Below are 57,333 nucleotides of genomic sequence, written 5' to 3'. Positions count from 1 at the left end.
GTCGCGGGCCTCGACATCCTGATCGTGCGCGAACTGAACGGCGACATCTACTTCGGCCAGCCGCGCGGTGTGCGTGCGGCGCCGGACGGCCCGTTCGCCGGCGAACGCGAAGGCTTCGACACGATGCGCTATTCGGAACCGGAAGTGCGCCGCATCGCGCACGTCGCGTTCCAGGCGGCACGCAAGCGCGCGAAGAAGCTGCTGTCGGTCGACAAGTCGAACGTGCTCGAAACGTCGCAGTTCTGGCGCGACATCATGATCGACGTGGCGAAGGAATACGCGGACGTCGAGCTGTCGCACATGTACGTCGACAACGCGGCGATGCAGCTCGCGAAGGCGCCGAAGCAGTTCGACGTGATCGTCACGGGCAACATGTTCGGCGACATCCTGTCGGACGAAGCGTCGATGCTGACGGGCTCGATCGGCATGCTGCCGTCGGCGTCGCTCGACAAGAACAACAAGGGCCTGTACGAACCGTCGCACGGTTCGGCGCCGGACATCGCGGGCAAGGGCATCGCGAATCCGCTCGCGACGATCCTGTCGGCCGCGATGCTGTTGCGCTACTCGCTGAATCGCGCGGAGCAGGCCGATCGCATCGAGCGCGCGGTGAAAACGGTGCTCGAACAGGGTTACCGCACGGGCGACATCGCGACGCCGGGCTGCCGGCAGGTCGGCACGGCGGCGATGGGCGACGCGGTGGTCGCGGCGCTGTAAGCAGGCAGTAAAGGGTGCGAACGCGGCCGGTAAAAACGGCACGTTCGCGCCGGGTTGGCCGTTGTGCGGCCGGATAGGTTTGTGTAGACTCGAACGATGGCGCTTATTTCCCTGATCTCCCCGGTCTTGAAACTCCACGGCAACATTGCCCGTGCGGGTGCGCGCGCCATCGTCATCACGAAAACCATTACCACGAAAACGATCATTAAACGCTGATCGTCCGTCGTGCCCGCCTTTTCCCCGCGCGGTCACAGCGGGGACGGAAATGGCGGGGAAGCTCCATCAAAGGGTTAGTCATGAACGTAGGTCTCGTAGGTTGGCGCGGCATGGTCGGCAGCGTCCTGATGCAGCGCATGCAGGAAGAGGGCGATTTCGACCTGATCGAACCGGTGTTTTTCAGCACCAGCAACACGGGCGGCAAAGCGCCGTCGTTCGCGAAAAACGAGACTACGCTCAAGGACGCGACCAGCGTCGACGAGCTGAAGAAGTGCGACGTGATCATCACGTGCCAGGGCGGCGACTACACGAACGACGTGTTCCCGAAGCTGCGCGCGGCCGGCTGGAACGGCTACTGGATCGACGCGGCGTCGTCGCTGCGGATGAAGGACGACGCGGTCATCATCCTCGATCCGGTCAACCTCGACGTGATCAAGGACGCGCTCGTCAAGGGCACGAAGAACTTCATCGGCGGCAACTGCACGGTCAGCCTGATGCTGATGGCGCTCGGCGGCCTGTTCCGCGAGAACCTCGTCGACTGGATGACCGCGATGACCTACCAGGCCGCATCGGGCGCGGGCGCGCAGAACATGCGCGAACTGCTGTCGCAGATGGGCACGCTGAACGGCGCGGTGAAGGAACAGCTCGCCGATCCGGCGTCGGCCATCCTCGACATCGACCGCCGCGTGCTGGCCGCAATGAACAGCGATGCGATGCCGACCAGCAACTTCGGCGTGCCGCTCGCGGGCTCGCTGATTCCGTGGATCGACAAGGATCTCGGCAACGGGATGTCGAAGGAAGAGTGGAAGGGCGGCGCGGAAACCAACAAGATCCTCGGCAAGCCGGCGATGGGCGAGCCGGGTTCGATCCCGGTCGACGGCCTGTGCGTGCGGATCGGCGCGATGCGCTGCCATTCGCAGGCATTGACGATCAAGCTGAACAAGGACGTGCCGCTCGACGAGATCAACGGCATCCTCGCATCGGCGAACGATTGGGTGAAGGTCGTGCCGAACGAGCGTGAAGCGTCAATGCGCGACCTGTCGCCGGCGAATGTCACGGGCACGCTGACGGTGCCGGTCGGCCGCCTGCGCAAGCTCGCGATGGGCGGCGAATACCTGTCGGCATTCACGGTCGGCGACCAGCTGCTGTGGGGCGCGGCCGAGCCGCTGCGCCGCATGCTGCGCATCCTGCTCGACAAGTAAGCCCGCTCGCCTGCCCGGTCTCCGGGCCGGGCTGCACAAGATGACGCGCCGCGTCGGCCTTGACGATGTCAAGGCTGGCGCGGCGCGTTTTTCATGCGCGGATCAGCGCAGGTTCAGCAGCGTCTGGTCGACCGCCTGCTGGGTCTTGATCGTCTGCGCGTTGGCCTGGTAATTGCGCTGCGCGGTGATCAGGTTCACGAGCTCGGTCGTCAGGTTGACGTTCGAGTTTTCCAGCGCGCTGCCCTGCAGCGTGCCGTGGTTCGTGCTGCCCGGCGCGGAGATCTGCGGCACGCCCGACGCAGAGGTCTCCGCATACTGGTTGCCGCCGATGTTCACGAGCCCGTTCGGGTTGTTGAAGTTCGCGAGCGCGATCAGGCCGAGCACCGCGCTCTGGCCGTTCGAGTAGTTGCCGGTCAGCTTGCCGTCGGTGCCGATCGAAAACGTCGTCAGCGTGCCGCTCGCGAAGCCGTCCTGCGCGAGGTTGTTCACGCCGTCCTTGCCGCCGTATTGCGTCGTGCCGCTCAGGTCGAGCGTCAGGTTCTGCGGGTTGGCGCCGCCCGTCGTGTTGGGGATCGAGAACGCAAACTGACCGAGGCTCGGCGTCGGCTGGCCGGTGGCGGCCGACGTCGTCGAACTGATCCGGCCCGACGCATCGAACGTGACGGTGCCGAGATTCGTCGGCGTCTGGCCCTGCACGCCCGCGTAGGCCTGCCAGGTGCCCGCCGCGCTTTTCGCGAAATACATCGTGACCTGCTGCGAGCCGCCGAGCGTGTCGTAGACCTGGATCGACGAATTGTAGTTGTACGTCGTGTTGTCGCTCGCGTTGAACGGCGTCCTGGTCGGCACCTTGTCCTGCGAGCTCAGGTTGAACTGGCCGGTGATCTTGCCCGTCGCCTGCGGCGCGATGTTGTTGGTCGGCGCCTGCAGCGGCACGGTCTGTGCGGTGTTGATCACGCCGCCCGCGCCTGCCGCATAGCCCATCAGGTTGCGGCCTTGCGAGTCGACGATGGCGCCGTTCTTGTCGCGGTGGAACGTGCCGTCGCGCGAGTACGTCGTCGCGCCGTTGCTCGACATCTGGAAGAAGCCGTTGCCGTTGATCGCGATGTCCAGCGACGAGTGGGTCGTATTGATCGTCCCCTGGCCGAATTGCTGTTGCACCGACGCGAGCATCGTGCCGATGCCGATCTGCGTGTTGACCGACGTCGCGACCGAATTCGCATACATGTCGGAGAAGTTCGCGCGGCCCTGCTTGAAGCCGGTCGTGTTTGCGTTCGCGATGTTGTTGCCGATCACGTCGAGATTGCTCGACGCGCCGGCCAACCCGCTCAAACCCTGCTGATAGCCCATGTTCGATCCCCGTAACGAGCTGGTGAGTGAATGCAGTCTTGCAACTGCGCGCTGACCCTCTGGCACTTCACGGCGTCAGCCCGGCCGACCGCGCCCCTGCCTTTCCGGCATGTGCGAACGCGATGGCCGAATTGCGCCGATTCCTGTTTGAAGACGATCGTAGCGATCGCAATTATTCGATCTGTGTAATTTTGTGTAATGTAATTGAATTGCTGTCGAAATGACTGTTTTTGTATGAGTAATGGATCGTGCTGTCAGGCTTGCAAGCCTTATGGGGCGGTGGTTTGGCGGGAAGAATGTTCAATTCGACGATAAGAGATGGGAATTGCCTTCTTATCGATCAAATGAAATTCATTTGAATTGGATTGGCAGGCCGGCGGGATTTATTTGGAATGGCGGCTGTTAATCCATTAACGGCAGGCGACGCGAATTGTTGAGCGGATGCGGCCGATTTCCCGGTTGTGGTCCGGCGCCGGACCTCCGGATGGGCGAACCGCCCGGCGGAAATGCAAAGCACCGAACCGCTTGCGCGGCCGTTCCCGCAATTCTTGGGTGCGGGGCGAGGAAGCGACGCAGCGTCGAGCGTTGTCATTCGTTCCGAATGCGACGTTGTCGCAACGTTTTTCACTCATTGATGCCTGTTCTTTCGATCAATCCGGCGCGCCGGCTGCAGTGTGCGGACCCGTGCGCAGCTTGATGCGATCGCCGGGCGTGCCGCCGCGCGAGCGCAGCCGGTTGCACCCGCCGGCGACGAATTCGGCCCGAACGCGATCACGTGAAGTAAACTACGCGGTTACGACGCGCAGACCCGCCGAAAGCGTCGCGTTCTGCGCGACGCTTTTGCATTTCTGCGGCAACTTTATTGACGCTTCCAACCGCGAATCCGAGCCGCGCCAGCGCGCGGCGATAGAGCCAACGATGTCCCGAATTTCCTTGTTTCCGCGTCAGTCCCGTCTGTCGCGCGCCGTGCGTGGCGCGCTGGCGATCATGGCGCTCGGCGCAGCCGCTTCGGCCTGGGCGGCCGGCACCGGCGAACTGCCGGCATCTGCTGCCGGCGGCGCCGCGCCGCTTACCGTGACGGTCCAGCCGGGCCAGTCGCTGAACGACATCGCGAAAGCGGCCACGCAATCGCACGATCCCGGCGTGCTCGCGCGCGCCGGCCGCGCGCTGTTCGACGCCAATCCGCAGGCGTTCATGAAGCGCGACGCGAGCCGCCTGAAAGTCGGCGCGACGCTGACCGTGCCCGCGCTCGACGCAACGGGCGCGGCGCTCGCGCCGGCCGGTGCGTCTGGCGCATCCGGTGCATCCGGGGCGACGGCCGCCTCCGCGCCTGCCGCTGCATCGGGTGGAGCGGCTGTTGCGCAGCCCGGTGCGTCCACGCCGCATCCGGGGTCGGCCGTGCAATCCGCACCGGTGGCGCCGGCTGTACATGCGGCTCCGGTGAGCGGTGCGAGCGTCGCGACGGTGGCGGGGGCGTCGGCTCCGGCAGGCGCTTCGGCCGCGCACGGCGCGTCGGCTGTCGAAAACATGCAACCGGCGGCGCCTGCTGCCGGTGCCAGCGGCCCGCATGTGTGGAGCGGCGCGATCCAGTCGGTGCCGTCGTCTGCGAGCGAGGTCGTTGTCCAGCCTGCGCCGGGCAGCCAGGTTTCGGGCGCGAACGAGCCGGCCGGTGCGGCACCCGCCACGGGTGCATCGCAGCCGCGGCCGTCGAGTCTGCAGCAACTGCTGGCATTGAAGAACCGCGTGCTGATGGAGTTGCAGAAGCACGGTATCGGCAAGCCGGCCACGACGAACGACGTCGCGCCTGCGCCGGCTCAGGCGCCTGCTGCACCGCGTCCGGCCGCGAACGATGCCGGCGCGCCGTCTGCCGCGTCGCCGGCAGCCGAAGCGTCGTCCGGCGTGGCCACCAGCGCTGCGCAGCCGGCATCGGCGCCCGCGCAGCCGGTCGCACCCGTAACAGCGCCTGCGCGCCCTGCGGATCAGATGGACTGGCGCCCGGCCGTAGCGGCGGGCGCGGCCGTGATCGTCCTCGCGGCAGGGTTCGTGTGGCGCAGGCGCCGGAAGGGCCGGCAAACGGACAATACGGGTACGACGGCTGCAGCCCCCGCAGCGGGCGGTGCCGTGGCTGCCGAAGCCGAAGCAGCGCCGTCCGTCGAACGCGAACTGCCGATCCGGCCCGAGATGCCGGTCGCCCGCGACGCGGCCGCCGACATGAACCTGGCCGCGGCGACTGCCGCAGCGGCGGAGACGGTCGAGCCGCCCGAAGCGGATGCGTCGCCGGTACACGAAGCGACGACGCCGCATGACGAGCAGCCTGAAGTGCCGCCGACCCACGCCGCAGTACCGCCGGCGAGCGACGCGACTTCGACTTCGACTTTGACTCCGACTCCGACTCCGCACGACGCAGAACCGGTAGAACAGGCTGCTGCCGACACACCGGTCGAGTCGCGCGCCGCGCCTTCGGCGACTGAATCGCAACACGCGGCGCTGATGCAGAACGCGATCAGCGCGCTCAACAGCCTCGACATGCCGCTGCCGCCGCGCACGCAGGACGAGTCGTCGCTGGCGGCGGATGAGCCGGCTGGCCAGGCAGGGCAGTCCGACACCGATAAAATCGCAACTAACGGTCAATCCGCACCGCACCAGCCAATTGGCTCGGTCGATCCGGCCCCGGAACATCCTGCCGACCAGGACGACGAGTTCGACTGGGATCCGGACGCGACGCCGCCGGCCGGCCACGCGGGCAGCCCGGCCGCGTTGTCGTCGCTGCCGCCGCTCGGTGGCGCGCAATTCGGCACGCTGAAGCTCGATTTCGATCTCGACCTGCCGTCCACGCCGGGCGCCGCGCTGCCTGCGCTGACACCGGACGAGCTCGCACGCATTGCACGCAACAAGCTCGACCTCGCGGCCGAGTATGTCGAACTGGGCGACCTGTCCGGCGCGCGGACGCTGCTGCAGGAAGTGGTCGACGCGAACGACGCCGCGACGCGCGACGATGCGCGCGCGCTGCTCGCGAAACTGGCGGACGAGGCGTGATGCGGATCGCGCTGGGCGTTCAGTACGACGGTGCGGCGTTCTGCGGCTGGCAGGCGCAGCCGCACGGCAAGACCGTGCAGGACGCCCTCCAGCATGCGCTGGCCGAGTTCGCGCGGGTGCCGTTGCACACGACGGTGGCCGGTCGGACCGACACCGGCGTGCACGGGCTCGGGCAAGTCGTGCACTTCGATACGGACCTCGATCGCGAGGAATTCTCGTGGGTGCGCGGCACCAATGCGTTCCTGCCGTCGACCGTGTCGGTGCAATGGGCGAAGCAGATGCCGGAGACGTTCCACGCGCGTTTCTCGGCGTTCGAGCGCACCTACTACTACGCGCTGTACGTGCATCCCGTGCGTTCGCCGATGCTGGCCGGGCGCGCGGGCTGGATCCATACGCCGCTCGACGACGACGCGATGCGCGCCGCCGCCGGGCACCTAATCGGCGAGCACGACTTCTCGTCGTTCCGGTCGTCGGAATGCCAGTCGAAGACACCGGTCAAACACCTGTACCAGATCGATGTACGGCGCGCAGGCCATTTCATCCATTTCCGCTTCCGCGCCAACGCGTTCCTGCATCACATGGTGCGCAACCTGATGGGTTGCCTCGTCGCGGTCGGGCGCGGCCGCCAGCCGGCCGACTGGGTCGCCGACGTGCTGGCCGGGCGCGACCGCAACCTCGCGGCACCCACGTTCATGGCCGACGGGCTGTACCTCGCCCACGTCGGCTACCCGGCGGAATTCGCCGTCCCGCCCGCGCAGCTCGGCAGCGTGCCGTGGAGCAGCGTCTGGGCCGATCTGGACCCACTATCATGACGGATCACGCCGTGTCTCCTTCGACTTCCGCCGCGGCCGGCGTGCCGCCGCGCACGCGCATCAAGTTGTGCGGGCTGTCGCGTCCCGAGGACGTGCTGCACGCGGCGGCGCTCGGCGCCGATGCGATCGGGCTCGTGTTCTACCCGAAGAGCCCGCGCGCGGTGACGATCGCGCAGGCGGCCGAACTCGCGCGCCTGGCGCCGCCGTTCGTGTCGGTGGTCGGGCTGTTCGTGAATGCGACCGAAGCCGAGATCGAAGCCGTCGTGCGCGACGTGCCGCTCACGCTGCTGCAGCTTCATGGCGACGAGACGCCCGAGCAATGCGACGCGCTCGGCCGCGCGGCACGCCTGCCGTGGTTGCGCGCGGTGCGCGTCGGCCCCTCGACGCAGCCGTCCGATTTGGTAGAATCGGACCTTCATTATTCGAAAGCGCGCGGCCTCCTGTTCGACACCCTGGTGCCGGACTACGGCGGTAGCGGCAAGGTCTTCGATTGGTCTCTTATTCCCGCAGAGCTCGCGCATCGGGCCGTTTTGAGTGGTGGCTTGAGCGCGCAAAACGTCGGTGATGCGATCCGCCAGTTGCGCCCGTTTGCTGTCGATGTCTCGAGTGGCATCGAAGTGGAGGGCGCGAAGGGCGTGAAGGATCACGCCCGGATGGCGGCGTTCGTACGCGCGGTGCGCGAAGCGGACGCCGGGTGATGCAAGCCGGTGCGGCCCCGAAGGCGGGGCGCATCGACCGATCGAGAGAGACACCATGTACAACCTTCCTGATGCTCGCGGCCACTTCGGCCCGTACGGCGGCGTGTTCGTCGCCGAGACGCTGATTCACGCGCTGGACGAACTGCGCGCGGCGTATGAAAAATTCCAGAACGATCCCGACTTCGTCGCCGAATTCGAGCGCGAGCTGAAGCATTTCGTCGGCCGTCCGTCGCCGATCTATCACGCGCAGCGCTGGAGCGAGACGCTCGGCGGCGCGCAGATCTACCTGAAGCGCGAGGACCTGAACCACACGGGTGCGCACAAGATCAACAACGTGATCGGCCAGGCGCTGCTCGCGAAGCGCATGGGCAAGAAGCGCGTGATCGCCGAGACGGGCGCCGGCCAGCACGGCGTCGCGACCGCGACGATCTGCGCGCGCTTCGGGATGGAGTGCGTCGTCTACATGGGTTCCGAGGACGTGCGCCGGCAGGCCGCGAACGTCTACCGGATGAAGCTGCTCGGCGCGACGGTCGTGCCGGTCGAGTCGGGTTCGCGCACGCTGAAGGATGCGCTGAACGAAGCGATGCGCGACTGGGTCACGAACATCGAAAGCACGTTCTACATCATCGGCACGGTCGCGGGCCCGCACCCGTACCCGATGATGGTGCGCGACTTCCAGCGCGTGATCGGCGACGAGTGCAAGGTGCAGATGCCCGAGCTCGCAGGCCGTCAGCCGGACGCGGTGATCGCCTGCGTCGGCGGCGGCTCGAACGCGATGGGCATCTTCTATCCGTACATCGACGACCAGTCCGTGCAGCTGATCGGCGTCGAAGCGGCCGGCGACGGCCTCGATACGGGCCATCACGCGGCGTCGCTGATCGCCGGCAGCCCGGGCGTGCTGCACGGCAACCGCACGTACCTGCTGCAGGACGACAACGGCCAGATCATCGAGACGCATTCGGTGTCGGCGGGCCTCGACTATCCGGGCGTCGGCCCCGAGCACGCCTGGCTGAAGGACAGCGGCCGCGCGCAGTACGTGCCGATCACCGACGAGGAAGCGCTGAAGGCGTTCCACGACTGCTGCCGGATCGAGGGGATCATTCCCGCGCTCGAGTCGAGCCACGCGATCGCGTATGGCGTGAAGCTCGCGCCGACGTTGCCGAAGGACAAGATCCTGCTCGTCAACCTGTCGGGCCGCGGCGACAAGGACATGCACACGGTCGCCGAGCGATCGGGCATCGAGCTCTGACCCCGACCGATGCGTGACCTGATCGAAGAGCCGGGCGGCGGTGCCGCGAGCGAGGCGGAGGCGGTTCAGCCTGCCGCCGCCGTGCCGCGCGCGCTGCCGTCCGGTATCGAACTGCATAACCGCGATTTCCTGACCGATGCCGCGCACCTGCCGGATGCGTCGATCGACCTGATCGTGGCCGATCCGCCGTACGGGCTCGGCAAGGACTACGGCAACGACTCGGACAAGCGTTCGGGCGACGTGTTTCTCGCGTGGACGCGCGAGTGGCTCGAGCTCGCGATTCCGAAGCTCAAGCCGAGCGGGTCGATGTACATTTTCTGCACATGGCAGTACGCGCCGGAAATCTTCAGTTTCCTGAAGACGCAGCTCACGATGGTCAACGAGATCATCTGGGACCGGCGCGTGCCGAGCATGGGCGGCACGACGCGCCGTTTCACGTCGGTGCACGACAATATCGGCTTTTTCGCGGTTTCCAAGGCGTATTACTTCGATCTCGATCCGGTCCGCATCCCGTACGACGCCGACACGAAGAAGGCCCGTTCGCGCAAGCTGTTCGAAGGCAGCAAGTGGCTGGAGATGGGCTACAACCCGAAGGACGTCTGGTCGGTCTCGCGCCTGCACCGGCAGCACGCGGAGCGCGTCGATCATCCGACCCAGAAGCCGCTGGAAATCATCGAGCGGATGGTGCTCGCAAGCTGCCCGCCGGGCGGCCGCGTGCTCGATCCGTTCATGGGCAGCGGCACGACCGCGGTGGCCTGCGCACGGCAGGGGCGCGACTTCGTCGGCTACGAGATCAACGAAAGTTATTGTGCGATCGCGCACGAGCGTGTGAACGCGCTTGCCGCGCCGGCATGCGCGTGAATCGCGCGGCCGTATCGCCGAACTCTTACTTTGTATGGGTCCGGAGTAAGCGCTAAAGCGCCAACTCCGGGTCGACACAGGAAAATTGCCATGTCCCGTATCCAGCAGACCTTTGCAGCGCTCGCCGAACAAGGCCGAAAGGGCCTGATCCCGTTCATCACGGCAGGCGACCCCGATCCCGCGAAGACCGTCGAATTCATGCACGCGCTCGCCGAAGGCGGCGCGGACGTGATCGAGCTCGGCGTGCCGTTCTCGGACCCGATGGCCGACGGCCCCGTGATCCAGCGCTCGTCGGAACGCGCGCTCGCGCGCGGCGTCACGCTGAAGAGCGTGCTCGCGGACGTGAAGCGCTTCCGCGAAACCGACCCCAAAACCCCCGTCGTGCTGATGGGCTATGCGAACCCGATCGAGCGGATGGGCGTCGACACGTTTGCGACCGAAGCGCAGGCGGCCGGTGTCGACGGCGTGCTCGTCGTCGACTATCCGCCGGAAGAGGCGGGCGTGTTCGCCGAAAAGATGCGCGCCGCGCAGATCGATCCGATCTTCCTGCTCGCGCCCACGTCGACCGACGAACGCATCGCCGACGTCGGCAAGATCGCGAGCGGCTACGTGTATTACGTGTCGCTCAAGGGCGTGACCGGCGCGGGAAATCTGGATGTTTCGAGCATTGCGGGTAAAATCCCGGCCATCAAGTCGCGCGTGCCGGTTCCGGTAGGCGTCGGCTTCGGCATCCGCGACGCCGAAACGGCGCGCGCGGTGGCCGAAGTGTCGGACGCCGTCGTGATCGGCAGCCGCCTCGTGCAACTGCTCGAAAGCGCCGCGCCGGAAGGCGCCGCCGCCGCGCTGAAGGCGTTCATCGCCGAGCTGCGCGCCGCGCTGGACGGCGCGGGCAAGACGGCGCGATAACACCAACATAGGATGGCGGGAACGGGCTACCCGGCCCGGCCCGCCACGGAACAGGAAACCATACGATGAGCTGGCTCGACAAACTGTTGCCGCCGAAGATCAAGCAGACCGACCCGAAAAGCCGCAAGGGCATTCCGGAAGGCCTGTGGGTCAAGTGCCCGTCCTGCGAGGCGGTGCTGTACCGCAACGACGTGGACGCGAACCTGCACGTGTGCCCGAAGTGCGATCACCACATGCGCATCGGCGCGCGCGAGCGTCTGGACGGGCTGCTCGATCCGGAAGGCCGCTATGAAATCGGCCAGGAAATCGTGCCGGTCGACTCGCTGAAGTTCAAGGACAGCCGCAAGTATCCCGATCGTCTGAAGGAAGCGATGGACGAGACGGGCGAGACCGACGCGATGGTCGTGATGGGCGGTGCGATCCACACGCTGCCCGTCGTCGCGGCCTGCTTCGAATTCTCGTTCATGGGCGGCTCGATGGGCTCGGTCGTCGGCGAGCGCTTTGCGCGCGGCGCGCAGAACGCGCTGGAACAGCACGTGCCGTTCATCTGCTTCACGGCGTCGGGTGGCGCACGGATGCAGGAAAGCCTGCTGTCGCTGATGCAGATGGCGAAAACCACCGCGATGCTGACCAAGCTGGCCGAAGCGAAGCTGCCGTTCATCTCGGTGCTGACCGACCCGACGATGGGCGGCGTGTCGGCGAGCTTCGCGTTCCTCGGCGACGTCGTGATCGCCGAACCGAAGGCGCTGATCGGCTTCGCCGGCCCGCGCGTGATCGAGCAGACGGTCCGCGAGAAGCTGCCGGAAGGTTTCCAGCGCGCCGAATTCCTGCTGACCACGGGCGCGATCGACATGATCGTCGACCGCCGCAAGATGCGCGACGAGATCGCGCAGCTGCTCGCGCTGCTGCAGCGACAGCCGGCCGACGCGCTGGCCTGACCGGCGCGAGGTGGTGAACCCTGCGCGTCGCCTGGCTTCAGCGTCAGGCGGCGCGCTTCGTTTTTTTGGCGTAGTGGCGGTACCGATCCAGATTTGATCCGATGAGCACTTTTCCCACTCTCGACGCGTGGCTTTCGCATCTCGAGCGCGCGCACCCGGTCGGCATCGACATGGGCCTGACCCGCATCGGGCAGGTCAAGGCGGCGCTGCAGCTCGAATTCGCGTGTCCCGTCATCACCGTCGGCGGCACGAACGGCAAGGGCTCGACCTGCGCGTTCCTCGAGACGATCCTCGTGCGCGCGGGCTACAAGGTCGGCTGCCACACGTCGCCGCACCTGCTCGAATTCAACGAGCGCGCGCGCGTGAACGGGCAGAACGTCACCGATGACGAACTGCTGCCGCACTTCGAGGCCGTCGAAGCCGCGCGCACGTCGCTGCCCGAACCCGTGTCGCTCACGTACTTCGAATTCACGACGCTCGCGATCCTGCATCTGTTCGCGTCGCGCGGGCTCGATGCGGTGATCCTCGAAGTCGGCCTCGGCGGCCGGCTCGATGCGGTCAACATCATCGATACCGATTGCGCGATCGTCACGAGCATCGACATCGACCACACCGAATACCTCGGCGACACGCGCGAGAAAATCGCGTTCGAGAAGGCCGGGATCTTCCGCGCGGGCAAGCCGGCGATCTGCGGCGATCCTGCCGCGCCGCAGACGCTCGTCGACCATGCCGAAGCGATCGGCGCCGACTTGTGGCTCGTCGGCCGCGATTTCCGCTACGAGGCGCAGGCGGGCGCGGAGCGCCAGCAGTGGAGCTACCTCGGTCGCGAGAAGCGCTATCCGGCGCTTGCGTATCCGGCGCTGCGCGGCGCGAATCAGCTGATCAATGCATCGGCCGCGCTCGCCGCGCTCGAGGCGCTGCGCCCGGTGCTGCCGGTGTCCGCGCAGGACATCCGGCTCGGGCTCGCGAACGTCGAGCTGCCGGGGCGCTTCCAGGTGCTGCCCGGCAAGCCGGCGATCGTGCTCGACGTCGCGCACAACCCGCATGCGGCGGCCGTGCTCGAGCAGAATCTCGGCAACATGGGCTTCTTCCCGTACACGTACGCAGTGTTCGGCGCGATGCACGACAAGGACATCGACGGCGTGCTGCGGCACCTGAAAGGCGAGATCGACCACTGGTGCGTGACCGACCTGCCGCTGCCGCGCGCGGCCTCCGCGGAGCAGCTCGAAGCCGCGCTGCGCAAGGCCGGCGTGGAGGAGGGGGCCGATTCGAGCGTGACGCGTTACGCGTCGCCGGCAGAAGCGTTTCGCGATGCACTAAAAAGAGCATCCGAGAATGATAGAATCGTGGTTTTCGGCAGTTTCCATACGGTTGCCGGCGTGCTGGCCTACCGTAAATCGCAGCAACACTGACTGACGGGCAGTTTCGGACTCAGCCATTCATGGGAATTTTCTCGTTCGGCAAAAAAGACGACGACGCGCCCACGCGGCGCGGCGGTCGCACCGGGACCTCCCGGAACGTGCGCACGGAGCGCACTGAACGCGTCGAGCGGCGTCCGCGCCGCACCGAGCGTCCGGAATCGGACGCGCTGCTCCTCGATCCGACCCTTCCAGAAAAGCAACGCGCGCGCCGTCGCCTCGTCGGCGCGATCGCGCTCGTCGTGGCCGCCGTGATCGTGCTGCCGATGGTGCTCGATTCGCACCCGAAGCCGGTGACGGACGACATCGCGATCGACATTCCGAACCGGCCCGCGCACCAGGCGGTCGCGCCACGTGACGACGATGCGTCCGACGTGCAGGCTGGCGTCGCGCACGACGAGCCGCCGGCATCCGACACCGCCGTCGCGGCGGCCCCGGCGCCTGCGCCGAAGGATGCCGCCAAGCCGGCCGCGAAGCCCGATACGACGACCACGGCGAGCGTGACGCCGCCGAAGCCCGCACCGAAGCCGGCCGCCCCCGCGGCGAAACCGGCGGCGCCGAAGCCGGCTCCGGCGACCGTCGCGAATGCCGACACAGCGAGCCCGGACAGCGACGATGCGTCGTCGCCGTCATCGCCGGCCGGTGCGCGCTTCGCGGTGCAGCTCGGTTCGTTCAAGGAAGACGCGACGGCCCGTTCGTGGGCCACCAAGTTGAAATCTGCGGGTGTGCCCGCATATGTCGAGCATCGCAAGCAGGCAGACGGCAGCACGGCTACACTGTTGCGTGCCGGCCCGTTCGCGGATCGCGCGGCGGCTTCCGCCGCGATCGCGAAGGTGCGCGAAGCCGGTCTGACGCAGTAACGCACGATGCTGACGGCTTTCGACTACGCTGTATTGGCGGTGATCGTGTTGTCGGCGCTGCGCGGTGCGTGGCGCGGCTTCGTGTCGGAGATTTTCGGGCTGATCGGCTGGATTGCGGCGATCGTGATCGCGGGCCGCTACGTCGGGCTGGTCGTGCCGTACATCCCGGCGAACTGGCCGGGCGGCGCGCTGACGCAGTGGGTGATCGCCTTCGCGTTGGTCGTGATCGGCGTCGTGCTGGTCGCCGGCGTCGCGAACGCGCTGCTGTCGCGGATCGCGCAGGCGAGCGGCCTGGGCGGTGTCGATCGCTCGCTGGGCATGATGTTCGGGCTCGTCCGCGGCTGTGTGCTGGTGGTGCTGCTGGTCGCGGCGGCCGGGCTGACCGAACTGCCCAAACAGGATTTCTGGCGCAATGCGCTATTGCGTCCTTTCGCCGAACAGGGCGTGCACGAGCTGAAGCAGCTCCTGCCCGACGGCATGGCCCAGTACGTACGCGTGTGACGACGCGGCCGGGCAGGACGTAACCGATTTTGTCATTCTGAAGGACATGCCATGTGCGGCATCGTAGGCGTTATCTCCCAATCCCCGGTCAACCAGCTGATCTATGACAGCTTGCTGCTGCTGCAGCATCGCGGTCAGGACGCAGCGGGCATCGCGACGGCGGACGGCAGCAATTTCCACATGTACAAGGCGAACGGCATGGTGCGCGACGTGTTCCGCACGCGCAACATGCGCAGCCTGCCCGGCACCTACGGCATCGGCCAGGTGCGCTACCCGACGGCCGGTTCGGCGACGAGCGAAGCCGAGGCGCAGCCGTTCTACGTGAACGCGCCGTTCGGGATCATCCTCGCGCACAACGGCAACCTGACGAACTGGCAGCAACTGAAGGACGAGATGTTCCGGATCGACCGCCGGCACATCAACACCAATTCCGACAGCGAAGTGCTGCTCAACGTGTTCGCGCACGAACTGCAACTGTCGACGACGGGCCTCGAGCTCGATCCGGCCTCGGTGTTCAAGGCGGTTTCGGGCGTCCATCGCCGCCTGCAGGGCTCGTATGCGATCGTGTCGCTGATCGCCGGCTACGGCCTGCTCGCGTTCCGCGATCCGTTCGGCATCCGCCCGCTCTGCATCGGCAAGCTCGAAACGGAGCACGGCACCGAGTGGATGGTCGCGTCGGAGTCGGTCGCGGTCGAAGGCATCGGTTTCGAATTCGTACGCGACGTGAAGCCGGGCGAGGCGGTCTTCATCGATCCGGCCGGCAACTTCCACAGCCAGCAATGCGCGGAGCAGCCGACGCTGAATCCGTGCATGTTCGAATACGTGTACCTCGCGCGTCCGGATTCGTGCCTCGACGGCGTGCCCGTCTACAACGTGCGCCTGCGCATGGGCGACTATCTCGCCGAGAAGATCAAGCGCGAGCTGCCGAACGTGCCGATCGACGTCGTGATGCCGATTCCCGACTCGTCGCGCCCGGCCGCGATGCAGGTCGCCGCGAAGCTCGGCGTCGAGTATCGCGAAGGCTTCTTCAAGAACCGCTACGTCGGCCGTACGTTCATCATGCCGGGGCAGGCCGTGCGCAAGAAGTCGGTGCGCCAGAAGCTCAACGCGATGAGCATCGAGTTCAAGGACAAGAACGTGCTGATCGTCGACGATTCGATCGTGCGCGGCACGACCTCGCATGAAATCGTGCAGATGGCGCGCGATGCGGGCGCGAAGTCGGTGATCTTCGCGTCGGCGGCGCCGCCCGTGAAGTTCCCGAACGTGTACGGCATCGACATGCCGACGCGCGGCGAACTCGTCGCACACGGCCGCACCGACGATGAAGTCGCGAAGATCATCGGCGCCGACCACCTGATCTACCAGGACGTCGACGACCTGCGCCGCGCGGTGCGCGACATCAACCCGAAGCTCGAACGCTTCGAGGCGTCGTGCTTCGACGGCAACTACATCACCGGCGACGTGACGCCCGAGTATCTCGATACGATCGAGCGCGCGCGCCTCACGCCGGCGTCGCAGGCCGATCGCGATACGGCCGGCGATACCGAACGCTCGCAGATGAACCTGCAGCTGTCGGTCGAGTGACACCGGCGTACGCTTTTGACGAAGAGTGATAGGATGTGGCCTTGCGTCGATTTGATATCAGCTTGCGGACGCGGGGCGACTTCCCAAAACAGCTAAAGCGAAGGCCGGCGGCAGTCGGCCCGAGTCGATCGCTGTCGTACCGCACCGAAGCCCGCTGATGCCGACGCATAGCGGGCTTTTTGTTTTGGCCTGGTTTTGACTTGGCTTGCGCGATACGCGCGGCCATCGAATACGGAAAACGGAACATGGACGACTCCCTCAACTTCGACACGCTTGCCGTGCGCGCGGGCACACTGCGCAGCGACTTCAACGAGCACTCGGAAGCGCTGTTCCTCACGTCGAGCTTCTGCTTCCAGAGCGCGGCCGACGCGGCCGAGCGCTTCGCGAATTCGGAAGACTACTTCACCTATTCGCGCTTCACGAACCCGACCGTCACCATGTTCCAGGAGCGTCTCGCGGCGCTCGAGGGCGGCGAGGCGTGCATCGCGACCGCGTCGGGGATGGCTGCGATCATGTCGGTCGTGATGTCCGCGCTGCAGGCGGGCGATCACCTCGTCAGCTCGCGCAGCCTGTTCGGCTCGACGCTCGGGATGTTCTCGCAGATCTTCAGCAAGTTCGGGATCACGACGACCTTCGTCGATCCGACCGACCTGAACGCATGGCAGGAAGCCGTGCGACCCGAAACGAAGATGTTCTTCCTCGAGACGCCGTCGAACCCGCTGACCGAACTCGCCGATATCGAAGCGATCGGCAAGATCGCGAAGGCCGCGAACGCGCTGTTCGTCGTCGACAACTGTTTCTGCAGCCCGGTGCTGCAGCAGCCGCTGAAGCTCGGCGCGGACGTCGTGATGCACTCGGCGACGAAGTTCCTCGACGGGCAGGGCCGCGTGCTCGGCGGCGCACTGGTCGGCTCGAAGGAATTCATCATGGGCAAGGTGTTCCCGTTCGTGCGCAGCGCGGGGCCGACGCTGTCGGCCTTCAACGCGTGGGTGCTGCTGAAGGGGATGGAGACGCTGTCGCTGCGCGTCGAGAAGCAGTCGGCGAACGCGCTGGAAATCGCGCGCTGGCTCGATTCGCATCCGGCGGTGGCACGCGTGTTTCATCCGGGCCTCGAGTCGCACCCGCAGTACGAACTCGCGAAGCGTCAGCAGAAGGCGGGCGGCGCGATCCTGTCGTTCGAGCTGAAGGGTGACACGCCCGAGCAGCAGCGCGCGAACGCATGGCGCGTGATCGACAGCACGAAGCTGATCTCGATCACCGGCAACCTCGGCGATACGCGCACGACGATCACGCATCCGGCGACCACGACGCACGGCCGCATCACGCCGGAAGCGCGCGCGGCGGCGGGGATCACCGAAGGGCTGATCCGCCTGTCGGTCGGCCTCGAGAACGCGGGCGACCTGCGTAACGATCTCGCGCGCGGCCTGGAGGGCTGAGCGACGCGGTGCTTGCGCCGCATCGACGCATCAACGACAACGGGCCGCCTGCAAACCAGGCGGCCCGTTGTTTTTTGCATCAAGCCATTCCGTCCGGCGCACCGCGTTCCCGCATGCGCCGCGCGATTCAGCCGGTGTGCCCGTGCGGCGCGGCACGCATCGCGTCCACCATCCACCGCAGCGTTTCGTCGAGCGGCGTGACGGGCAACTCGCCCACCGCGCGCCGCAGCTTGTCGCGCGACCCGCTCAGGCTTTTCACCTCGTTGTGCCGCACGAAACGCGGATCGACCGTCACGTCGATCACGTAACCGGCGATGCGCGACAGCATCACCAGCACTTCCTTCAGCGAATACGCGCGCTCCGAGCAGACGTTGAACGTCTCGCCGGCCGGAGCCGCTTCGATCAGCTTCAGATACGCGGCCGTCACGTCGCGCACGTCGGAGAAATCGCGGCTCACGTCGAGATTGCCGAGCGAGATGCGCGGTTCGTTGCGCGCGTAGTGCGCGGCGAGCTTCGGCAGCAGATACGCTTCGCCCTGGCCGACGCCCGTGTAGTTGAACGGCCGCGCGATCACGATCGGCAGCCGGTCGGCCCACAGCTTCGCCGCGTATTCCATCGCGAGCTTGCTGACTGCGTAGTCGTTCGCGGGGGCGGGCGCGACGGTCTCGTCGAGCACGCCGGCCGTCGAATTGCCGTAGATGTTCGCGCTGCTCGCGAGCAGCACGGCCGACGGACGCTGGTCGAGACCCGCGAGCGCGGCCAGCAGGTTGCGCGTGCCGATGATGTTGACCGCATAGGTCTGCGACGGCTCGTCCTGCGCGACGTGTGCACGCGCGGCGAGATGCACGACCGCATCGGGCCGCGCATCCGCCGCCGCCGCGCGCACCGCGTCCGCGTCGAGCAGGTCGACGGGCAGCAGCGTGCAGTGTGCGAAGGCCGGATCGTCGGGGCGCGGCGCGCCGGGCGCGATCGTGCCCCAGACGTCATAGCCGGCCGCTTGCAGGCGTTCGGCCATGTAGCGGCCCGTGAAGCCCGTCAGGCCCGTGACGAACGCACGGCGTGACGGGCGTCCGGCTTCAGAACGTGTCATGGTGTTGGTTCCGCGTCAAATCCGCTTCGACCATCATCTGGCAAAGTTGTTCGAGCGTCGTCTTCGGTACCCAGCCGAGCTTGGCTTTGGCCTTGTCCGCACAGCCGATCAGCAGGTCGACCTCGGCGGGGCGGTAGAACTTCGGGTTCACTTCGACGAGCACGTTGCCGTTCGACGCGTCGAGGCCGCGTTCCTGCTCGCCCTTGCCGGTCCATTCGATCTGGTAGCCGGCAGCCGAGAATGCCATCTGCACGAAGTCGCGCACGGTCTCGGTGCGATTGGTCGCGAGCACGTAGGTGTCGGGCTCGTCGGCCTGCAGCATGCGCCACATTCCTTCGACGTATTCGAGCGCGAAGCCCCAGTCGCGTTTCGCGTCGAGGTTGCCGAGCTCGAGGCGGGTCGCCTTGCCGAGCTTGATCTTCGCGATGGTGTCGGTGATCTTGCGCGTGACGAACTCGCGGCCGCGCAGCGGCGATTCGTGGTTGAACAGGATGCCGCTGCTGCCGAACAGGCCGTACGACTCGCGGTAGTTCACGGTCATCCAGTGCGCGTACAGCTTCGCGACGCCATACGGGCTGCGCGGATAGAACGCGGTCGTTTCGGTCTGCGGAATCGCCTGCACCTTGCCGAACATCTCGGACGTCGACGCCTGGTAGAAGCGCGTCTTCGGGCTCACGACGCGGATCGCCTCGAGCAGGTTCAACGGGCCGAGGCCCGTCACTTCGGCGGTCGTCGCCGGCTGGTCGAACGACACGCCGACGAAACTCTGCGCGGCCAGGTTGTACAACTCGTCGGGCTGCGTGCGTTCGAGCAGGCGCAGGCTTGAGCCGGCGTCGGTGAGGTCGTGTTCGACGAGCGTGAGGTTCGGGTGCGTGTCGACGCCGAGCTCGGCGATGCGCCAGAAATTGACCGAACTGGTGCGGCGATAGGTGCCCGTGACCTCGTAGCCCTTGTCGAGCAGCAGTTTGGTCAGGTAGGCGCCGTCTTGGCCCGAGATCCCGGTAATGATGGCCTTTTTACGAGTTTGGCTCATGGCGTTGTCCTGGTAGAAGCGAAAGGGAAAATCAGGCGGTCGTGCCGGCGGCAGCCGGCAGCGCGCGGCGTGAGGGGCCGCGCGTCAGGCGCCGTTCGAAGCCGTACCAGCTCAGGGTCGCGTAGGCGAGCGTGATCGCCAGCGCGAGCGCGGCCGTGACGAAGCGGTTCAGGTGCAGCGGCCAGAGCGCGTACAGCACGCTCAGGTGGATCAGGTACACGGTGTAGCTGACGGTGCCCACGTAGACGAGCATCGGGTTCGTCAGCACGCGTTGCACGATGCCGCGGCCGCGCAGCGCGATCACGACGATCGACGTGCACAACAGCAGCGAGATGCTGTAGAGCGCCGCATTCGACAGCGGCGTGTTCGCAGCGCGAAAGCGCGGGAACGACAGGTGCAGCCAGCCGAGGATCGCGAGCGACACGAGCGCGCCGACGAGCGCGAGCGGGTAGAACGGGTCCAGCGCGCGCCGGTCGCGGCGCAGCACGATCGCGAGCAGCGCGCCCGCGGCGAGCAGGTCCATCCGGAACGGCGTCAGGTAGTAGATCGGCCAGAACGAATCGAACCACGGCGTCGCGATCGCGCGCAGCACCGGAGCCGCGACGATCAGCGCGGCGGCGACCCACAACAGCGCGCGCTCCGAGCACCACAGCACGACGAACGGCCAGAAGATATAGAACTGCTCCTCGACCGCGAGCGACCACAGCACGTTCAGGCTGTCATGCCCGATGCTGCCGAGCGACAGCCCGATATTGGTCGAGAAGAACGCGAACCACGGCCAGTGCGGCAGCCAGCTCGCGCCGAACAGGAGCGTCGACACCAGCAGCAGCAGCACGTACGGCGGCAGGATGCGGCGCACGCGGCGCGCGTAGAAGTGGCTGAAGTACGACTGCCCGCGCGCCTTGCGCTCGAGCAGGATGCCGGTGATCAGCAGGCCGCTCAGCACGAAGAACAGGTCGACACCCATCCAGAGCGGCGCCTTCAGCGCGTGCTGCAGGAACACGGCGCCGACCGCGATCGCGCGCAGGCCGTCGAGCTGCACGATGCGGCCGTGTTGCGGCGGGGTCAGGTCGGCGGATCGCGAGATGCCCGTCATCGCGCCGCTCCTTCGCGACGCGCGGCGGGGGCCGCGGCGTGTCGCACATCCGATGCGTGAGCGTAATGCATGCCTTTAAATGAAATATCGAATCGAAACCGATTCTAGGGAAAAGAAATCGGCAAAAAAACGCGCGCCATTTATCTGGCGAAAAACATTTAAATGCCGATTATTCCGGTCGCGAAATGAAAGGTTGGCGCCCGGGCAGCCGCGACAGGCGGCACGGAGCGGCATTTTCTACGGGGCGATGCATGAAAGGCGGTCGTTATTGCCGTTTTCGGGCGCTATTTCATGCCTGTTCCGGTTCGATATTTCAGGCGGAAACATCCCCAAATATTTCCAAATTTCTTGTGATTATTTTTGCTTGTAACCTGCATCGCGACGTTTGAAACCCATTTCGCGACAGGGCGCGCCGGCGGCAGTCCGCGGCGGCGCCGGTCGCTGTTGCATCGAGTCTGGAGAAGCGCATTGCGACGTCTGATTCTGGTAGGCATGACGGTATGCGCGACGCTGCTGACGAGCGCCGCGTCGGCCGAAACGGTGTTGCCCGCGACGACGTCGTGGATCGGCAACACGTTCGGCTATGGCGACGGCAGCTGGACGCAGATCGACATCCGCGCGATCGCGGTGACGCCTGAAGGCAAGGTGTATACGAATGCGCCGTGGGACGAAAGCGGCGCCGAGGCGAGCGTCTACCAGGACGGGAAGATGCTCGGCTTCGCCGGCGGCACGCACGGCTGGGGCAATCTCGGCGGCAACGCGATCGCCGTGAACAGCAAGTACGCGTATGTCGCGATCGGCGTCGGCAACGAGCGCGGCCACCTGCAGTCGCCCGGCATCTGGCCGGACAAGGGCAAGCAGTGGTTCGGCATCTCGCGGCGCACGATCGGCGACATGAAGCAGCCCGCGCCGTTTCGCGCGGCGCCGCAGGTCGCGCCGGGCGGACGCGCCGATGCCGGCCGCGCGCGCATGGCCGCGAGCTTCATGATGATGAACGAGGTGCCGGCCCCCGCGCGCTCGGAAGTGGGCGAGGTGAAGGCGGAAGTGGGCGGCCTCGCGGCCGACGACAAGACGCTGTTCGCGACGAATCCGTCGCACGACGTGGTGGACGTGTACGACGCGGAGACGATGCAGCAGAAGGGCACGTGGAGCGCGCACGAGCCGGGCCGCATCGCGCTCGCGGGCGACGGCACGCTGTGGCTGCTCACGGACACGCTCAACGGCCCCGCGCACCTCGTGCACGTGCGCGCGGACGGCCACAAGCTCGACGACGCGCCCGCGCTGCCGGAAGGCACCGACGCGGTGGACGTGGCGGTCGACGCGAAAGGGCGCGTGCTCGTCGCGGACAACGGGCCGCGCCAGCAGATCCTGATTTTCTCGAAAGGCGGCAAGGGTTATGCGCAGTCCGGCACGCTCGGCGAGCGCGGCGGCATCTTCGCCGGCCCGGTGCCGGGGCGGCCGGGGCCGCAGCGCTTCAACGGGCTGACGGGCGTCGGCGTCGATCGCGCGGGCAACGTGTACGTGGCGATGAACGGAATCGGGCCGCGCCACGACACGATCGGCGCGGGGCTCGGCGCGGTGCTCGAAAGCTACACGCCGGACGGCAAGCCGCGCTGGCAGGTGCAGGGGCTGCTGTTCGTCGACGGCGCGTGGCTCGACCCGGCGCGACCGAACAGCGTGTACACGGGCAACAAGCGCTTCGAGCTCGACCTGTCGAAGCCGCCGGGCCAGGACTGGAAATACGTCGGCTTCCTGTCGAACCGCTTCAAGTATCCGGACGACCCCGTGTTCCACACGGACCAGTGGCCGGGGATGCCGATCGCGCGCCGCGTCGACGGCCGCACGTTCCTGTACCTGACCGACATGTACGCCGATCACCTGAAGATCTACCGCTTCGACGCGAAGCGCGACGGCGAGGTCGCGATTCCGTCGGGCCTGATCGCGGGCCGCGCGCGGCCGGTCGACAAGGTGCCGAACAAGCCGCCCGGCGGCGACTGGCTGTGGCGCGATGCGAACGGCAACGGCCGGCTCGACGCCGACGAGTTCGAGATCAACACGACCGGCAAGGCCAAGGCCGGCGGCTGGGGCTGGTGGGTCGACACGAAGGGCGACATCTGGCGCACGAGCGACGTGCGCGGCATTCACCGCTTCCAGTACGGCGGCGTCGACAAGGCCGGCAACCCGATCTACTCGTACGACAAGGTCACGACCTACCCGATGCCGCAGCCGTTCACGCAGTTGCGCCGCTCGATCTACGACGCGCAGACGGACACGCTGTACGTGACCGGCTACACGGCCGACGCGCCGCCGCAGCCGGGCATCAACAAGGAAGTCGGCCGCGTGCTGGTGCGCTTCGACAAGTGGTCGAGCGGCTCGCCCGTCGTGCGCTACACGGTCGCGCTGCCGTGGCAGCTCGACGCGAAGCCGATCCTGGACCTGATCGGGATCACGGTCGAGGGCCGCTACATCTTCACCGTGGAGCCGGTCGGCAAGATCCACGTGTACGACAAGGACACCGGCAAGGAAGTGGGCGTGATGAGCCCGGGCGCCGAGGTCGGCAAGGCATCCGGCTGGGTCGACGTGCCGTTCGGCATCAGCGCGTTCAAGCGCGAGAACGGCGAATACCTCGTGTTCGTCGAGGAAGACGCGCGCGGCAAGGTGCTGATGTATCGCTGGAAACCGTGACGGGCGGCGCGCCGTCGTCGTCGCCGTCACACAAGGCTTAAGCATGGACAAAGGCATACTCAAGAACGTTTCGATCAATTTCATCGGGCTGATCCTGCCGACCTTCGTGTCGCTGGTGACGGTGCCCGCGTATATCCACGCGCTCGGCGTCGAGCGCTATGGCGTCGTCAGCCTCGTGTGGACGCTGATCGGCTATTTCGGGATCCTCGATCTCGGGATGAGCATGGCCGCGCAGAACCACATCTCGAAGGCGCTTGCGAGCGGCAACGACGACGAAAGCGCACGCGTGTTCTGGAGCGCGTTCTGGCTGAATCTCGGCACCGGCATCGTGGGCGGGCTGCTGATCTATTTCGGCGCGTTCGTCTACACCGCGTATTTCACGAAGGTGTCGGCCGCAATGCAGCACGAGGTGTATCTCGCGCTGCCGTGGCTCGCGCTCGCGATTCCGCTGGCGAATGTGTCGTGGGTGTTCGCCGGCGCGATCAACGGCGCCGAACGGTTCGGCGTGTTCAACACCAACCAGACGATCGGCACGTTCCTGTTCCAATTGCTGCCGCTCGGCGCCGCGTGGTGGATCGCGCCGAACCTGCAGACCGTGCTCGCCGCGGCAGTCGTCGCGCGCCTGGTCGCGGCGGTGATGCTCGGCCACGCCAGCATCAAGGTGCTCGGGATCCGGCGCATCGATCCGCCGCAGTGGGGCACCGCGAAAGGGCTGTTCAACTTCGGCGGCTGGATGCTGATCGCGAGCACGACGAGCATGATCGCGGACACGCTCGATCGCGTGATGCTCGGCGCCGGCATGGGCGCGAAGTTCGTCACCTACTACACGGTGCCGCAGAACCTCGTCACGCGCCTGAACATGCTGCCGAACGCGCTCGTGCGCACGCTGTTTCCACGCCTGTCGGCGGTCGGGCGCGACCACGCCGACACGCTCGCGCGCCAGTCGCTCGAATTCCTGAACGGTGTGTTCACGCCGGTCGGTATCGTCGCGATCTTCGCGCTCGCGCCGTTTCTCACGTTGTGGGTCGGCGCCGATCTCGCCGCGCACTCGGCGCCGGTCGGCCGCGTGCTGGTGATCAGCGTGTGGCTCGTCGGCCAGGCGAGCGTGACGCGCATCCTGATCCAGTCGCAGGTCAATCCGTCCCGCGCGGCGTTCGCCGGGCTCGTCCAGATGCCGTTCTTCGTCGGCGGCCTGTGGTTCGGCATTCATCACTTCGGGCTGATCGGCGCGGCGGTGGTCGTCGCGGCGCGCGCGTTCGTCGACTACGGCGTGCTGCTGTACCTGTCGGCGATCCGGATGCGCGCGATCGTGCTCGACATGCTGGCACACCTGGCCTTCCTGCTCGCGAGCCTGTTTCTCGCGCAGGCGTGGCCGGGGCTCGGCGAATCGATCGGCATGTGCGCGATCGTGCTGCTGCTGAACGTCGCGTGGTCGCTCACGATGACGCCAGGGCTGCGCGCACTCGTGCGCGACCTGTTTGTCCGTCTCAATGCGAGGAAAACCGTATGAATCGCGATCTGGCGGAACACGCCGTTTTGAACCTCGCCACTGCCGATGCGGCCGTGGCCGAAGCGGGCGATGCCGCCGCGCTGCGCCGGGCCATGCCGGCCGAGCGGGCCAGCGCGCGCCAGCCGGCGCGCGCGCTGCGCGTGGCGATCGTCCACGACTGGCTCGTCACCTACGCGGGCGCCGAGCGCGTACTCGAACAGATCGTCGCGTGCTTTCCCGACGCGGACCTGTTCAGCCTCGTCGATTTCCTCGACGACCGCGCGTTCGTGCGCGGCAAGCCGGTGACGACGTCGTTCATCCAGAAACTGCCGTTCGCGCGCACCAAGTACCGCAGCTACCTGCCGCTGATGCCGCTCGCGATCGAGCAGCTCGACGTGTCCGAGTACGACCTCGTGATCTCGAGCAGCCACGCGGTCGCGAAGGGCGTGCTGACGGGACCGGACCAGGTGCACATCAGCTACGTGCATTCGCCGATCCGCTATGCGTGGGACCTGCAGCACCAGTACCTGGAGCAGTCGAACCTCACGCACGGGCCGAAATCGCTGCTCGCGCGGATGATCCTGCACTACATCCGCAACTGGGACACGCGCACCGCGAACGCGGTGGACGGCTTCGTCGCGAACTCCGCGTTCATCGCGCGGCGCATCAAGAAGGTCTATCACCGCGACGCGGCGGTGATCTTCCCGCCGGTCGACGTCGACGGTTTCTCGCTGAACGCGGTCAAGGACGATTTCTACCTGACCGCGTCGCGGATGGTGCCGTACAAGAAGATCGACCTGATCGTCGAGGCGTTCTCGAAGACGCCCGAGCGCAAGCTGGTCGTGATCGGCGACGGCCCCGAGATGCAGAAGATCCGCGCGAAGGCCGGCCCGAACGTCGAGATCATGGGCTACCAGCCGTTCGCGGTGCTGCACGACCGGATGCGGCGCGCGAAGGCGTTCGTGTTCGCGGCCGAGGAGGATTTCGGGATCTCGGTCGTCGAGGCGCAGGCCTGCGGCACGCCGGTGATCGCGTACGGCAAGGGCGGTGCGCTCGAAACCGTGCTCGACCCGCAATCGGGCGCGAACCCGACCGGGCTGTTCTTCGACGAGCAGACGCCGCACGCGATCGTCGCGGCCGTCGACGATTTCGAGCGCGCGCCGCAGCGCTTCACGGCGAACGCATGCCGCGCAAACGCGGAGCGGTTTTCCGCCGACACGTTCCGGCGGCGCTTTCTCGACTATGTCGAGGCCGCGCTGCCCGGCTCGACCGCGCAGCGCGGCACGGCCGTCGCGCCGATGCCGGCCGCGCGCGGCCCGGCGACGCTCGTGCTCGACCAGAGCGGCGTGCTCGGCGGCGCCGAGCTGTCGCTGCTCGAGATCATGAAGCACATGCGCGCGAACGCCGACGTGCTGCTGTTCGACGACGGTCCGTTCCGCGCGGCGCTCGACGAGATCGGTGCGCGCGTCGAGGTGGTCGACCAAGGCGAGCTCGCGGGCGTGCGCAAGCAGGGCGGCGTGTCGGTCGGCGCATTGAAACAGCTCGTGCGGCTCGTGCGCGACGTCGCACGGCGCGCGCGCCGTGCGGAGGTGATCTACGCGAACACGCAGCGCGCGATGGTGGTCGCCGCGCTCGCCGGGCGGCTCGCGCGCAAGCCGGTGGTCTGGCATCTGCGCGACATCGTCAGCACCGACCATTTCGGCAGCAAGCAGTTGCTGGCGATCAAGTACTGCGCGCGACTCGGCGTCACGCGCGTGATCGCGAACTCCGACGCGTCCGCGCAGGCGTTCCGCACGCTGACGGGCTTCACGCCGCAGCACGTCGACGTCGTGTTCAACGGCATTTCGGCCGAGCCGTTCGATGCGCTGGAAGGCGTCAGCCAGGCCGCGCTGCGCGCGCGCCTCGGGTTGCCGCAGGATGCGTGGCTCGTCGGCTCGTTCAGCCGTCTCGCGCGCTGGAAGGGGCAGCACGTGCTGCTGGAGGCCGCCGCGCGGCATCCCGACATGCACGTGGTGCTGGTCGGCGCGCCGCTGTTCGGCGAGGACGAATACGCGGCGCAGCTGCACGAAACCGTCGCGCGGCACGGGATGGACGAGCGCGTGCATTTCCTCGGGTTCCAGCGCGACGTGGCCGCGTGCATGACGGCGGTCGATGTCGTCGCGCATACGTCGATCACGCCGGAGCCGTTCGGGCGCGTGATCGTCGAAGGGATGCTCGCGCGCCGGCCGGTCGTCGCGGCCCGCGCGGGCGGCGTCGTCGAGATCATCGAGGATGGCGACAACGGGCTGCTCTGCGAACCGGGCGATGCGACCGCGCTGGCCAACGCGCTGGACACGCTGAAGCGCGACCGCGCGCTGCGCGAGCGGCTCGTCGCGAGCGGGCGTGCGACGGCGGTGCGCCGGTTCGGCACCGAGACCTACGTGGAGCGGGTCGAGAAGATCCTCGCGGATACGGCGAAGGCCGCGAAGGCGAAGAAGCAGTCGTAGCCGACGGCGCCGGCCGGCGGGAAACGGGCCCTCATGCGGCGTTGCGCTGCGTGGGGGCTTCGTTTTTCAGCGGGCGTGGTTTGGTCGGGCGACTGGCGGGTGGGCTGTTGCGTGCCGTGTCGCCGGTTGCCGGTTCGATCGGGATCGTGCGGCTGACGGGGCTGCAAGGCGCCAGGCGGCGCCGGGACGAATCCGATAGGGGTGGGCCAGGGCAAGTGCATTGCGACCGGACAGGCGGCCGTCACGCGCACCGGCATACAGGGTTGGTTACGTACCCGCCCGACCGGCCGTGCAATCGCGCTTCGGCATGAAAAAGCCCCCGCGCAGCGAGACGTCGCGCGGGGGGGCTCCGGACCAGGACCGGCCGGATCAGGCGGCCCGCTCGGGCTCCGGCGTGACGACGCGGGCGGGGCGCGACGGCTTGAAGCTGGCCGACCACATCATCGCCGGACGTTCGAACATCCGGTAGAACAGGTACGCGACCGGGATTGCCGCGGCCATGAACGCGATCGACGGCCAGATCGACAGTTGCAGTTCGGAGTGGAACAGCACCGAGCCGAGGCAGACGAACAGCGGCAGGTGGATCAGGTACAGCGAGTAGCTGAAGTCGCCGAACCAGCCGAGCACGCGCAGCGGCGGCGTCGGGCGCGGCGGGCGCGCGAGCGCGCGGTACAGGAAGCACGCGAAGCCGGCCGACCACAGCTGGAATGCACCGTACTGGCCGAAATGGAACGCGCCGCAGCCGCCGGCCAGTAGCACGGCGGCCGCGACGTACCACGCACGCGACGGCACGGCGGCCGCGCCGCGCGCCTGCTGCGCGCGCACGTCGGCGATCCATGCGCCGATCGTCCAGGACAGCCAGTACGACGTGAAGAACTGCAGGTCGTGCCGTTCGAGCAGCCACGCCGACGCGACGTTGACGAGCGCGACCGCGGCCACGACGGCCGGCATGCCGATGCGCCGGCGCAGCGCGAACAGCAGCGGATAGATCGCGTAGAACTGCACTTCGAGCGACAGCGTCCACAGCGCGCCGTTCGACCCGTACGTATAGCCGGCGACGCCCTGCAGCGAGAACAGGTTCACGAGGAATGCCGTGATGCCGACGTCGCGGATCTTGTGGCTGACGGGCTCGATCTGCAGGCTGACCGCGTCGAGCGCGAGCGTGAACAGCAGCGCGGCGAGCAGCACCGGGTAGATGCGTGCGAACCGGCGTGCCCAGAAGTTGGGCGCGTCGAGCCGGTAGGCGGGATCGGCCGCGAGCTTGAGCGCCGCGTTGCGGTGGATGCAGTAGCCGCTGATCACGAAGAAGATCGGCACGCCGGCGGAGCCCCACGCGAACGGGAAGGTCAGGTAGCCGACGATCACGCTCGGATCGAGCGCGCGACCGTAAGCATGATGGAAGGTCTGCATGCCGACCCAGACGACCTGGCGGCAGTGGAAATAGGCGACAAGCAGCGCCGCGAAGCCGCGCATCGCGTCGATTACATGTTCCTTGTGATCGGCGACGGGTGGCGCGGTCAGAGACGATCCGCTGAAAGCTTGCATGCGATTCGATTCCTTGCGACGGATGGAGGAGAAGACGGACGAACGGGAAGTCTCATCGTAATGCGCAAGAATTCGATCAATGAATAAAAAAATCTCGCCCGGAAATAACGGAATTCCGCATGATGGTTTTATCGGAGCTCTGAAAGCGGTTCCGCGGGCGCGTCAATTATTTACCGATTTTTTTCTGATAGTTTGAAGCTCCAGTTGATTGATGCAAGGAGCGGCAAGATGGACATGCATTGGATCGCGAGCGCGGCAGTACTGCTGGTCATGGCCGTGCTGTCGGCGTACCGCGAGGCGCTGAAGAACGAGCCGATTCGCCCGGGCCTCGAACGGGGCGGCGTGCCCTATATCGAGGAATTCGATTCGTAAGAATTTGTATCCGGAAAATCGGTAATTTGTTTCTGTTTCGGCACGCGGTCCGGCAATATCGACCGGATTGAAAGGATTATATTTTTTTCGGAATCATTGGGCAATCAGTCCATATCGAAAATGAGCGGAGCGGAATTGGCAGTGCCGTCGATTCTCGATATGCCGTTCGGAACACAATCGCGCCGGGTCGCAGGTCGACGCGGCGCAGTCAACGCAATCAGGATGCGAACATGTTGAAAGTCACCAAGGCCGTGTTCCCCGTTGCCGGTCTCGGCACGCGGTTCCTCCCGGCAACGAAGGCGAGCCCGAAGGAAATGTTGCCCGTCGTCGACAAGCCGCTGATTCAGTACGCGGTCGAGGAAGCGATCAACGCCGGTATCACCGAGATGATCTTCGTCACCGGGCGCAGCAAGCGCGCGATCGAGGATCACTTCGACAAGTCGTACGAGATCGAGGCCGAACTCGAGGCGCGCGGCAAGGAAAAGCTGCTCGAACTCGTGCGCGGCATCAAGCCGAGCAACGTCAACTGCTTCTACGTGCGCCAGCCGGAAGCGCTCGGCCTCGGCCATGCGGTGTTGTGCGCGGAAAAGCTCGTGCACGGCGAGCCGTTCGCGGTGATTCTCGCCGACGACCTGCTGCACGGCGAGCAGCCGGTGCTCAAGCAGCTCGTCGACGTGTTCGACCACTATCACAGCTCGGTGATCGGGGTCGAGACGATCCCGCGCGAGGACAGCCGCTCGTACGGCGTCGTCGAAGGCCGCGAATGGGAAGAGGACATCATCAAGCTGTCGGGCATCATCGAGAAGCCCGCGCCCGAGGATGCGCCGTCGAATCTCGGCGTGGTCGGCCGTTACGTGTTCATGCCGACGATCTTCGATCACCTGCGCAAGCTCAAGCCGGGCGCAGGCGGCGAACTGCAACTGACCGACGCGGTCCAGACGCTGCTCGCGAACGAGCAGGTGCTGGCATACCGCTACTACGGCACGCGTTTCGACTGCGGCAGCAAGATCGGTTATCTCAAGGCAACCGTCGAGCTCGCGCTCCAGCATCCGGAAGTGAGCCGCGAATTCGAGGCGTACCTGCGTACCTGCTTGCCCGCGCTGGCTGCTGTCGCGTAAGCAGCCGCGCGCTCCGTTGTTTCAGGTGGTGGTTGTTCCGTTGGCCCCGGCCGCTCAGGCGCCGGGGCTTTTTTGCATTTCCCGGTGCGCGATCGTGGTGCGTGCGGCCGGCTTGTCGGGTTGTTCTGGTCGAATGGAAGCGCGTGCCGTGCGTGGAGCGGGGCGCCCCCGCGCGGTCCGGCGTCACGCTTGAAACCGGTGCCGAAGCGCTCGTCCGGGTGAGCGCTCCGGCGGTGTCTTTGCGTGGTGCATGTCGACGTTCGCACGGGCGCCGGTTTCGCCGGGGTGGAGCGATGAAGCAGCGCCGCGGCGCGTCAGTTTTTCGACGCTGCCTGTATCGAGGCTTTCCCGCGCATTTCCCGTTCGGTATTTTCCGCTTCCACTTCCGCTTCCGCTTCCGCGTGACGCTCAACGCGCCGACGTGCTCGGCCGCGCGTCGAAGTGCCGGGCCAGCATCGCGGCGATCGGCTTCTTGAAGTCGAGCAGCCTTTTTTCGAGATATCGCCAGGACAGGTGCGCGAGCAGCACGGCGAGCGCGAATTGCAGCATCTCGGGCAGCGCTTCGCGGACGATTTCCGGCATCGGCACGTGCGCGACGAGCGCGGGCATCACGCCGAAGCGCGTCGGAATCAGGTTGTGGAACAGGTAGAAGCCGTAGCTGATCGTGCCGAGATAGGCGAGCGGCGCCCAGTCGAGCAGCGCCACGACGGGATGCTCGGGTTCGCTGACGATCCACAGCATCAGCGCGCCGAGCGACGCGGACAGGCCGAGATCCGCGAGCCCCGCAACGGCGTCGGGCAGCGCCGTGCACGCGGGCAGCGCGAGGAAGAACACGACGCCTGCCGCGCCGAGCCAGCCGGGTGGAATGCCGCGTACGGCGGCCGGGCCGTGATCGGCGAGCGCGATCGCGCCGACGCCGCCGAGCGCGATCAGTGCGAAATTCCACGGGGAAAACGCGTAGATCAGCACCGGCGACGCGTCGGACAGGTAGAGCGCGAGATGCGCGAGCGCGCACAGCGCGACGGCTGCGATGCCGAGCGCGACGTGCCGCGCGGCGGGCACCGCGAGCAGCGCGAGCGGTGCGATCAGATAGAACTGCTGCTCAACCGCGAGGCTCCAGAAGTGCGACGTGGAGCCCGGCCAGCCGTCCTTGACGACGCCGATCCAGTAATTCGACAGGAATACCGCGTGCCACGCGAGCCCGAGGTTGACGCCGCGCTGGTAGAAGAGCGCATGCGCGATCGCGAGCGCGGCGAGCAGCAGGTAGTACACGGGGAAGATCCGCAGCGCGCGCTTCGCGAGGAACAGCGCGAGCGCGTGGCGGCGCGTCATGGTGGCGCACTCGAGCGCCTGGCGGTTGCGATGCAGCTCGCCGACGATCAGGAATCCGCTGATGAGGAAAAACGTCCACACGCCAAGCTTGCCGACGTCGACGGCAAGCACGTGGCCTTTGTGGGACAGGAAAACGAGGATGACGGCGATGGCTCGCAGGCCGTCGAGTCCTTTGACGTATCTGGATTCGCGCATGGAGGCATCCGGGCATTGAGCGAGCCCAGTATAGGTGCGCAAATATCGAACGTAATTCACGTTCGGGCGCGTACGTGAAGGCGTTTTTTGACGTTCGAGCGTCGTTGAAGTCGGTCGCGCGCAACAAAACCTGCGGGAAACCCCGCGAAAACGCATAAAAGTACTGCACGAAGCGTCAAGGCGCTTGTAGAATCCGGCGTTGAAGCGCGCGCATTGCACGCTTCGTGTATCCAACGAACGACCACACCTGGTAGGAGAAACATGGCGACTTCCGCAAAAAAGGTGGCCAAGAAGGCTGCCGCCGCACCGGCCAAGAAAGTGGCTGCTAAGAAAGTAGCGCCCGCGAAGAAAGTAGTGGCCAAGAAGGCCGCCGTCGCGAAGGCGCCCGCTGCTCCGGCGCCGCTGAAGGACAAGTTCACGAAGGCATCGCTCGCAACGCACATCGCTGAGCGCGCAGCCGTGGAAGTGAAGGCGGTCAAGGCAGTGCTCGCCGCACTCGAGAACGTCGTGCTGGGCTCGGTCCACAAGAAGGGCGCAGGCGAGTTCACGCTGCCGGGTCTGCTGAAGATCACGGCACAAGTCGTGCCGGCGAAGAAGAAGCGCTTCGGCAAGGATCCGTTCACGGGCGAAGAGCGTTGGTTCCCGGCGAAGCCGGCCAGCGTGCGCGTGAAGGCACGTGCGCTGAAGAAGCTGAAGGACGCGGCAGCGTAATGCCGCGCAACGGCTGCCGACTGCATGTCGGCAGCCGTTGCAATGTCCTGCGATCCCCGTACGCGAAAGCGTGCGGGGATTTTTATTGCGCTGCGCAAATCGTGCGGCAGCGAAAGTGCGAAGCGGCGGCGACGTGCGGTTCGATGCGTGGCGCGCGACACGCGACACGCGACACGCGACACGCGACGCGTGGCGAATGGCGAATGGCGAATGGCGAATGGCGTGCCGCGCATGCGCAATGCCGAACGGCGAATCTTCATTCGCGCGGGCCGTTGTTCCGTCGCCGCCCGTCGCGCTCGTCGCTTCCGCTGCGCCTGCTGCGCCTGCTGCGCACATTGCGCCCGTCGCGTGCGCATCGTGAGGCCCACGCATCGTGACTGAATTCGTCCCGCCCGAGATCGCCGGACAGGTTGCCGCCGCGCGTGCAGCGATCGAGCGGCATCTCGGTGCGACGCTGGATGCAATCCACCTGTTCGGCTCGTCGCTCGACGGCGGCTTGAAACCTCGCAGCGACATCGACCTGCTGGTGACGGTGGCGGCGCGGCCCGGCGAAACGACGCGGCGCGCGCTGATGCTCGACCTGCTCGCTGCGTCGTCGCCGCCCGGTTGTGCGGATGGCATGCGCCCGCTGGAGGTCACCGTCGTCGTGCGCGGCGACGTGGTGCCGTGGCGTCATCCGGCGCGACGCGAACTGCAGTTCGGCGAGTGGCTGCGCCGCGATCTCGAAGCCGGCATCGTCGAACCGGCGCACGCCGATCACGATCTGGCGATCCTGTTGACGAAGGCGCGGCAGCACAGCGTCGTGCTGGTCGGGGCGCCTGCGAACGAGTTGTTCGAGCCGGTGCCCGAGCGCGACTTCGTCGCCGCGCTTCTCGCTACCGTTGCACAGTGGAACGCCGAACCGGACTGGCACGGCGACGAGTGCAACGTGGTACTCGCGCTCGCGCGCATCTGGTACAGCGCGGAAACCGGCAGGATCGCGCCCAAGGACGTCGCCGCGGCATGGGTGCTGGAGCGCCTGCCGGACGCGTACCGGCGGGTTGTGGCGGCGGCTCGCGCCGCCTATCTCGGTGGCGAAGCGGGCGCGGCGATCCTGTCGGGCGAACCCCTCGCCGCGTTCATCGGCTACGCGCGGCGGGCCGTCGAATCGATGCTGTCGGCATAGCGGCGGATGCCACGGTGCACACGATCGGTTTGCAGGCCGGCATACCGTGGACCATGAGCGCTTTCGCAGCCGCCGCACGCGCAAGCGGCCGATCCGGGCGCTCGCGGGCGACTCGCGACGCGCTTGACCGGCGTGCCGTCACGCATCCGCAGCGCGACGCGCTTCGTCAACCCGCCGTGCCCGCATAGGCAGCCTTCAGCGCGGCGTCGTCGAACTTGGTCATCTGCATCATCGCTGCGGCCACGCGTGCCGCCTTGGCCGCGTCGCGATCGGCCATCATCGGGATGAGCGCTTCCGGAACGATCTGCCACGACACGCCGTAGCGGTCTCTGAGCCAGCCGCAGCCGTCGGCCGTGCCGCCGTTGTCGAGCAGGGCGCTCCAGTAGCGGTCGAGTTCCGCCTGGTCGGCGCAACTGACCAGCAGCGAGATCGCATGATTGAACGTCTCCGTGCGCGGGTGACTCATCGCGATGAACGGCTGCCCGAACAGTTCGAACTCGACCATTCGCGTACCGTCGGTGCCGGACACCGACGTGACGCGCACGACGTGCGAATCCGGAAAGATGCCTGCATAGAAGGCTGCTGCTTCTTCGGCTTCCGTCGAGTACCAGAGAAAAGGCGTGATCTTCTGAATCGTCATGGCGAATCTCCTGTCCGTATTGATCGGGGCGTAGACCGCGTGCCGCTATCGATACGACGGACGACGGCCGCCGAAATCGACACGCGGGGGGAATCGACGTCGCGCCGGGTGAGCGGCGCCGACAGTGCGGATGGTAGTCGCCTGGAGGAAAGACGGCGACCTGCCCGGAGATCCGGAATTGGCGTTTGCGATGCTTTGCAGCGGCCAAGTGCCGCTGCCGGCCCGCCGACGTGCGTCGGCACCGGCTTCGTTCGCCGGCCCGTGCAGGCGCTGCGGGCGCGCGGGAGACGGACGAAAAAAAAGCCAGCCACGGCCGAAACCGGGGCTGGCTTTCCAGTTCGACGGCAAGGCGTCGGAGACGCCATGCACGCCGGATACATCGTTTTTAGAACTTGTGGCGCAGGCCGAGAGCGACCAGTTCCTGCGACTTCGTGCCGCCGTAGCCGTACGAGCCGATCGATGCCTGTGCGGTTTGCGTCGTTGCGCCGTCGACGCGTTGCGTGCCGCTGGCGTGCTGGTAGCCGCCGATCAGGTAGACGTCCGTGCGCTTCGACAGCGAGTAGTCCGCGCCCAGCGAAACCTGGTGATACTTCGCGTCCGTATCGCCGCTCGCCTTCGTGTATGCGTAGCCGAGGCCCAGCAGCAGCGCCGGCGTTGCCTGGTAGTTCACGAATGCGCGGCCGGTGTTGAACTTCTCGGTGGTCGTGAATGCCGACAGGCCGTCCGCCTTGTACTGCGAGTTGCTGTAGCCGAGGCCGAACGTCACCGGGCCGATTGCGTACTGGCCGGCAACTTGCGCGATGTTGATCGCCTTCGCCGTTGCGTATGCGCCGACGATCGGGTTGTTCGAGACGTCGAGGCCGGTAGCCGTCGGGCTCGTCCAGCCGCCCGTGCCGTTCGAGGCGATCGTGCGATCGCTGCCGTTCTGCACGCGCAGGAAGCCTGCCGCGATACCGATCGGGCCATTGTTGTAGGCTGCGGCTGCACTCCACGTCTGGCCTTGGCCCGGATGGCCGGCAACGCCGCCCAGCGCATACATGCCTTCGACCTGGAAGCCTGCGAAGACCGGCGACACATACTTGATCGCGTTGTTGACGCGGATGCTGTTGTCGTTGTTGTCGACGTCGCCCGGCGTGGCCATGATGCTGCCGAAATAGTTGTCACCCGTCACGGCCTGAACCATGTCGACCGTCGGGTCGTACTGGCGACCCAACGTCAGCGTACCGTACTGGGCGTGGTCCAAACCGACATACGACTGACGGCCGAACATGCGGCCACCTTGGTTGAGCTTGCCCGTGCCGACGTCAAAACCGTTTTCCAACTGGAAGATTGCCTTCAGGCCGCCACCCAGATCTTCCGTACCCTTCAAGCCCCAGCGCGGACCTTGCAGGTTACCCGACAGCATTTGCCACGAGTTGATGGCCTGACCGCTGTTGCCATGGACAAATGCGATCGACGTATCGATCACGCCGTACAGCGTCACGCTCGACTGAGCCTGGGCAGCGCCAGCGGCGCCCAGCAGGGCGAGCGAGAGGGTCGAGAGAGCGAGTTTCTTCATCGTTGAGTTTCTCCACGCAAGTGATTCATCGTTATTTGTTGCGGATTGGAGAATAGCTCAGTGCCATAGACGCAAGAAAGCTTAAAAAATAAAGTGTCTCGAAAAGGTAACAGCGTCAAAAAGTCTATATATATCAAGCACATCAACGACCGTTCCTATTTTTGAAATAGTTGACAGTTGCTGCGGTGCGATTGTTTCAATGTTTGGTGCGCATCGCGGCATGCGCCCCGTTTCGGCCGGCTGGAGCCGCGAAATGAGGGCGAGCAAACGTTTGCAGTTGCAGCTTCGAGCGCGGCGATGTGCCAAGAACGCGTCGACGCCGCGCGAATGCGCGGCGGACTGCGTGGTTGACGGGAGTCTGGCGGGTGTGGGAGAGGCAACTTCGCGGCGCGCGCGATGGCAGTGCGCAGCCGCTTTGCGGAGGAGGCAGGTGAATCAGTCGCCGCGCGAGCGATCGGTTTGAGCGGGGACGGCCGATGCGGTGCCGGCGGGCCGATGCGCGTTGCCGCGGGCCGCCGCGAATTCCGCGCCGAGCAGCAGCACGATCGCGGAGAAGTACAGCCACATCAACAGGACCGCGAACGATCCGGCCGCGCCGAACGCACTGGCCGTGCCCGCATGCGCGAGATACAGCGCGAACAGCTTCTTGCCGCCGGAGAACAGGATCGCGGACACGATGCCGCCGACCGCGGCGTCGCGCCACGCGACGCGTGCGTCGGGCAGGAACTTCATCAACGCGGCGAATGCGGCCGCGAGCACCGCGATGCCGACGAAGAACTGCACGAGGTTCGTGACGACGACATACGGCGAATTGCCCAGCAGCCAGGTGCCGACGAACGTGATCGCGGTGTCGAGCACGAGCGACACGATCAGCAGGAACGCGACGCCGAGCACGAGCCCGAACGAGATCAGCCGCACGCGCACGAGCCCGAGCATGCTCGACCAGCGGTTTTCGGTAGCCGGCCAGATCACGCTGAGCGCGGTGCTGAGCGACGCGAACGTGGCCGACGCGCCGATCGCGAGCGCGGCGAACGAGATCAGCGTCGCGAGGCCGCCGCGCTCGCCCGCGCGGTGCGCGTTCTGCACGATCGTCTGGATGCTGGCCGCCGCGTCGTTGCCGATCAACTGGTGCGCCTGTTCGAACACCTGGCCGCGCGCGGCGTCGTCGCCGTAGAACCAGCCGGCCACCGCGATCACCATCACGAGCATCGGCGCGAGCGAGAACGCGGAGAAAAACGCGATGCCCGCGGCCATCGCGGAGCAGCGGTCGGACGAGAAGCGCTTGAATGCGGTGAGGGCCCAGTTGGCCTGTCGTTGGGCGAGGCGGGTCGCCTCGGTGGTGATCTGTCGTTTCATGAGGGTTCGGTCGGGATGCCGTGCGGCGGTCACCATTCGTAATCGGACAATTCAGCATTGATCCGAAGATTCGAACATAGTTGCGCGGACTGTCTATAATTCCTTTCAGTTTCCTCACCCCCACAATAACGCCGAGACCACCATGCTACAAATGTCCCGGCGCCAGTTCCTGAAGGTGACGGCCACGTCGCTTGCCGGATCGAGTCTTGCCCTGATGGGCTTTTCTCCATCCGAAGCGCTTGCCGAAGTCCGACAGTACAAGCTGGCGCGCACAGTCGAAACGCGCAACACCTGTCCTTACTGTTCAGTGGGTTGCGGCATCCTCATGTACAGCCTCGGAGACGGCGCGAAGAATGCGAAGCCGAGCATCATCCACATCGAGGGCGATCCCGACCATCCCGTCAATCGCGGCACGCTGTGCCCGAAGGGCGCGAGCCTGATCGACTTCATCCACAGCCCGAACCGCCTGACGCACCCCGAATACCGGGCGCCCGGCTCGGACAAGTGGGAACCCATCTCGTGGAACGACGCGCTCGACCGCATCGCGAAGCTGATGAAGGCCGACCGCGACGCGAACTTCGTCGAGACGGCGGAAGACGGCGCGAAGGTCAACCGCTGGCTCACGACCGGCATGCTGGCCGCATCGGCGGGCAGCAACGAGGTCGGCTACCTGACGCACAAGGCTGTCCGCAGTCTGGGGATGCTCGTATTCGACAATCAGGCGCGTGTCTGACATGGCCCGACGGTGGCAGGTCTTGCCCCGACGTTTGGCCGTGGAGCGATGACGAACCATTGGGTCGACATCAAGAACGCGGACGTGATTCTCGTGATGGGCGGCAATGCAGCCGAGGCCCATCCGTGCGGTTTCAAGTGGGTAACGGAGGCGAAGGCGCACCGCAAGGCGCGGCTGATCGTCGTCGACCCGCGCTTTACGCGTACGGCCTCGGTGGCCGACTACTATGCGCCGATTCGCACCGGCACCGACATCGTCTTCCTGGGCGGCGTCATCAACTATCTGCTGACGAACGACAAGATCCAGCATGAGTATGTGAAGAACTACACGGACTTCGCGTTCATCGTGCGCGAGGATTTCGCGTTCAACGACGGCATCTACTCCGGCTATGACGCGGAGAAGCACGCGTACCCGGACAAATCGAGCTGGGACTACGAGCGCGGCGACGACGGTTTCGCGAAGGTCGACCCGACGCTGCAGCATCCGCGCTGCGTGTACAACCTGCTGAAGCAGCACTACGCGCGCTATACGCCGGACATGGTCCAGCAGACCTGCGGCACGCCGAAGGAGAAGTTCCTGAAGGTGTGCGAGATGCTCGCGACCACGGCCGTGCCCGGCCGCGCCGGCACGATCCTGTACGCGCTCGGCTGGACCCACCACTCGATCGGCGCGCAGATGATCCGCACCGGCGCGATGGTGCAGCTGCTGCTCGGCAATATCGGCATCGCCGGCGGCGGGATGAACGCGCTGCGCGGCCACTCGAACATCCAGGGGCTGACCGACCTCGGGTTGATGTCGAACCTGCTGCCGGGCTACATGACGCTGCCGATGCAGGCCGAGCAGGATTTCGACGGCTACATCAAGAAGCGCACGCAGCTGCCGCTGCGGCCGAACCAGTTGAGCTACTGGAAGAACTACAAGGCGTTCCACGTCAGCTTCATGAAGTCGTGGTGGGGCGATGCGGCCACCGCCGAGAACAACTGGGGCTACGACTACCTGCCGAAGCTGGACAAGCAGTACGACCTGCTACAGGCGATCGAGCTGATGAATGCCGGCAAGATGAACGGCTACATCTGCCAGGGCTTCAACCCGCTCGCGGCGGCGCCGTCGAAGGTGAAGACGGCCGCGGGGCTCGCGAAGCTGAAGTGGCTCGTGATCATGGATCCGCTCGCGACCGAGACGTCCGAGTTCTGGAAGCATCACGGCGACTACAACGACGTCGATGCGTCGAAGATCCAGACCGAGGTGTTCCGTCTGCCGACCACGTGCTTTGCGGAGGAAAACGGCTCGCTCGTGAGTTCGAGCCGCGTGCTGCAATGGCACTGGAAGGGCGCGGAGCCGCCGGGCGACGCGAAGAGCGATCTCGAGATCATGTCGGGGCTGTTCCTGCGCATGCGCAAGATGTACCAGACGGACAGCGGCAAGTATCCCGACCCGATCGTGAACCTGACCTGGCCGTACGCGAACCCGGAAAGCCCGACGCCCGAAGAGCTCGCGATGGAGTTCAACGGCAAGGCGCTCGCCGATCTGCCCGATCCGAAGGACCCGACCAAGACGCTCGTGAAGAAGGGCGAGCAGCTCGCCGCGTTCGCGCAATTGAAGGACGACGGTACTACCGCGAGCGGCTGCTGGATCTTCTGCGGCGCATGGACGCAGGCCGGCAACCAGATGGGGCGGCGCGACAACTCGGATCCGACCGGCATCGGCCAGACGCTGAACTGGGCGTGGGCCTGGCCGGCGAACCGGCGGATTCTGTACAACCGTGCATCGTGCGACGTGAGCGGCAAGCCGTTCGACCCGACCCGCAAGCTGATCGGCTGGAACGGCAAGGCGTGGGCGGGCCCCGATATCCCGGACTTCAAGGCGGACGAACCGCCCGAGAACGGGATGGGGCCGTTCATCATGAACCCGGAAGGCGTCGCGCGCTTCTTCGCGCGGGCGGGGATGAACGAAGGTCCGTTCCCCGAGCACTACGAGCCATTCGAGACGCCGATCGGCACGAACCCGCTGCACCCGAACAACCCGCAGGCGCTGAACAACCCGGCCGCCCGCGTGTTCCCGGACGACCGCGCGTCGTTCGGCAAGGCGCCGGAGTTCCCGCACGCCGCGACGACTTACCGCCTGACCGAGCACTTCCACTACTGGACCAAGCATGCGCGGCTGAACTCGATCATCCAGCCCGAGCAATTCGTCGAGATCGGCGAAGACCTCGCGAAGGAAGTCGGCGTTGCGCATGGCGAACGCGTGAAGGTGTCGTCCAAGCGCGGCTACATCATCGCGGTCGCGCTCGTCACGAAGCGGATCAAGCCGCTGACGGTCGACGGCAAGAAGGTCCAGACGGTCGGCATCCCGTTGCACTGGGGCTTCAAGGGTCTGACGAAGCCCGGCTATCTCGCCAATACCCTGACTCCGTCCGTGGGTGACGGCAACTCGTACACACCGGAATTCAAGTCGTTCCTGGTGAAGGTCGAAAAGGCGTAAGGGGAAAGAGATGGCATTGCAATCGCTGGATATCAAGCGCGTCTCGGCCACCACGACGCCACCGCCCACGGTGCGCGAACCGGTGACCGGGAGCGTCGCGAAGCTGATCGACGTATCGAAGTGCATCGGCTGCAAGGCATGCCAGACGGCGTGCATGGAGTGGAACGACCTGCGTGACGAAGTCGGCACCAACGTCGGCGTGTACGACAACCCGGCCGACCTGTCGGAGCACTCGTGGACGGTGATGCGGTTCTCCGAATACGAGAACCCGGCCGGCGACCTCGAATGGCTGATCCGCAAGGACGGCTGCATGCACTGCGAGGATCCCGGCTGCCTGAAGGCGTGCCCGTCGCCGGGCGCGATCGTGCAGTACAACAACGGGATCGTCGATTTCCACGAGGAGAACTGCATCGGTTGCGGCTATTGCGTGACCGGCTGCCCGTTCAACGTTCCGCGGATCTCGAAGAAGGATCATCGCGCGTACAAGTGCACGCTCTGTTCCGACCGCGTCGCGGTCGGCCAGGAACCGGCCTGCGTGAAGACCTGCCCGACGGGCGCGATCGTGTTCGGCACCAAGGAGGACATGAAGCAGCACGCGGCCGAGCGGATCGAGGACCTCAAGGAGCGCGGCTTCGAGCATGCGGGGCTGTACGACCCGCAGGGCGTCGGCGGCACGCACGTGATGTACGTGCTGCACCATGCCGATAAACCGTCGCTGTACCACGGGCTGCCCGACAACCCGTCGATCAGCCCGATGGTGAAGCTGTGGAAGGGCATCGCGAAGCCGCTCGCGGTCGCCGGCATCGCGCTGACGGCGCTTGCCGGGTTCTTCCATTACGTCAGGGTCGGTCCGAACGAGGTGAGCGACGACGAGGAATCGGCTGCGCGCGACGAGGCGCGACGCATCAAGGAGGACGCGAAATGAAGCACGACGACCCCAACCTGATCGTCCGCTACTCGGCGAACGAGCGCACGAACCACTGGATCACCGCGATCACGTTCGTGCTGCTCGCGCTGTCCGGGCTCGCGCTGTTTCATCCGTCGATGTTCTGGCTGACTGCGCTGTTCGGTGGCGGCCAGTGGACGCGGATCCTGCATCCGTTCGTCGGCCTCGTGATGTTCGTGTCGTTCGCGATCCTGGTCGTGCGCTTCTGGCACCACAACGCGCTCGACGCGGACGACCGGCAGTGGCTGAAGCAGATCGGCGACGTGCTGACCAACCAGGAAGACAAGCTGCCGCCCGTCGGTCGCTATAACGCCGGGCAGAAGCTGCTATTCTTTACGTTGGTGGCGTGCCTGCTGTTGCTCCTGCTGTCGGGGGTCGTGATCTGGCGGCGCTACTTCTCGTTCTACTTCCCGATCGGGGTGATCCGCGCGGCCGCTGTCGTGCATGCCGTGGCGGCCTTCGTGCTGATCGCGAGCATCATCGTGCACATTTACGCGGCGTTGTGGGTGAAGGGCTCGATCGGCGCGATGGTGCGTGGCACCGTCACGCTGGGCTGGGCTCGCAAGCATCACCCGAAGTGGTTCCGTGAAAGCGTGAAATAACGCACCGGAGCGGGGCGGTTCGCCGGTCGCGGCGGGCCGCCCCGTCAGCCGTCGGAACTGCCTGAAGCGCCGATCCGTCGGCGCTTGTTTATTTGGAACATATCTCTGTGACACAACGCATTCTCGAACCGACCGAGATCTCGGCACTCGATCATTCGGCCATTCCGCGCTTTCGCCTGCCGGAGCGCGCCACCGCGTTCTCGGCGCGCGCCGCGCGGCTGCGCAAGCTCGCCGACCTGAACCCGATCAGCGGCTACCTGCGGCTGATGGCCACCGTCGCCGATGCGCAGCACGCGACGCTGCAGACGCTGGAGCTGCCGCTGCCGTCGCAGGAAGCGATCGCACGCGCACAGCAGCATTCGATGCCGCTCGTGCCGGCGCTCGACGGCGAGCGCGATCCGCGCTGGCGCGCCGTGCTGCACGAACTGCTCGACCGCGTCGAAGGCGCCGGGCTCGTCAACCCGTCGCTCGCGAAGCTGCTCGACCGGCTGCGCCTGATGGCGCCGGCCGAACTCGACGCGCAGGCCGACGCGATCCTCGCGCTGCGCTTCGCCGAGGTCGACCCGGCCACCGCGCCGTTCCTGATGGCCGCGCTGCAGGTCGTGTGGACCGATCTCGCCAGCCGCGTGACGCCGGCCGACGTCCCGTATCTCGACCAGCCGGGGCTGTGCCCGGTGTGCGGCACGCATCCGGTCGCGAGCGTCGTGCGGGTCGGCGGCCAGTTCCAGGGCTACCGTTTCCTGCAATGCGGGCTGTGCACGACCGAGTGGCACATGGTGCGCACGAAGTGCTCGCACTGCGATTCGACGAAGGGTATCGCGTACCACGGGATCGAGGGCGGCAGCGAAGCCGTCAAGGCCGAATCGTGCGACGAGTGCAAGACCTATCGCAAGATCGGCTACCAGGAGAAGGACTACGAGTTCGAGCCGCTGGCGGACGATCTCGCGAGTCTCACACTCGACCTGCTGATGAACGAGGCCGGGTACCAGCGCAGTTCGCCGAACCCGCTGCTGTGGCCGGATGTCTCGCGGGAAGCGGATTGACGGCATGGGGCCGGGGACGGTGCGCGAGCGCCGGCTTCGGCCGACTGCGAAGCATGAGACTGGAGCCACTACTACGTGACCGAACCGGGTGTGAATGAACTGAATGCGGTGCTGGCGCGCGTGCCGTCGGTCGAGCGCGTGCTGTCGTCGGCACCGCTGCAACCGCTGCTTGCCGACTATGGACGTACGCGCGTGCTGAACGCCGTGCGCGCCGAACTCGAACGCTGGCGTACCGCCGCGCAGCACGATCCGGCGGCGGCCGAGCCGCTCGACGAGCCGCGCATCGCCGCGGCCGTCGCGCGCACGCTGACTGCGCAGAGCGCGGGCGCCGTACGCGCGGTGTTCAACCTGACCGGCACCGTGCTGCATACGAACCTCGGGCGCGCGCTGTTGCCCGACGACGCGGTGCGCGCGGTGGTCGACGTGCTGACGCAGCCCGTCAACCTCGAATTCGATCTTGCCACGGGCCGCCGCGGCGATCGCGACGACCTGATCGACGATCTGCTGTGCGAACTGACGGGCGCGGAAGCGGCGACCGTCGTCAACAACAATGCGGCGGCCGTGCTGCTGACGCTGTCGGCGCTCGCGTCGAAGCGCGAAGTCGTCGTGTCGCGCGGCGAACTGGTCGAGATCGGCGGCGCATTCCGCATTCCCGACATCATGAGTCGCGCCGGCGCCAGGTTGCGTGAGGTCGGCACGACCAACCGTACCCATCTGCGCGACTACGCGGACGCAATCGGCCCGCGCACCGCGCTGCTGATGAAGGTGCACTGCAGCAACTACGCGATCAGCGGCTTCACGAAGGAGGCGACGCTCGCCGAACTCGCGCCGCTCGCGCGCGAGCACGGGCTGCCGGTCGCCGTCGATCTCGGCAGCGGTACGCTCGCCGACCTGTCGTTATGGGGGCTGCCGCACGAGACGACCGTGCAGGAAACCGTCGCCGCCGGCGCAAACGTTGTCACCTTCAGCGGCGACAAACTGCTCGGCGGGCCGCAGGCCGGCCTGATCGTCGGCGATCGCGCACTGATCGCGAAGATCAAGAAACATCCGCTCAAGCGCGCGCTGCGCGTCGGCAAGCTGACGCTCGCGGCACTCGAGCCCGTGCTGCGTCTCTACCAGGCACCCGAATTCCTGCGCGACCGGCTCACGACGCTGCGCCTGCTGACGCGTCCGCAGCGCGAGATCGCCGAGGCCGCCGAGCGCGTGCGCCCGGTGCTGCAAGCTGCGCTCGGCAGCGGTTTCGACGTGACGGTCGAACCGATGTTCAGCCAGATCGGCAGCGGCGCGCTGCCGGTCGACCAGTTGCCGAGCGCCGGGCTCGTCGTGCGCACGCCCGATGGCAAACGCGGCGGCCGCGCGCTTGCGCAGCTCGAGAAACGGCTGCGCGAATGGCCACGCCCGGTGATCGGCCGCATCGCCGACAACGCATTGAGGCTCGACTTGCGCTGCCTCGAAGCCGCCGACGAAGCGGCATTCGTCGCGCAATGCGTGCCGTCCGCGGGGCCCGCTGCATGATCGTCGGTACCGCGGGGCACATCGATCACGGCAAGACGACGCTTGCGCGGGCGCTGACGGGCGTCGATACCGACCGGCTGAAGGAAGAGAAGGCGCGCGGCATCTCGATCGAGCTCGGCTACGCGTACACGCCGCTCGAGAACGGCGACGTGCTCGGCCTGATCGACGTGCCGGGCCACGAGAAGCTGATTCACACGATGGCGGCCGGCGCGTGCGGGATCGACTTCGCGCTGCTCGTGATCGCCGCCGACGACGGCGTGATGCCGCAGACGCGCGAGCATCTCGCGATCCTGCAACTGCTCGGCGTCACGCATGGCGCGGTCGCGCTGACGAAGTGCGATCGTGTCGACGCCGTGCGCGTCGACCAGGTGCGCGACGAGATCGCCGCATGGCTGCACGACTCGACGCTGGCCGGCGCGCCGATCTTCGAAACCCGTGCTACGGCTGTGGATGATGCGGGTGTCGCCGCGTTGAAGCGTCACCTGGCCGACGCGGCGATCGCGTGGCGCGCGCGCCGCGACGACGGCCTGTTCCGGCTCGCGGTCGATCGCGTGTTTACGCTTGCAGGGCAGGGGACCGTCGTGACCGGCACCGCGTTCGCGGGCCGCGTCGCGACGGGCGACACGCTCGCGATCGTGCGCACGGGCGGCGCGGCGCGTGTGCGCAGCATCCATGCGCAGAACCGGCCGGTCGAGGCCGGCCGCGCGGGCGAGCGTTGCGCACTGAACCTGGCCGGCGTCGACAAGGCCGACGTCGAGCGCGGCGATACCGTCGCCGATGCGCGGCTCGCCGCGACGTCGCCGCGCGTGGACGTCGAGTTGACGCTGCTCGCGGACGCCGGGTTGACGCTGACGCACTGGGCGCCGCTGCACGTGCATCTCGGCACGCTGCATCGCGTCGCGCATGTCGCGCTGCTCGACGGCGATACGCTCGCGGCCGGCCAGCGGATGCGCGTGCAACTGGTATTCGACGAACCGGTGTTTGCGCTGCCGGGCGACCGGTTCATCGTCCGCAATCCGCAGGCGACGCGTACTGTCGGCGGCGGTCGCGTGCTCGATCCGTTCGGGCCGGCGCGCAAGCGCCGCACGCCCGCGCGCCGTGCGTGGCTCGATGCGCTCGCCGCGTGGCTCGACGACCGGCGCCTCGAGGCGCTGCTCGCGCAGGCGCCGCTCGGCATTCCGCGCACGATGCTCACGCATCTCACCGGTTTCGCGCCCGATGCGCTCGCGTTGCCTGACGAAGCGCTGGCGATCGGCCAGCGCGATGCCGCGTCGAACGACGGCGCGGTGATTTCGTATGCGCACTGGCGCGCGCTGCAGACGCGCGCGATCGATACGCTGCATGCGTATCACGAGCGCATGCCCGACGAGCAGGGGCTCGACGCCGCGCGCCTGCGGCGGATGGCTGCGCCGCTTGCCGGCGATGCGTTGTGGCGTGCGCTCGTCGATGCGCTGGTGTCCGGCGGCGAAGTCGCGCGAAGCGGGCCGTGGCTGCATCTGCCGTCGCATTCGGTGAGCCTCGATTCGCGTGAGGAAGCGCTGGCGCAGCAACTGCTGCCGCTGATTCATGCGGGCCGCTTCGATCCGCCGTGGGTGCGCGACCTGGCCCGCGACACGGGCGCGGCCGAGGACGCGGTGCGCACGCTGCTGCGCAAGCTCGCGCGGCGCGGTAACGTGCACCAGGTCGTGCGCGACCTGTTCTATCACGCGGATGTCGTCCGCGAGCTGGCGGAACTGGTTGCGCATCTCGCGCCTTCGCGCGGCGGCGGGCTCGATGCCGCGACGTTTCGCGACGCGACGGGGCTCGGCCGCAAGCGCGCGATCCAGATTCTCGAGTTCTTCGATCGGGTTGGGTATACTCGCTTCCACCGCGATCTTCACTTCCTGCGGCCTGACAGCGGTTGGGTGGGTACTCAGGCGTAGGCGCTCGTTGTTCTTTTGGTTCTTTTCTCCACGGAAGGCATTCGTATCCGGTGGTACGGCCGGGCTTCAAACCCGGTTGGGGGTGTCAGACACTCCCGGGTCGGTTCGACTCCGGCTGCCTTCCGCCATCCCGTTTTCTTGCGAATTGGCGTGCTTCGGATGGCGCGCACTTGCGCTGCGGGCCGACGCTGCACAGCGGCCGTGACCGGGCAAACTTGATCGGGAAAAGCACTGAACGTTTGCGATTTTTTTCCGGGCTATAGTGGAACTACTGGGGGTAGACGCGGCGCTAATCGCCGATACCGGCCAGGTAATGACTGTAGACGGGTGCTGCATGAAAAATAAAATCGAAAGGACCGCCGGACCGGTCTGGGGTGTGGCTGCAGGATTGCTTCTCGCTGCCGCAGGACTGAGTCTCGGCATCTTCCCGACGTCCCTGCACGGCTCGGGAACCGCAAACGACTTCATGGCGTCCGGTGCCGCGATGCTGGGCATCTTCCTCGTCGTCTATTCCGCGCACGAGTTACGAAGAAGGCGCGCGCACTGAGCGGTCGCGCGGCGCCGATCCACCAACAACGACACGAGCCGTCGCCGGCTCGGGTGTGCGCTCGTCGTCGATGTGGACGAGCCCCACGGGATTTCGTGCGGGCTACGACTTGCGGATTTCGTGGTGATGGACGAGTTCGACGATTCGCTTCGTCGGGATGCTCGTGCGCAATTCGTCGACGCCGTCGATGGGAAACCACCGGCATTTCTCGATCTCGTTGTTCGGTTGCGGCGTGTGGTCCGGGCCGACTTCCGCGAAGAACACGTGATGTGCCTTCGCGAGCCCGGTGAATTGCATCGAGTAAACGAGATGCTGGCCGACCAGGCCGGTTTCTTCGCACAACTCGCGATGCGCGGCTTCGAGCGGCGTTTCCGCGCGCTTGATCGTGCCGCCGGGCAGCGCCCAGCGCGACGACGCGCGCGCGACGAGCAACACCTGGCCGTCGCGGTAGCAGACGATCGTCGCCCGTTCTTTGATGGCTACTTCGGTCGATTGTGGGGAACTCATGGGCTCGGGGGCGTGGACACTGGCGTGATTCTAGCCAGCGCTTATCACGGTGCCAAGACGGCATCGGCCGGAACCGCTCGATCGTATGGAAACCGGTTACGTCCAGGGTGACGTAGGCGAGCACCTGGAACCGTCGGGAACGGATGCAAGACAAACCCGGGCGATCGGCACCGCAATTGCACCGATCGATAAGTCAAAGCTGCTCGCAACGTGCGAATTGCCGACGAATCGGCTGGAAAAGCAGCGTTTACAGGCGGATTCGCCCGGCTGTCGGGGCGCATACTTGAGGCCCAATGACCAGACCGGACACGGCGATGACTACCCTAAGCATGCAAACGATCGCTTGCGGCAAGACCATTCAGGTAGCGCTGATGACCGATGCCGGAACGGCCAGCATTTTCGTGATGAACAATGACGACGGTTCCCATCAGCCACAGATCATGAAGGTCCGCCAGTACCTCGATGCCGGCATGACGGATGGCGATGTCGTCCGCCATGTGTTGAATATCGTTGTGGCTTCGATCGAGCGGCGTGGCCAGCTGTGGGCTCACTGAACTTCTTCCGGGCGGTCGTCTGCACAGGTCGTGCGCCGCTGCGGTTTGCTCGAAAGGGGATTCGGTCAGGATGGCGAAACGCACACGACGCAGGTGCAATGCCTGCGATCGGATCGGAAGCAATCAGCAATCGCATCTGCCTGTCGAACGGGGTGTGAGCCGCGACGTGGCGATGCGTTGAGCGCGACTGCGCGGTGGATGCCGACGATCGAACGCAGGCGCGATCGCGGCCATTGCCGCCGTTACGCATTTGCACGCACGACAGGACTTCCACGAAGTTCGCAGGCTCGAGTGTCGGGCCTGGCGGCGCGCTACCCCCTGGGGTGTTTCATCTCCTCGGCTTCCATTGCCGCGTTTCGTTCCTCACTCGCGGAAACAGGTTCCATGGCATCGTCGATCGAGGCCAATGCATACTCGCAGGCCAGCTTCGTTTCCTCGATGTCGGCGTCAGGTTCCTCATCGTCGTTGGGAGGGGGATCGAGCATGTCCCTGAGCATCGTCGCCAGTTCCGGGGTGTCCCATGGTTCGCCCCGTTGTTCCTTTTTCTTGATGTAGTGGCGGATTTCCGCATCCTGTTCGGGTGTCAGTGGAAGGTGCCGAAAGGTGCTGTTTGGGTTGGCATCGATCATGATGTTGCTCCGAAGTCCGGCAGGGTCCCGGTTTGGCTGCTTCCCGGGTGCATACATGCCGGAAAAACGTTAAGGATGACGGACCGACTCGCGAGTGAGGCCGGTTCAAAGCGACTCGCGCGACGGCCGGTGCGGCGGATACCGCGTTCGTCGAGCCGATGCTGCAGCTTGCAATTCGGCATTCAACACGTGTTGGGTCCCGGATCGATGCGCAATCGAATTCCCGGACGTGCGTGGCAGATTGTTATTTGTGAAGGTTCGGATCCCGGATTCGATCGAGGCGAGCGAACAGTTCGTTGATTTGGTATTCGAGTACCTTATTGCGCTCGAATCGTGTCCGGAGTGTGTCGAGCTTGACTCGCCAATACGCCGGATCGCTCACCAGCGATCGGTTGGTAAAGGCGTCGTGTGACTGCTCGAGCAGTCCGATCGCTCCCCTGATATGAGCCAGTTCGCGCTCCACATCGCAGTACCAGCTCATTTTTATCCACTCCCGGTTATGGTTCAATTCTTGGCTTGCTGCGCGGCGAGAGCGTTCGATTTCACTCGAAAGCCGCCGCACGGGCCAATTTCGAGCGATGTTGTCGTCAGTGCCCCGCAAGCAAAATCTCGACCGCCGTGTCGAAGCCGCCGTCGTCGTCATGCGGCCGGTCGTTCTGCGCCGGCACATGGGGCAACTGCGCGGGCATTATTCGAAGCCGCGATAGGGATGCACGCTCATGACGAGCGTCTGAACGTTCGGTCGCGACGAATCGCGGGACGAACGCGTCCGGCCAGTATCGCCAGTGTGTGGCGCGACGGGTGGGGCGAAAGGCGTAGTGCTGCGTGCGAAAGTAAGCGCGATGCAGCGAGAGAGGAGATGGAGGGCGAGCAGTCGAACGGGGCGCGAATGCTCGGATGAGTTCATCATACGCGCGTCGTTAGTCGGGCGCCCATCTTATTTCGGGCGATGCGGACTGCCGCTGGTACGAGGCTGTCAGGCGCGATCGGGTCGAACCGATGTTCATGGCAACCGACGCGGTGCCTGACGCACCGCGCGGTTGCCACGTGCCGATCCTTACTTCTGTTCCGGCAGGAACCAGTTCATCACCAGCGCGCAGATGCCGCCCGTTGCGACGCCCGATTCCAGCACGTTCTTCAGCGCGTGCGGCAGGCTGTTCAGAATGTCCGGCACCTGCGACACGCCGAGGCCGAGCGCCAGCGACACCGCGATGATCAGCAGCGCGCGGCGATCGAGCTGGACGCCCGCGAGGATGTTGATGCCCGATGCGGCCACCGCGCCGAACATCACCATCGCCGCACCGCCGAGCACCGGCTCCGGCACCGCCTGCAGCACGCCGGCGACGACCGGGAACAGGCCGAGCACCACGAGCATGCCCGCGATCCAGATGCCGACATGGCGGCTCGCGACGCCGGTGATCTGGATCACGCCGTTGTTCTGCGCGAACACCGAACTCGGGAACGTATTGAACACGCCGGCCAGCAGCGAGTTCGCGCCGTTGACGAGCACGCCGCCCTTGATTCGTTGCATCCACACCGGCCCTTCGACCGGCTCGTTCGAGATCTTGCTGGTGGCGGTGACGTCGCCGATCGCTTCGAGCGACGTGACGAGGTAGATGATCAGCATCGGCACGAACAGCGACCACGAGAAGCCGATGCCGAAGTGCAGCGGCGTCGGCACCTGGAACAGCGCGGCCTGGTGCATGCCGGTGAAGTCGAGGCGGCCGAGGAACGCGGCCGCGAGGTAGCCGATCACGAGCGCGATGACGAGCGCGGTGCTGCGCACCCAGACGATCGGCACGCGGTTCAGCAGGATGATCGTGCCGAGCACGAGGCCCGACAGCGTCAGGTTTTCCGCGCTCGCGAACGTACCCTTGGCCATCGCGCCAAAGCCGCCGCCCATGCTGATGAGGCCGACCTTGATCAGCGTGAGGCCGATCAGCAGCACGACGATGCCGGTGACGAGCGGCGTGATCAGGCGCTTCACGAACGGCAGGATGCGCGACACGCCCATCTCGACGAACGACCCGGCCATCACGACGCCGAAGATCGCGGCCATCACGGTCTCGACCGGCGTGCCCTGCTTGACCATCAGGCTGCCGCCCGCGATCAGCGGGCCGACGAAGTTGAAGCTGGTACCCTGGACGATCAGCAGGCCGGCGCCCAGCGGGCCGAAGCGCTTGCACTGGACGAAGGTGGCGATGCCGGAAATCACCAGCGACATCGACACGATCAGGGTCGTATCGCGGCTGGACACGCCGAGCGCCTGGCAGATCAGCAGGCCGGGCGTGACGATCGGCACGATGATCGCCAGCAGGTGCTGCAGCGCGGCGACGAAGGCGACCATTGGCGCCGGCCGGTCGTTCGGGCCGTAGACGAGGTCGCGGGCCGGTTCTGCGGCGTCGGCGCCGTGGGAGGCGGGTTGGGCGTGGGAGGCGGGTTGCATGGCGAGCGGGCCGGACAAGGTGGAAAGTGCGGCATTTTAGCCGAAGGGCCCGCCGGCACCGCCGCCGCGCGCCGCAATGGCGGGGATTCGACGGGGCGGGGAAACGGCGACGGATCGGCGCGCGGCCGGCCGTGCGCGTGGCGGCCGTCGGTCAGCGGGTTTGCCGCGATGCGGCTGCGGCTGTCATCGTCGTCGCGCTGAATCCGGGCAATTCGGGAATCCGCTGCTCCACGAATTGCAGGAATGTGCGGGTCCTGAGCGGCAGATACCGGCGCGACGCATACACGAGGTGCAGCGCATGCGGCGGAACCATGTCCCACTTCGGCAGCAGGCGGACGAGCTGGCCGGTGTCGATCAGGTCCTGAACGAGCCACGCCGGCGCGCTGCCCACCGCGTTCCCGGCCAGGAAGCATTCCCGCAGCGCAATCGAGCTGTTCACGCGATACCGCCCGTGCACCGGAACGGCGATTTTCTCGTCGCCCCGCACAAATTCCAGTTCGCTGCCGATGATGTCCGCTCGCGCGTATCCGACATACTCGTGCTTCGCCAGGTCTTCCGGTCGGCGGATCCTCGGCGCCTGCGACACATACGCCGGCGCGGCCACCAGCAGGCGCGGCGACGACGCGATATTGCGCGCGACGACGTCCGGCGGCAGCACGTGGCCGAGGCGAATGGCGACGTCGACGCCTTCCTCGACCAGATCGATCACGCGATCGGTCAAATGAAGTTCGACGTCGATCTCCGGCCACGCGGCGAGGAATTCGAGCACGAGCGCGTTCAGCCTCAACTCGCCCAGCCCCAGCGGCGCGTTGACGACCAGCTTGCCGACCGGCCGCAGCGTTTGCCCGCGCACGTCGGCCACCGCGCTTTCGTATTCGTCGAGCACGCGCTTGCAGCGGTCGTAGAACCGCCGGCCTTCGTCGGTCGGCGCGAGGCTCGTCGTCGAGCGTTCGAGCAGGCGAACGCCCAGTTCCTGTTCGAACGCGGCGACGATCTTGCTGATCGTCGGCTGGCCGGTGCCTTCCTCGCGAGCGACCGCCGAAAAATTGCCCAGCTCGATGGCGCGGACAAACACGCGCATGGACCGCAGCGAATCCATATTATTCTCTTATGGAATGAACCCTATGCAAGTCTCCCACGTTCCGGCGCAATAGAGAATGACCTAACGTTCGCAAACCTTCAATCCCCGATGAGGAATCGACATGAACGAGGCACTGCAATCTTCGACACTGGACGGCGCGCACGTCGTGATATTCGGCGCGAGCTCCGGAATCGGCCTCGCGGCCGCGGCGGCCGCGAAGGCGAAGGGCGCCACCGTCACGCTGGTCGGCCGGACCCGCGCGAAGCTCGAGGCGGCCGCGCAGGCGATCGGCGGCGCGCGCATCGCGGTGGCCGATATCGCGGACCGGCACGCGGTGCAGGCCGTATTCGACGCGATGACGCGCGTCGATCACCTGGTTATCACGGCCGGCCGGTTCATCGCCGGCAAGCTGGTGGAGACCGATCCCGATCACCTGCTCGCCGCGATACAGGAGCGCATTGCCGGGCCGGTCTACGCGATCCGGGCCGCGTTGCCGTTGATGCCCGCGACCGGCTCAATCGTACTGACCGGCGGGCAACTGTCCGATCGTCCGTCCGCGCAAGGCACGTCCGTGATTGCCGCCGCCGTGCGCGGCGTCGAAGCGCTGGCGCAATCGCTCGCGCTGGAGCTGAAGCCGATTCGCGTCAACGTCGTCGCGCCCGGTTTCGTCGAGACGCCGCTGTACGACGCGTTCGGCCCGGAAGCGCGCGAGGCGATCCTCGCGGGAGCCGCATCGGCGCTGCCGGGCGGCCGTGTCGGTCGCGCCGACGAAGTCGGGGAGGCGATCGTGTTCCTGCTGGGCAACGGCTTCATGAACGCCGAAATCCTGCACATCGACGGCGGCGGCCGGCTGGTCTGAGCCGTGCGCGTTGCGCGGGCCGGCTTCGGGTACGCGCGCGGCGTCAGCCGGCCGTGCGTGTTTTCGTGCTGCGCGCCGGTGTGCGTGGCGCGCGGGAGTCCGGATATGCGCGCTGGCAGACCGCAATGACCGCGTCGCGCAGGCGACGGTGGACCGGGTCGCCGTGCATGCGCGGGTGCCATAGCGCGGAGACGAGGATCGCGGGCAGGCGAACCGGGATCTCGAAGCTGCGCAGCCCGAGGGCTTCCGCGAGCCCCTGCGAAAACGCGTTGCCGAGGCTCGAGCGCGGCACCAGCGCGATCAGGTCGGTGCTGGCCGCGACGCGCATTGCATCGGGGTAGCCGGGGACGACGACGTGCACGGTCTGGCCCGGGCCGGGCCGGTCGGTCGAGTCGCCGGCCGGTCCGCTGAAATCGCCGAGCTGCGATGCGATCACGTGACGGCAGGCCGCGTAGCGCGCGGGCGTGATCCTGGCCGACGCGAACAGCGGATGTCCGGCGCGTGCCACCGCGACGTACCAGTCGTGACCGAGCATGCGTGTGTGCAGCTCGGGCGCGTCGTCGCCGCGCTTGCCGATTTCCAGATCGACGGTGCCGTCGCGCAGCGCTTGCGGACCGCGGTCGAGCTTGGGCACGAAGCGGATGCGCACGTGCGGCGCGACTTCGCCGATCGCGGCGACCACCGGGCCGGACAGCATTTCCATGAACGACGCCGACGCGCGAATGGTGAACGTCGTTGCTAGCGTCGCCATGTCCACGTCGGTCGTCGCCGGGCGCAGCACGGCGCGCGCGTCGTTCGCGATCGCATGCACGCGGTCGCGCAATGCGGCCGCGTGCGGCGTGGGCACGAGCTTGCGCCCGGCGCGCACGAGCAACGGGTCGCCGGTGGAGAGCCGCAGCCGCGTGAGCGTGCGGCTCATGGCGGACGTGCTCAGGCCAAGCCGGCGCGCGGCGCCTGTCACGCTGCCTTCCGACAGCAGCGCGTCGAGTGCGGTAACGAGGTTCAGGTCGATGTCTTCCATGCGGACAGGATACGCCACTGCGCGGTCTGGCATGGCGTTCGATGCAACTATCGATTGCATTCGGTGCGTCTGGTGCATGGTCCGGTGCGTGCCTATAGTGGGCGCATCATGAAACCCGGCAAAGGCGGAAACCATGCAATCGACTGTATCGACCCCGAACGCACCCACGCTCCTGCTCGTCGCCGCTTCGCGCGGCCTCGGGCTTGCCATGGCGGAGCAATTCCTGAACAAGGGCTGGAACGTAACGGGCACCGTGCGCGAAGGGTCGGGGCGCACGAAGCTGCACGATCTGGCCGACCGGTTCGACGGCCGGCTCGGGATCGAGACGCTCGACATCTGCGAGCCGGCGCAACTGGCCGCGCTGCGCGAGCGCCTGTCGGGCAGGCGCTTCGACATGCTGTTCGTGAATGCGGGGACGACGAACGACCCAAACGAAACGATCGGCGAAGTGACGACCGACGAGTTCGTGCGCGTGATGATCACGAATGCGCTCGCGCCGATGCGCGTGATCGAGGCGCTGCAGGATCTCGTGCCCCAGAACGGCCTGATCGGCGCGATGTCGTCGGGGCAGGGCAGCGTCGCGAACAACGTCAGCGGGATGCGCGAGGTCTATCGCGGCAGCAAGGCCGCGCTGAACCAGTTCATGCGCAGCTTCGCGGCGCGACAGGCCGATACGCCGCGAGCACTGGCGCTGATGGCGCCCGGCTGGGTCCGCACGGAGCTTGGCGGCCCCGATGCGCGCCTGACCATCGACGAGAGCGTGCCGAGCCTCGTCGACGTGCTGATCGCGAAGCGGGCGCGGCCCGGGCTGGAATACCTCGATTATCTGGGGCGGACGGTGCCGTGGTAGTCGTCCGAGTATCGGCGGGCGGAGCGGGCGGCCGGTGACGAAACGGTTCGCCGTGAGTGCGCTGCGGGATCCGACATGTCGTTCGCAGTCCGGCCGCGGCGCCAGGCGGCACTACGGGGCACTGCGAACGCAGCGCCGATTCAATACAATGCAACGACGCGCCTGCGATACCGGTATCGCAGCATCGCGTTCGAATCCGTCCGGGTCGCAGCGCATCGCGTGCGTCCCCGTCGTGACGGGCACTTGCCGAATACGGAGCACCGCATGAACGAACCTTACCTGCAGGTCATCGCGCATTTCTACGCGAAGCCCGGCAACGGCGACCGCGTGATCGAGCTGCTCGCGGAACTTGCGCCCGCGACGCGCACCGAGCCGAAGAATCTCGACTACGCGTATTTCCGGTCGCCGACGGACCCCGACCACATCGTGATCCTCGAACGTTACAGCCACGCGGACGGCCTCGACGTGCATCGGGAAACGCCGCATTTCCAGCGCATCGGGATCGGGGCGATCTTTCCGCTGCTCGATCGCCGCGACGTGTCGCGCTACATGGTGCAGCCGGACAACGGCACGGCGACGCCACCGGGAGGCACCCGATGAGCCCGTTTCAATTTCGTACCGTTCCGACGCAGATCGTCGAATTCGGCGCCGCGCGCCGGCTCGGCGCGTTGTTGCGCGAACGCTTTCCGGCGCTCGTGCGGCTGTGCGTCGTCACCGACGCGTTCCTGCATCGCAGCGGGGTGCTCGCGCCCGCGCTGGAGAGCCTCGTCGCGCACGGCTGGCAGGTCACCGTGATCGACGACGTGATCGCCGATCCGCCCGAGCACGTGGTGCTCGAAGCGACCGAGCGGGCCGTCGCGGCCGATGCCGAGATCGTGCTCGGCCTGGGCGGCGGTTCGTCGATGGACGTCGCGAAGCTGATCGCGGTGCTCGCGCCGGGGCAGCAGGCGCTGGCCGACATGTACGGCGTCGACAAGGTCGCGAGCGCACGGTTGCCGCTCGTGCAGATGCCGACGACGGCCGGCACGGGCTCCGAAGTGACGGCCGTGTCGATCGTCACGGTCGGCGAGGCGCGCAAGATGGGCGTCGTGTCGCCGCACCTGTTCGCGGACGTCGCGATCCTCGACGCCGAGCTGACGCTCGGCCTGCCGCGCGCGGCGACCGCCGCGACGGGCATCGACGCGATGGTGCATGCGATCGAAGCCTATACGTCCGCGCGGCTGAAGAACCCGGTGTCCGACATGCTGGCCGTGCACGCGCTGACGCTGCTGTCGCGCAACCTGCTCGCGGCCTGCGACGACGGCCACGACCGGCACGCGCGCGAGGCGATGCTGGTCGGCGCGATGTTCGCGGGGCAGGCATTCGCGAACGCGCCGGTCGCGGCCGTGCATGCGCTGGCCTATCCGGTCGGCGGGATCTTCCACGTGCCGCACGGATTGTCGAATGCGCTCGTGCTGCCGCACGTGCTGCGCTTCAACGCGCCGGCCGCCGCACCGCTGTATGCGGAACTCGCGGCGATCGTCGCGCCGTCGGCGACGGGCAGCGACGAAGCGAGGACGCATGCGCTGATCGCGGAGATCGACCGGCTGATCGTCGCGACGGGCATCCCGCGCACGCTGCGCGAAGTCGGCATCGGCGAGGGCGACCTGCCGAGGATGGCGTCGGACGCGATGCTGCAGACGCGCCTGCTCGTGAACAATCCGCGCGAGGTGACGGAGGCCGACGCGCTGGAGATCTATCGGCAGGCGTGGTGATGCGGCGGGCGTGAATCGCGGTGAGCTGGCCGGCAGGATGCCGACACAGACGTTTTCGGCGACGCCGGCCAGCAGAGATACGCGAATCTCGAATGCAACCCCGTCCTTTACGCACGACGCGACGGCGCCGGGCAGGGGCGGGGCCGCATCGGATCGAATCGACGGATGGGTTTCGACGCGACGCTTCGGTTGGC

49 protein-coding genes and 1 tRNA gene (1 of these 50 cut by a window edge) are annotated in these 57,333 nt (G+C 66.6%); 35 read left to right on the top strand and 15 right to left on the bottom strand.

The annotated features are described in order from the left end of the window. Positions 1-714, top strand: partial view of a 3-isopropylmalate dehydrogenase gene (gene leuB, locus ABD05_RS16870; protein WP_047901344.1) — the 3' portion only. The gene continues 354 nt to the left of window position 1, outside the view; 714 of the gene's 1,068 nt are visible here — the last part of the coding sequence; its start codon lies off the left edge, out of view; the stop codon is at positions 712-714. A 296-nt stretch (positions 715-1,010) separates the two neighbouring features. Then, entirely contained in the window at positions 1,011-2,132 is a 1,122-nt protein-coding gene (gene asd / locus ABD05_RS16860; RefSeq protein ID WP_047901342.1) for an aspartate-semialdehyde dehydrogenase, read from the top strand. A gap of 102 nt (positions 2,133-2,234) precedes the next feature. Here the strand turns inward: asd and flgE are convergent, their stop codons facing one another. Beyond that, complete coding sequence (flgE, locus tag ABD05_RS16855) at positions 2,235-3,479, bottom strand: flagellar hook protein FlgE (protein WP_047901341.1); 1,245 nt, start codon at positions 3,477-3,479, stop codon at positions 2,235-2,237. Between the two features lie 26 nt (positions 3,480-3,505). Here flgE and ABD05_RS37640 point away from each other — a divergent pair, with 26 nt between their 5' ends. From ABD05_RS37640 to ABD05_RS16795, 13 genes are all read left to right on the top strand, one after another. Further along, entirely contained in the window at positions 3,506-3,703 is a 198-nt protein-coding gene (locus ABD05_RS37640) for a hypothetical protein (protein ID WP_141685064.1), read from the top strand. A gap of 694 nt (positions 3,704-4,397) precedes the next feature. Beyond that, entirely contained in the window at positions 4,398-6,515 is a 2,118-nt protein-coding gene (locus ABD05_RS16850) for a FimV/HubP family polar landmark protein (protein ID WP_047901340.1), read from the top strand. Then, entirely contained in the window at positions 6,515-7,327 is an 813-nt protein-coding gene (gene truA, locus ABD05_RS16845; protein ID WP_047901339.1) for a tRNA pseudouridine(38-40) synthase TruA, read from the top strand. The genes ABD05_RS16850 and truA overlap by 1 nt, the downstream gene beginning before the upstream one ends. Continuing rightward, the gene (locus ABD05_RS16840) at positions 7,324-8,025 is read left to right on the top strand and encodes a phosphoribosylanthranilate isomerase (RefSeq protein WP_047901338.1); all 702 of its coding nucleotides are present in this window, start codon (positions 7,324-7,326) and stop codon (positions 8,023-8,025) included. The genes truA and ABD05_RS16840 overlap by 4 nt, the downstream gene beginning before the upstream one ends. Positions 8,026-8,080: 55 nt before the next feature. Further along, positions 8,081-9,274 carry a tryptophan synthase subunit beta gene (trpB, locus tag ABD05_RS16835; protein ID WP_047901337.1) on the top strand — a complete coding sequence of 398 codons (1,194 nt, stop codon included), beginning with the start codon at positions 8,081-8,083 and terminating at the stop codon, positions 9,272-9,274. A gap of 9 nt (positions 9,275-9,283) precedes the next feature. Continuing rightward, positions 9,284-10,135 (top strand): DNA-methyltransferase, encoded by an 852-nt coding sequence (locus tag ABD05_RS16830; protein ID WP_047901336.1) that lies wholly within the window; start codon positions 9,284-9,286, stop codon positions 10,133-10,135. Positions 10,136-10,225: 90 nt separating this feature from the next. Next, positions 10,226-11,041, top strand: a complete 816-nt coding sequence (gene trpA / locus ABD05_RS16825) for a tryptophan synthase subunit alpha (protein WP_047901335.1) — start codon at positions 10,226-10,228, stop codon at positions 11,039-11,041. Positions 11,042-11,106: 65 nt separating this feature from the next. Beyond that, positions 11,107-11,979, top strand: a complete 873-nt coding sequence (gene accD, locus ABD05_RS16820) for an acetyl-CoA carboxylase, carboxyltransferase subunit beta (protein WP_006755101.1) — start codon at positions 11,107-11,109, stop codon at positions 11,977-11,979. A 101-nt stretch (positions 11,980-12,080) separates the two neighbouring features. Beyond that, on the top strand, positions 12,081-13,391 hold the full coding sequence (gene folC / locus ABD05_RS16815) for a bifunctional tetrahydrofolate synthase/dihydrofolate synthase (protein WP_047901334.1): 1,311 nt from the start codon (positions 12,081-12,083) through the stop codon (positions 13,389-13,391). Positions 13,392-13,420: 29 nt separating this feature from the next. Continuing rightward, positions 13,421-14,257, top strand: coding sequence for an SPOR domain-containing protein (locus ABD05_RS16810; protein ID WP_047901333.1), 837 nt, complete (start codon positions 13,421-13,423; stop codon positions 14,255-14,257). Between the two features lie 6 nt (positions 14,258-14,263). Further along, a complete protein-coding gene (locus ABD05_RS16805) occupies positions 14,264-14,758 on the top strand; it encodes a CvpA family protein (RefSeq protein ID WP_006491262.1) in 495 nt (164 codons plus the stop codon). 51 nt (positions 14,759-14,809) lie between these two features. Continuing rightward, a complete protein-coding gene (gene purF, locus ABD05_RS16800) occupies positions 14,810-16,342 on the top strand; it encodes an amidophosphoribosyltransferase (RefSeq protein WP_047901332.1) in 1,533 nt (510 codons plus the stop codon). Between the two features lie 245 nt (positions 16,343-16,587). Then, positions 16,588-17,778 (top strand): O-succinylhomoserine sulfhydrylase, encoded by a 1,191-nt coding sequence (locus tag ABD05_RS16795; protein WP_047901331.1) that lies wholly within the window; start codon positions 16,588-16,590, stop codon positions 17,776-17,778. Between the two features lie 127 nt (positions 17,779-17,905). On the opposite strand, the gene ABD05_RS16790 is transcribed toward ABD05_RS16795, so the two are convergent. From ABD05_RS16790 to ABD05_RS16780, 3 genes are read right to left on the bottom strand one after another with little or no spacing between them, the layout of a single operon-like run. Then, positions 17,906-18,868 carry an NAD-dependent epimerase/dehydratase family protein gene (locus ABD05_RS16790; protein ID WP_047901330.1) on the bottom strand — a complete coding sequence of 321 codons (963 nt, stop codon included), beginning with the start codon at positions 18,866-18,868 and terminating at the stop codon, positions 17,906-17,908. After that, positions 18,855-19,901, bottom strand: a complete 1,047-nt coding sequence (gene gmd, locus ABD05_RS16785) for a GDP-mannose 4,6-dehydratase (RefSeq protein ID WP_047901329.1) — start codon at positions 19,899-19,901, stop codon at positions 18,855-18,857. Before gmd ends, ABD05_RS16790 begins: the two co-directional genes overlap by 14 nt. Before the next feature lie 31 nt (positions 19,902-19,932). Next, a complete protein-coding gene (locus ABD05_RS16780; RefSeq protein WP_047901328.1) occupies positions 19,933-20,997 on the bottom strand; it encodes an acyltransferase family protein in 1,065 nt (354 codons plus the stop codon). Positions 20,998-21,489: 492 nt separating this feature from the next. Between ABD05_RS16780 and ABD05_RS16775 the strand changes: the two genes are divergently transcribed. Genes ABD05_RS16775 through ABD05_RS16765 form a run of 3 tightly spaced genes read left to right on the top strand, consistent with a single transcriptional unit; the run spans position 21,490 to position 27,657 of the window. Beyond that, on the top strand, positions 21,490-23,682 hold the full coding sequence (locus ABD05_RS16775; protein WP_047901327.1) for an NHL repeat-containing protein: 2,193 nt from the start codon (positions 21,490-21,492) through the stop codon (positions 23,680-23,682). A 43-nt stretch (positions 23,683-23,725) separates the two neighbouring features. Beyond that, complete coding sequence (locus ABD05_RS16770; protein WP_047901326.1) at positions 23,726-25,192, top strand: oligosaccharide flippase family protein; 1,467 nt, start codon at positions 23,726-23,728, stop codon at positions 25,190-25,192. Next, complete coding sequence (locus ABD05_RS16765; protein WP_047901325.1) at positions 25,189-27,657, top strand: glycosyltransferase family 4 protein; 2,469 nt, start codon at positions 25,189-25,191, stop codon at positions 27,655-27,657. The genes ABD05_RS16770 and ABD05_RS16765 overlap by 4 nt, the downstream gene beginning before the upstream one ends. Positions 27,658-28,026: 369 nt before the next feature. Here the strand turns inward: ABD05_RS16765 and ABD05_RS16760 are convergent, their stop codons facing one another. Beyond that, complete coding sequence (locus ABD05_RS16760) at positions 28,027-29,202, bottom strand: acyltransferase family protein (protein WP_047901324.1); 1,176 nt, start codon at positions 29,200-29,202, stop codon at positions 28,027-28,029. 228 nt (positions 29,203-29,430) lie between these two features. Between ABD05_RS16760 and ABD05_RS38620 the strand changes: the two genes are divergently transcribed. Together ABD05_RS38620 and galU are read left to right on the top strand one after the other, a co-directional pair. Next, positions 29,431-29,574 (top strand): hypothetical protein, encoded by a 144-nt coding sequence (locus ABD05_RS38620; RefSeq protein WP_167347851.1) that lies wholly within the window; start codon positions 29,431-29,433, stop codon positions 29,572-29,574. Positions 29,575-29,804: 230 nt separating this feature from the next. Beyond that, the gene (gene galU / locus ABD05_RS16755) at positions 29,805-30,692 is read left to right on the top strand and encodes a UTP--glucose-1-phosphate uridylyltransferase GalU (protein WP_047901323.1); all 888 of its coding nucleotides are present in this window, start codon (positions 29,805-29,807) and stop codon (positions 30,690-30,692) included. A 408-nt stretch (positions 30,693-31,100) separates the two neighbouring features. On the opposite strand, the gene ABD05_RS16750 is transcribed toward galU, so the two are convergent. Further along, complete coding sequence (locus ABD05_RS16750) at positions 31,101-32,219, bottom strand: acyltransferase family protein (protein ID WP_047901322.1); 1,119 nt, start codon at positions 32,217-32,219, stop codon at positions 31,101-31,103. 261 nt (positions 32,220-32,480) lie between these two features. On the opposite strand from ABD05_RS16750, the gene ABD05_RS16745 reads away from it, so the two are divergent. Beyond that, positions 32,481-32,930, top strand: coding sequence for an HU family DNA-binding protein (locus tag ABD05_RS16745; protein WP_047901321.1), 450 nt, complete (start codon positions 32,481-32,483; stop codon positions 32,928-32,930). Between the two features lie 373 nt (positions 32,931-33,303). Further along, positions 33,304-34,095, top strand: a complete 792-nt coding sequence (locus ABD05_RS16735) for an AadA family aminoglycoside 3''-O-nucleotidyltransferase (RefSeq protein WP_047901319.1) — start codon at positions 33,304-33,306, stop codon at positions 34,093-34,095. Between the two features lie 166 nt (positions 34,096-34,261). On the opposite strand, the gene ABD05_RS16730 is transcribed toward ABD05_RS16735, so the two are convergent. The 3 genes from ABD05_RS16730 to ABD05_RS16720 form a co-directional block, all read right to left on the bottom strand. After that, the gene (locus tag ABD05_RS16730) at positions 34,262-34,735 is read right to left on the bottom strand and encodes a VOC family protein (protein WP_047901318.1); all 474 of its coding nucleotides are present in this window, start codon (positions 34,733-34,735) and stop codon (positions 34,262-34,264) included. Between the two features lie 385 nt (positions 34,736-35,120). Then, complete coding sequence (locus tag ABD05_RS16725; RefSeq protein ID WP_047901317.1) at positions 35,121-36,293, bottom strand: porin; 1,173 nt, start codon at positions 36,291-36,293, stop codon at positions 35,121-35,123. Positions 36,294-36,728: 435 nt separating this feature from the next. Beyond that, a complete protein-coding gene (locus tag ABD05_RS16720) occupies positions 36,729-37,649 on the bottom strand; it encodes a YihY/virulence factor BrkB family protein (RefSeq protein ID WP_047903601.1) in 921 nt (306 codons plus the stop codon). 142 nt (positions 37,650-37,791) lie between these two features. Between ABD05_RS16720 and fdnG the strand changes: the two genes are divergently transcribed. The 8 genes from fdnG to ABD05_RS16675 all read left to right on the top strand — a co-directional run bounded on the left by fdnG (position 37,792) and on the right by ABD05_RS16675 (position 47,438). Next, positions 37,792-40,863 (top strand): formate dehydrogenase-N subunit alpha, encoded by a 3,072-nt coding sequence (fdnG, locus tag ABD05_RS16710; protein ID WP_082146140.1) that lies wholly within the window; start codon positions 37,792-37,794, stop codon positions 40,861-40,863. 10 nt (positions 40,864-40,873) lie between these two features. Beyond that, on the top strand, positions 40,874-41,788 hold the full coding sequence (gene fdxH, locus ABD05_RS16705; RefSeq protein WP_047901314.1) for a formate dehydrogenase subunit beta: 915 nt from the start codon (positions 40,874-40,876) through the stop codon (positions 41,786-41,788). After that, positions 41,785-42,411: a formate dehydrogenase subunit gamma gene (locus ABD05_RS16700; RefSeq protein ID WP_039370262.1), complete on the top strand. Its 627-nt coding sequence runs from the start codon at positions 41,785-41,787 to the stop codon at positions 42,409-42,411. The genes fdxH and ABD05_RS16700 overlap by 4 nt, the downstream gene beginning before the upstream one ends. 107 nt (positions 42,412-42,518) lie before the next feature. After that, on the top strand, positions 42,519-43,454 hold the full coding sequence (fdhE, locus tag ABD05_RS16695; RefSeq protein ID WP_175804803.1) for a formate dehydrogenase accessory protein FdhE: 936 nt from the start codon (positions 42,519-42,521) through the stop codon (positions 43,452-43,454). Positions 43,455-43,529: 75 nt separating this feature from the next. Continuing rightward, positions 43,530-44,969 (top strand): L-seryl-tRNA(Sec) selenium transferase, encoded by a 1,440-nt coding sequence (gene selA, locus ABD05_RS16690; RefSeq protein WP_047901312.1) that lies wholly within the window; start codon positions 43,530-43,532, stop codon positions 44,967-44,969. Next, positions 44,966-46,891 carry a selenocysteine-specific translation elongation factor gene (gene selB, locus ABD05_RS16685; RefSeq protein ID WP_047903600.1) on the top strand — a complete coding sequence of 642 codons (1,926 nt, stop codon included), beginning with the start codon at positions 44,966-44,968 and terminating at the stop codon, positions 46,889-46,891. The genes selA and selB overlap by 4 nt, the downstream gene beginning before the upstream one ends. Before the next feature lie 32 nt (positions 46,892-46,923). Further along, positions 46,924-47,019 (top strand) — tRNA-Sec (locus ABD05_RS16680). Between the two features lie 206 nt (positions 47,020-47,225). Next, the gene (locus ABD05_RS16675) at positions 47,226-47,438 is read left to right on the top strand and encodes a hypothetical protein (protein WP_047903599.1); all 213 of its coding nucleotides are present in this window, start codon (positions 47,226-47,228) and stop codon (positions 47,436-47,438) included. Between the two features lie 102 nt (positions 47,439-47,540). Here ABD05_RS16675 and ABD05_RS16670 read toward each other — a convergent pair whose 3' ends face one another. Beyond that, positions 47,541-47,945 carry an NUDIX hydrolase gene (locus ABD05_RS16670; RefSeq protein WP_047901311.1) on the bottom strand — a complete coding sequence of 135 codons (405 nt, stop codon included), beginning with the start codon at positions 47,943-47,945 and terminating at the stop codon, positions 47,541-47,543. A gap of 314 nt (positions 47,946-48,259) precedes the next feature. Here ABD05_RS16670 and ABD05_RS16665 point away from each other — a divergent pair, with 314 nt between their 5' ends. Continuing rightward, entirely contained in the window at positions 48,260-48,499 is a 240-nt protein-coding gene (locus ABD05_RS16665; RefSeq protein WP_047903598.1) for a hypothetical protein, read from the top strand. 311 nt (positions 48,500-48,810) lie between these two features. On the opposite strand, the gene ABD05_RS16660 is transcribed toward ABD05_RS16665, so the two are convergent. The 4 genes from ABD05_RS16660 to ABD05_RS16645 form a co-directional block, all read right to left on the bottom strand. Next, a complete protein-coding gene (locus ABD05_RS16660; protein WP_047903597.1) occupies positions 48,811-49,128 on the bottom strand; it encodes a hypothetical protein in 318 nt (105 codons plus the stop codon). 244 nt (positions 49,129-49,372) lie between these two features. After that, positions 49,373-49,771 carry a hypothetical protein gene (locus tag ABD05_RS38940; protein ID WP_238594152.1) on the bottom strand — a complete coding sequence of 133 codons (399 nt, stop codon included), beginning with the start codon at positions 49,769-49,771 and terminating at the stop codon, positions 49,373-49,375. 414 nt (positions 49,772-50,185) lie between these two features. Beyond that, complete coding sequence (locus tag ABD05_RS16650) at positions 50,186-51,574, bottom strand: nucleobase:cation symporter-2 family protein (protein WP_047901309.1); 1,389 nt, start codon at positions 51,572-51,574, stop codon at positions 50,186-50,188. 151 nt (positions 51,575-51,725) lie between these two features. Then, complete coding sequence (locus ABD05_RS16645) at positions 51,726-52,673, bottom strand: LysR family transcriptional regulator (protein ID WP_047901308.1); 948 nt, start codon at positions 52,671-52,673, stop codon at positions 51,726-51,728. Between the two features lie 103 nt (positions 52,674-52,776). Here ABD05_RS16645 and ABD05_RS16640 point away from each other — a divergent pair, with 103 nt between their 5' ends. Further along, positions 52,777-53,514: an SDR family oxidoreductase gene (locus ABD05_RS16640; RefSeq protein ID WP_047901307.1), complete on the top strand. Its 738-nt coding sequence runs from the start codon at positions 52,777-52,779 to the stop codon at positions 53,512-53,514. A 43-nt stretch (positions 53,515-53,557) separates the two neighbouring features. On the opposite strand, the gene ABD05_RS16635 is transcribed toward ABD05_RS16640, so the two are convergent. Then, complete coding sequence (locus ABD05_RS16635; RefSeq protein WP_047901306.1) at positions 53,558-54,535, bottom strand: LysR family transcriptional regulator; 978 nt, start codon at positions 54,533-54,535, stop codon at positions 53,558-53,560. Between the two features lie 133 nt (positions 54,536-54,668). Between ABD05_RS16635 and ABD05_RS16630 the strand changes: the two genes are divergently transcribed. From ABD05_RS16630 to ABD05_RS16620, 3 genes are all read left to right on the top strand, one after another. Then, positions 54,669-55,385, top strand: coding sequence for an SDR family oxidoreductase (locus tag ABD05_RS16630; RefSeq protein ID WP_047901305.1), 717 nt, complete (start codon positions 54,669-54,671; stop codon positions 55,383-55,385). A gap of 264 nt (positions 55,386-55,649) precedes the next feature. Continuing rightward, a complete protein-coding gene (locus ABD05_RS16625; protein WP_047903596.1) occupies positions 55,650-55,985 on the top strand; it encodes a putative quinol monooxygenase in 336 nt (111 codons plus the stop codon). Beyond that, positions 55,982-57,139, top strand: coding sequence for an iron-containing alcohol dehydrogenase (locus tag ABD05_RS16620; protein ID WP_047901304.1), 1,158 nt, complete (start codon positions 55,982-55,984; stop codon positions 57,137-57,139). Before ABD05_RS16625 ends, ABD05_RS16620 begins: the two co-directional genes overlap by 4 nt. Positions 57,140-57,333: the final 194 nt, after the last annotated feature.

It is taken from the genome of Burkholderia pyrrocinia (genome assembly GCF_001028665.1).
Classification (GTDB): domain Bacteria; phylum Pseudomonadota; class Gammaproteobacteria; order Burkholderiales; family Burkholderiaceae; genus Burkholderia; species Burkholderia pyrrocinia.
Note: the sequence above shows the minus strand (reverse complement) of the source record. Positions and strands in the feature narration are given on the sequence as shown.

Bases quoted from the DNA above. Each gene is read 5' to 3' on its own strand.
- asd (WP_047901342.1), top strand. From the start codon at position 1,011: ATGAACGTAGGTCTCGTAGGTTGGCGCGGCATGGTCGGCAGCGTCCTG.
- flgE (WP_047901341.1), bottom strand. From the start codon at position 3,479: ATGGGCTATCAGCAGGGTTTGAGCGGGTTGGCCGGCGCGTCGAGCAAT.
- ABD05_RS16850 (WP_047901340.1), top strand. From the start codon at position 4,398: ATGTCCCGAATTTCCTTGTTTCCGCGTCAGTCCCGTCTGTCGCGCGCC.
- truA (WP_047901339.1), top strand. From the start codon at position 6,515: ATGCGGATCGCGCTGGGCGTTCAGTACGACGGTGCGGCGTTCTGCGGC.
- ABD05_RS16840 (WP_047901338.1), top strand. From the start codon at position 7,324: ATGACGGATCACGCCGTGTCTCCTTCGACTTCCGCCGCGGCCGGCGTG.
- trpB (WP_047901337.1), top strand. From the start codon at position 8,081: ATGTACAACCTTCCTGATGCTCGCGGCCACTTCGGCCCGTACGGCGGC.
- ABD05_RS16830 (WP_047901336.1), top strand. From the start codon at position 9,284: ATGCGTGACCTGATCGAAGAGCCGGGCGGCGGTGCCGCGAGCGAGGCG.
- trpA (WP_047901335.1), top strand. From the start codon at position 10,226: ATGTCCCGTATCCAGCAGACCTTTGCAGCGCTCGCCGAACAAGGCCGA.
- accD (WP_006755101.1), top strand. From the start codon at position 11,107: ATGAGCTGGCTCGACAAACTGTTGCCGCCGAAGATCAAGCAGACCGAC.
- folC (WP_047901334.1), top strand. From the start codon at position 12,081: ATGAGCACTTTTCCCACTCTCGACGCGTGGCTTTCGCATCTCGAGCGC.
- ABD05_RS16810 (WP_047901333.1), top strand. From the start codon at position 13,421: ATGGGAATTTTCTCGTTCGGCAAAAAAGACGACGACGCGCCCACGCGG.
- ABD05_RS16805 (WP_006491262.1), top strand. From the start codon at position 14,264: ATGCTGACGGCTTTCGACTACGCTGTATTGGCGGTGATCGTGTTGTCG.
- purF (WP_047901332.1), top strand. From the start codon at position 14,810: ATGTGCGGCATCGTAGGCGTTATCTCCCAATCCCCGGTCAACCAGCTG.
- ABD05_RS16795 (WP_047901331.1), top strand. From the start codon at position 16,588: ATGGACGACTCCCTCAACTTCGACACGCTTGCCGTGCGCGCGGGCACA.
- ABD05_RS16790 (WP_047901330.1), bottom strand. From the start codon at position 18,868: ATGACACGTTCTGAAGCCGGACGCCCGTCACGCCGTGCGTTCGTCACG.
- gmd (WP_047901329.1), bottom strand. From the start codon at position 19,901: ATGAGCCAAACTCGTAAAAAGGCCATCATTACCGGGATCTCGGGCCAA.
- ABD05_RS16780 (WP_047901328.1), bottom strand. From the start codon at position 20,997: ATGACGGGCATCTCGCGATCCGCCGACCTGACCCCGCCGCAACACGGC.
- ABD05_RS16775 (WP_047901327.1), top strand. From the start codon at position 21,490: ATGACGGTATGCGCGACGCTGCTGACGAGCGCCGCGTCGGCCGAAACG.
- ABD05_RS16770 (WP_047901326.1), top strand. From the start codon at position 23,726: ATGGACAAAGGCATACTCAAGAACGTTTCGATCAATTTCATCGGGCTG.
- ABD05_RS16765 (WP_047901325.1), top strand. From the start codon at position 25,189: ATGAATCGCGATCTGGCGGAACACGCCGTTTTGAACCTCGCCACTGCC.
- ABD05_RS16760 (WP_047901324.1), bottom strand. From the start codon at position 29,202: ATGCAAGCTTTCAGCGGATCGTCTCTGACCGCGCCACCCGTCGCCGAT.
- ABD05_RS38620 (WP_167347851.1), top strand. From the start codon at position 29,431: ATGGACATGCATTGGATCGCGAGCGCGGCAGTACTGCTGGTCATGGCC.
- galU (WP_047901323.1), top strand. From the start codon at position 29,805: ATGTTGAAAGTCACCAAGGCCGTGTTCCCCGTTGCCGGTCTCGGCACG.
- ABD05_RS16750 (WP_047901322.1), bottom strand. From the start codon at position 32,219: ATGCGCGAATCCAGATACGTCAAAGGACTCGACGGCCTGCGAGCCATC.
- ABD05_RS16745 (WP_047901321.1), top strand. From the start codon at position 32,481: ATGGCGACTTCCGCAAAAAAGGTGGCCAAGAAGGCTGCCGCCGCACCG.
- ABD05_RS16730 (WP_047901318.1), bottom strand. From the start codon at position 34,735: ATGACGATTCAGAAGATCACGCCTTTTCTCTGGTACTCGACGGAAGCC.
- ABD05_RS16725 (WP_047901317.1), bottom strand. From the start codon at position 36,293: ATGAAGAAACTCGCTCTCTCGACCCTCTCGCTCGCCCTGCTGGGCGCC.
- ABD05_RS16720 (WP_047903601.1), bottom strand. From the start codon at position 37,649: ATGAAACGACAGATCACCACCGAGGCGACCCGCCTCGCCCAACGACAG.
- fdxH (WP_047901314.1), top strand. From the start codon at position 40,874: ATGGCATTGCAATCGCTGGATATCAAGCGCGTCTCGGCCACCACGACG.
- ABD05_RS16700 (WP_039370262.1), top strand. From the start codon at position 41,785: ATGAAGCACGACGACCCCAACCTGATCGTCCGCTACTCGGCGAACGAG.
- selB (WP_047903600.1), top strand. From the start codon at position 44,966: ATGATCGTCGGTACCGCGGGGCACATCGATCACGGCAAGACGACGCTT.
- ABD05_RS16675 (WP_047903599.1), top strand. From the start codon at position 47,226: ATGAAAAATAAAATCGAAAGGACCGCCGGACCGGTCTGGGGTGTGGCT.
- ABD05_RS16670 (WP_047901311.1), bottom strand. From the start codon at position 47,945: ATGAGTTCCCCACAATCGACCGAAGTAGCCATCAAAGAACGGGCGACG.
- ABD05_RS16665 (WP_047903598.1), top strand. From the start codon at position 48,260: ATGACTACCCTAAGCATGCAAACGATCGCTTGCGGCAAGACCATTCAG.
- ABD05_RS16660 (WP_047903597.1), bottom strand. From the start codon at position 49,128: ATGATCGATGCCAACCCAAACAGCACCTTTCGGCACCTTCCACTGACA.
- ABD05_RS38940 (WP_238594152.1), bottom strand. From the start codon at position 49,771: ATGACGACGACGGCGGCTTCGACACGGCGGTCGAGATTTTGCTTGCGG.
- ABD05_RS16650 (WP_047901309.1), bottom strand. From the start codon at position 51,574: ATGCAACCCGCCTCCCACGCCCAACCCGCCTCCCACGGCGCCGACGCC.
- ABD05_RS16645 (WP_047901308.1), bottom strand. From the start codon at position 52,673: ATGGATTCGCTGCGGTCCATGCGCGTGTTTGTCCGCGCCATCGAGCTG.
- ABD05_RS16640 (WP_047901307.1), top strand. From the start codon at position 52,777: ATGAACGAGGCACTGCAATCTTCGACACTGGACGGCGCGCACGTCGTG.
- ABD05_RS16635 (WP_047901306.1), bottom strand. From the start codon at position 54,535: ATGGAAGACATCGACCTGAACCTCGTTACCGCACTCGACGCGCTGCTG.
- ABD05_RS16630 (WP_047901305.1), top strand. From the start codon at position 54,669: ATGCAATCGACTGTATCGACCCCGAACGCACCCACGCTCCTGCTCGTC.
- ABD05_RS16625 (WP_047903596.1), top strand. From the start codon at position 55,650: ATGAACGAACCTTACCTGCAGGTCATCGCGCATTTCTACGCGAAGCCC.
- ABD05_RS16620 (WP_047901304.1), top strand. From the start codon at position 55,982: ATGAGCCCGTTTCAATTTCGTACCGTTCCGACGCAGATCGTCGAATTC.